Annotated in this window: 50 protein-coding genes and 2 tRNA genes (2 of these 52 cut by a window edge); 29 read left to right on the top strand and 23 right to left on the bottom strand. The window is 35.9% G+C overall.

Going from position 1 to position 57,671, the window contains the following annotated elements; translation table 11 throughout:
* The 4 genes in view from QSV08_RS11475 to nhaD are tightly spaced (at most 9 nt apart) and all read left to right on the top strand, a layout consistent with a single transcriptional unit that may run on beyond the window.
* Positions 1-390 carry the 3' portion of a pyridoxal-phosphate dependent enzyme gene (locus QSV08_RS11475; protein ID WP_324023444.1) on the top strand. The gene continues 672 nt to the left of window position 1, outside the view, so 390 of the gene's 1,062 nt are visible here — the last part of the coding sequence; its start codon lies off the left edge, out of view; it ends in the stop codon at positions 388-390.
* An 8-nt stretch (positions 391-398) separates the two neighbouring features.
* Entirely contained in the window at positions 399-1,472 is a 1,074-nt protein-coding gene (locus QSV08_RS11470; protein ID WP_324023443.1) for a DUF1611 domain-containing protein, read from the top strand.
* Positions 1,469-2,536, top strand: a complete 1,068-nt coding sequence (locus QSV08_RS11465; protein WP_324023441.1) for a mandelate racemase/muconate lactonizing enzyme family protein — start codon at positions 1,469-1,471, stop codon at positions 2,534-2,536. Before QSV08_RS11470 ends, QSV08_RS11465 begins: the two co-directional genes overlap by 4 nt.
* Before the next feature lie 9 nt (positions 2,537-2,545).
* Positions 2,546-3,850, top strand: a complete 1,305-nt coding sequence (nhaD, locus tag QSV08_RS11460; protein WP_324023440.1) for a sodium:proton antiporter NhaD — start codon at positions 2,546-2,548, stop codon at positions 3,848-3,850.
* A gap of 8 nt (positions 3,851-3,858) precedes the next feature.
* Here nhaD and QSV08_RS11455 read toward each other — a convergent pair whose 3' ends face one another.
* Genes QSV08_RS11455 through QSV08_RS11435 form a run of 5 tightly spaced genes read right to left on the bottom strand, consistent with a single transcriptional unit; the run spans position 3,859 to position 8,857 of the window.
* A complete protein-coding gene (locus tag QSV08_RS11455) occupies positions 3,859-6,486 on the bottom strand; it encodes an MGH1-like glycoside hydrolase domain-containing protein (protein ID WP_324023438.1) in 2,628 nt (875 codons plus the stop codon).
* A 21-nt stretch (positions 6,487-6,507) separates the two neighbouring features.
* Positions 6,508-6,810 carry an antibiotic biosynthesis monooxygenase gene (locus tag QSV08_RS11450; RefSeq protein ID WP_324023436.1) on the bottom strand — a complete coding sequence of 101 codons (303 nt, stop codon included), beginning with the start codon at positions 6,808-6,810 and terminating at the stop codon, positions 6,508-6,510.
* A gap of 18 nt (positions 6,811-6,828) precedes the next feature.
* Complete coding sequence (locus QSV08_RS11445) at positions 6,829-7,638, bottom strand: amidohydrolase family protein (RefSeq protein ID WP_324023434.1); 810 nt, start codon at positions 7,636-7,638, stop codon at positions 6,829-6,831.
* A gap of 46 nt (positions 7,639-7,684) precedes the next feature.
* A complete protein-coding gene (locus QSV08_RS11440; protein WP_324023432.1) occupies positions 7,685-8,161 on the bottom strand; it encodes an SRPBCC family protein in 477 nt (158 codons plus the stop codon).
* Between the two features lie 12 nt (positions 8,162-8,173).
* Positions 8,174-8,857: a cell division ATP-binding protein FtsE gene (locus QSV08_RS11435; protein WP_303597894.1), complete on the bottom strand. Its 684-nt coding sequence runs from the start codon at positions 8,855-8,857 to the stop codon at positions 8,174-8,176.
* Positions 8,858-9,012: 155 nt separating this feature from the next.
* Between QSV08_RS11435 and QSV08_RS11430 the strand changes: the two genes are divergently transcribed.
* The 3 genes from QSV08_RS11430 (at position 9,013) to QSV08_RS11420 (ending at position 15,045) form a co-directional block, all read left to right on the top strand.
* Positions 9,013-12,030, top strand: a complete 3,018-nt coding sequence (locus QSV08_RS11430) for a tetratricopeptide repeat protein (RefSeq protein WP_324023429.1) — start codon at positions 9,013-9,015, stop codon at positions 12,028-12,030.
* A gap of 31 nt (positions 12,031-12,061) precedes the next feature.
* Positions 12,062-13,816 carry a TonB-dependent receptor gene (locus QSV08_RS11425; RefSeq protein WP_324023427.1) on the top strand — a complete coding sequence of 585 codons (1,755 nt, stop codon included), beginning with the start codon at positions 12,062-12,064 and terminating at the stop codon, positions 13,814-13,816.
* Positions 13,817-13,938: 122 nt separating this feature from the next.
* The gene (locus QSV08_RS11420; RefSeq protein ID WP_324023425.1) at positions 13,939-15,045 is read left to right on the top strand and encodes an OmpA family protein; all 1,107 of its coding nucleotides are present in this window, start codon (positions 13,939-13,941) and stop codon (positions 15,043-15,045) included.
* Here the strand turns inward: QSV08_RS11420 and QSV08_RS11415 are convergent.
* Positions 15,042-15,824 (bottom strand): NIPSNAP family protein, encoded by a 783-nt coding sequence (locus QSV08_RS11415; protein WP_324023424.1) that lies wholly within the window; start codon positions 15,822-15,824, stop codon positions 15,042-15,044. The genes QSV08_RS11420 and QSV08_RS11415 overlap by 4 nt on opposite strands.
* Positions 15,825-16,137: 313 nt before the next feature.
* Here QSV08_RS11415 and QSV08_RS11410 point away from each other — a divergent pair, with 313 nt between their 5' ends.
* The 4 genes from QSV08_RS11410 to QSV08_RS11395 all read left to right on the top strand — a co-directional run bounded on the left by QSV08_RS11410 (position 16,138) and on the right by QSV08_RS11395 (position 21,031).
* Positions 16,138-16,899, top strand: a complete 762-nt coding sequence (locus tag QSV08_RS11410; protein WP_324023423.1) for an NYN domain-containing protein — start codon at positions 16,138-16,140, stop codon at positions 16,897-16,899.
* A 77-nt stretch (positions 16,900-16,976) separates the two neighbouring features.
* Entirely contained in the window at positions 16,977-18,797 is a 1,821-nt protein-coding gene (locus QSV08_RS11405; protein ID WP_324023421.1) for a DUF885 domain-containing protein, read from the top strand.
* A gap of 131 nt (positions 18,798-18,928) precedes the next feature.
* Positions 18,929-19,306, top strand: coding sequence for a hypothetical protein (locus QSV08_RS11400; RefSeq protein ID WP_324023419.1), 378 nt, complete (start codon positions 18,929-18,931; stop codon positions 19,304-19,306).
* Positions 19,307-19,405: 99 nt separating this feature from the next.
* Positions 19,406-21,031, top strand: coding sequence for an amidohydrolase (locus QSV08_RS11395; protein WP_416381996.1), 1,626 nt, complete (start codon positions 19,406-19,408; stop codon positions 21,029-21,031).
* Between the two features lie 67 nt (positions 21,032-21,098).
* Here QSV08_RS11395 and QSV08_RS11390 read toward each other — a convergent pair whose 3' ends face one another.
* A complete protein-coding gene (locus QSV08_RS11390; RefSeq protein ID WP_324023417.1) occupies positions 21,099-21,638 on the bottom strand; it encodes a DUF2911 domain-containing protein in 540 nt (179 codons plus the stop codon).
* A 246-nt stretch (positions 21,639-21,884) separates the two neighbouring features.
* On the opposite strand from QSV08_RS11390, the gene asnB reads away from it, so the two are divergent.
* Complete coding sequence (asnB, locus tag QSV08_RS11385) at positions 21,885-23,558, top strand: asparagine synthase B (protein WP_324023416.1); 1,674 nt, start codon at positions 21,885-21,887, stop codon at positions 23,556-23,558.
* Positions 23,559-23,641: 83 nt separating this feature from the next.
* Here the strand turns inward: asnB and QSV08_RS11380 are convergent, their stop codons facing one another.
* Positions 23,642-23,827: a CsbD family protein gene (locus QSV08_RS11380; RefSeq protein WP_073242819.1), complete on the bottom strand. Its 186-nt coding sequence runs from the start codon at positions 23,825-23,827 to the stop codon at positions 23,642-23,644.
* A gap of 393 nt (positions 23,828-24,220) precedes the next feature.
* On the opposite strand from QSV08_RS11380, the gene gyrB reads away from it, so the two are divergent.
* Both gyrB and QSV08_RS11370 read left to right on the top strand, forming a co-directional pair.
* The gene (gene gyrB / locus QSV08_RS11375) at positions 24,221-26,161 is read left to right on the top strand and encodes a DNA topoisomerase (ATP-hydrolyzing) subunit B (protein WP_324023414.1); all 1,941 of its coding nucleotides are present in this window, start codon (positions 24,221-24,223) and stop codon (positions 26,159-26,161) included.
* Positions 26,162-26,232: 71 nt separating this feature from the next.
* A complete protein-coding gene (locus QSV08_RS11370; RefSeq protein ID WP_324023412.1) occupies positions 26,233-27,249 on the top strand; it encodes a DUF6588 family protein in 1,017 nt (338 codons plus the stop codon).
* 197 nt (positions 27,250-27,446) lie between these two features.
* On the opposite strand, the gene QSV08_RS11365 is transcribed toward QSV08_RS11370, so the two are convergent.
* Positions 27,447-27,824: a hypothetical protein gene (locus QSV08_RS11365; protein WP_324023410.1), complete on the bottom strand. Its 378-nt coding sequence runs from the start codon at positions 27,822-27,824 to the stop codon at positions 27,447-27,449.
* Between the two features lie 290 nt (positions 27,825-28,114).
* Between QSV08_RS11365 and QSV08_RS11360 the strand changes: the two genes are divergently transcribed.
* From QSV08_RS11360 to secDF, 3 genes are all read left to right on the top strand, one after another.
* The gene (locus tag QSV08_RS11360) at positions 28,115-29,041 is read left to right on the top strand and encodes a malate dehydrogenase (protein ID WP_324023408.1); all 927 of its coding nucleotides are present in this window, start codon (positions 28,115-28,117) and stop codon (positions 29,039-29,041) included.
* A gap of 138 nt (positions 29,042-29,179) precedes the next feature.
* Positions 29,180-29,797, top strand: a complete 618-nt coding sequence (locus QSV08_RS11355) for a hypothetical protein (protein ID WP_324023407.1) — start codon at positions 29,180-29,182, stop codon at positions 29,795-29,797.
* A gap of 109 nt (positions 29,798-29,906) precedes the next feature.
* Positions 29,907-32,891, top strand: a complete 2,985-nt coding sequence (secDF, locus tag QSV08_RS11350; RefSeq protein WP_324023406.1) for a protein translocase subunit SecDF — start codon at positions 29,907-29,909, stop codon at positions 32,889-32,891.
* A 72-nt stretch (positions 32,892-32,963) separates the two neighbouring features.
* Here the strand turns inward: secDF and QSV08_RS11345 are convergent, their stop codons facing one another.
* From QSV08_RS11345 to QSV08_RS11315, 7 genes are all read right to left on the bottom strand, one after another.
* Positions 32,964-34,190, bottom strand: coding sequence for an ATP-binding cassette domain-containing protein (locus QSV08_RS11345; RefSeq protein ID WP_324023404.1), 1,227 nt, complete (start codon positions 34,188-34,190; stop codon positions 32,964-32,966).
* Complete coding sequence (locus QSV08_RS11340; RefSeq protein WP_324023403.1) at positions 34,187-34,711, bottom strand: GNAT family N-acetyltransferase; 525 nt, start codon at positions 34,709-34,711, stop codon at positions 34,187-34,189. Before QSV08_RS11340 ends, QSV08_RS11345 begins: the two co-directional genes overlap by 4 nt.
* 33 nt (positions 34,712-34,744) lie before the next feature.
* Entirely contained in the window at positions 34,745-35,236 is a 492-nt protein-coding gene (locus QSV08_RS11335; protein ID WP_324023402.1) for a DUF192 domain-containing protein, read from the bottom strand.
* Positions 35,237-35,238: 2 nt separating this feature from the next.
* A complete protein-coding gene (lgt, locus tag QSV08_RS11330) occupies positions 35,239-36,201 on the bottom strand; it encodes a prolipoprotein diacylglyceryl transferase (RefSeq protein WP_324023400.1) in 963 nt (320 codons plus the stop codon).
* Positions 36,202-36,475: 274 nt separating this feature from the next.
* Positions 36,476-36,709, bottom strand: a complete 234-nt coding sequence (yidD, locus tag QSV08_RS11325) for a membrane protein insertion efficiency factor YidD (protein ID WP_243834433.1) — start codon at positions 36,707-36,709, stop codon at positions 36,476-36,478.
* A 102-nt stretch (positions 36,710-36,811) separates the two neighbouring features.
* On the bottom strand, positions 36,812-37,186 hold the full coding sequence (locus tag QSV08_RS11320) for a DUF779 domain-containing protein (RefSeq protein WP_324023398.1): 375 nt from the start codon (positions 37,184-37,186) through the stop codon (positions 36,812-36,814).
* Positions 37,187-37,199: 13 nt separating this feature from the next.
* Positions 37,200-38,723 (bottom strand): aldehyde dehydrogenase family protein, encoded by a 1,524-nt coding sequence (locus QSV08_RS11315; protein ID WP_324023396.1) that lies wholly within the window; start codon positions 38,721-38,723, stop codon positions 37,200-37,202.
* Positions 38,724-38,918: 195 nt separating this feature from the next.
* Here QSV08_RS11315 and QSV08_RS11310 point away from each other — a divergent pair, with 195 nt between their 5' ends.
* The gene (locus tag QSV08_RS11310; RefSeq protein ID WP_324023394.1) at positions 38,919-39,842 is read left to right on the top strand and encodes an AraC family transcriptional regulator; all 924 of its coding nucleotides are present in this window, start codon (positions 38,919-38,921) and stop codon (positions 39,840-39,842) included.
* Positions 39,843-39,844: 2 nt separating this feature from the next.
* On the opposite strand, the gene cysS is transcribed toward QSV08_RS11310, so the two are convergent.
* Entirely contained in the window at positions 39,845-41,323 is a 1,479-nt protein-coding gene (gene cysS / locus QSV08_RS11305; protein ID WP_324023392.1) for a cysteine--tRNA ligase, read from the bottom strand.
* Positions 41,324-41,337: 14 nt separating this feature from the next.
* On the bottom strand, positions 41,338-42,018 hold the full coding sequence (folE, locus tag QSV08_RS11300) for a GTP cyclohydrolase I FolE (RefSeq protein WP_324023390.1): 681 nt from the start codon (positions 42,016-42,018) through the stop codon (positions 41,338-41,340).
* A gap of 134 nt (positions 42,019-42,152) precedes the next feature.
* On the opposite strand from folE, the gene QSV08_RS11295 reads away from it, so the two are divergent.
* Positions 42,153-43,955 (top strand): T9SS type B sorting domain-containing protein, encoded by a 1,803-nt coding sequence (locus QSV08_RS11295; RefSeq protein ID WP_324023388.1) that lies wholly within the window; start codon positions 42,153-42,155, stop codon positions 43,953-43,955.
* Positions 43,956-44,079: 124 nt separating this feature from the next.
* Positions 44,080-45,516 carry a T9SS type B sorting domain-containing protein gene (locus QSV08_RS11290; protein WP_324023386.1) on the top strand — a complete coding sequence of 479 codons (1,437 nt, stop codon included), beginning with the start codon at positions 44,080-44,082 and terminating at the stop codon, positions 45,514-45,516.
* Positions 45,517-45,568: 52 nt separating this feature from the next.
* Here the strand turns inward: QSV08_RS11290 and QSV08_RS11285 are convergent, their stop codons facing one another.
* Both QSV08_RS11285 and QSV08_RS11280 read right to left on the bottom strand, forming a co-directional pair.
* Positions 45,569-47,074, bottom strand: a complete 1,506-nt coding sequence (locus tag QSV08_RS11285; RefSeq protein WP_324023384.1) for an OmpP1/FadL family transporter — start codon at positions 47,072-47,074, stop codon at positions 45,569-45,571.
* A 32-nt stretch (positions 47,075-47,106) separates the two neighbouring features.
* The gene (locus tag QSV08_RS11280; RefSeq protein WP_324023382.1) at positions 47,107-48,363 is read right to left on the bottom strand and encodes a hypothetical protein; all 1,257 of its coding nucleotides are present in this window, start codon (positions 48,361-48,363) and stop codon (positions 47,107-47,109) included.
* Positions 48,364-48,501: 138 nt separating this feature from the next.
* On the opposite strand from QSV08_RS11280, the gene proS reads away from it, so the two are divergent.
* From proS to rpsT, 4 genes are all read left to right on the top strand, one after another.
* Positions 48,502-49,977, top strand: a complete 1,476-nt coding sequence (proS, locus tag QSV08_RS11275; RefSeq protein ID WP_324023380.1) for a proline--tRNA ligase — start codon at positions 48,502-48,504, stop codon at positions 49,975-49,977.
* Positions 49,978-50,055: 78 nt separating this feature from the next.
* Positions 50,056-50,127 (top strand) — tRNA-Glu (locus tag QSV08_RS11270).
* Between the two features lie 41 nt (positions 50,128-50,168).
* Positions 50,169-50,240, top strand: a tRNA-Glu gene (locus QSV08_RS11265).
* A 48-nt stretch (positions 50,241-50,288) separates the two neighbouring features.
* Positions 50,289-50,540, top strand: coding sequence for a 30S ribosomal protein S20 (gene rpsT / locus QSV08_RS11260; RefSeq protein WP_324023379.1), 252 nt, complete (start codon positions 50,289-50,291; stop codon positions 50,538-50,540).
* 799 nt (positions 50,541-51,339) lie between these two features.
* On the opposite strand, the gene QSV08_RS11255 is transcribed toward rpsT, so the two are convergent.
* The gene (locus QSV08_RS11255) at positions 51,340-52,041 is read right to left on the bottom strand and encodes a hypothetical protein (RefSeq protein WP_324023378.1); all 702 of its coding nucleotides are present in this window, start codon (positions 52,039-52,041) and stop codon (positions 51,340-51,342) included.
* A gap of 187 nt (positions 52,042-52,228) precedes the next feature.
* Positions 52,229-53,875 (bottom strand): transcription termination factor Rho, encoded by a 1,647-nt coding sequence (gene rho / locus QSV08_RS11250; protein WP_324023377.1) that lies wholly within the window; start codon positions 53,873-53,875, stop codon positions 52,229-52,231.
* Between the two features lie 195 nt (positions 53,876-54,070).
* Here rho and QSV08_RS11245 point away from each other — a divergent pair, with 195 nt between their 5' ends.
* The 3 genes from QSV08_RS11245 to QSV08_RS11235 all read left to right on the top strand — a co-directional run bounded on the left by QSV08_RS11245 (position 54,071) and on the right by QSV08_RS11235 (position 56,204).
* On the top strand, positions 54,071-54,481 hold the full coding sequence (locus QSV08_RS11245; RefSeq protein WP_073242865.1) for a DUF4293 domain-containing protein: 411 nt from the start codon (positions 54,071-54,073) through the stop codon (positions 54,479-54,481).
* 265 nt (positions 54,482-54,746) lie between these two features.
* The gene (locus QSV08_RS11240) at positions 54,747-55,226 is read left to right on the top strand and encodes a hypothetical protein (RefSeq protein WP_324023375.1); all 480 of its coding nucleotides are present in this window, start codon (positions 54,747-54,749) and stop codon (positions 55,224-55,226) included.
* A 117-nt stretch (positions 55,227-55,343) separates the two neighbouring features.
* Entirely contained in the window at positions 55,344-56,204 is an 861-nt protein-coding gene (locus QSV08_RS11235) for a hypothetical protein (RefSeq protein ID WP_324023373.1), read from the top strand.
* 44 nt (positions 56,205-56,248) lie between these two features.
* Here the strand turns inward: QSV08_RS11235 and QSV08_RS11230 are convergent, their stop codons facing one another.
* Complete coding sequence (locus QSV08_RS11230) at positions 56,249-56,743, bottom strand: metallophosphoesterase family protein (protein ID WP_324023371.1); 495 nt, start codon at positions 56,741-56,743, stop codon at positions 56,249-56,251.
* 136 nt (positions 56,744-56,879) lie between these two features.
* Here QSV08_RS11230 and truA point away from each other — a divergent pair, with 136 nt between their 5' ends.
* Both truA and QSV08_RS11220 read left to right on the top strand, forming a co-directional pair.
* Entirely contained in the window at positions 56,880-57,629 is a 750-nt protein-coding gene (truA, locus tag QSV08_RS11225) for a tRNA pseudouridine(38-40) synthase TruA (protein ID WP_324023369.1), read from the top strand.
* Positions 57,622-57,671: the beginning of an ABC transporter ATP-binding protein gene (locus QSV08_RS11220; protein WP_324023367.1), read on the top strand. 1,717 nt of this gene lie beyond the right edge of the window; only the first 50 of its 1,767 coding nucleotides appear in the window; the start codon lies at positions 57,622-57,624; its stop codon lies off the right edge, out of view. The genes truA and QSV08_RS11220 overlap by 8 nt, the downstream gene beginning before the upstream one ends.

Genomic DNA, 57,671 nt, shown 5'->3' with positions numbered 1-57,671 from the left:
TATAAAAGAGGAAAGACTTCTCGTATACCTAAAATGATTGCGGCATCATCATCGCATAAGAACCCGATTGTGGAGTCGTTTTTACAAAATTTAGATCATTGCAAAGATTTGAATCCCGCGGCAATTAAAGAAACAAAATACAACGAACCATTAATTAACTGGCATAGTTTCGATGGGGAAGAGGCATTGTATGCATTGAAAGAATCTGAGGGGGAAGCTTTTAATATCAGCGATAAAAAACTGAAAGAGATGACTTCTCTTTTATATAAGAAAGAAGGATTTCGAATTCTACCTGCATCGACAGCGGGTTTGATCGGACTCTTAGAATTAGACGAAAAAATGAATTTTGAGCCTGACCGTTTTGTGGCAGTGCTCACTGCAAAAAATTAAATAAATAGATGAAAAAAGTTATAGACGGTAAGGCACTAGTATATTGTGAGGGAGCATTTAATACTCCGAATGGTAAAACAGCACATGGTTTGGTTCGCTTTACCGAGCGTTATGAAGTTGTGGGTGTATTAGATGAAAAATATGCAGGCAGAGATGCCGGCGATGTTTTAGATGGTAGACCGAACGGAATACCTGTTTTTAAAGATTTAGAAGCTGCTATTGTTGCACTTACGGCGAGTAATAATTTGCCAAGTTATTTGGTTATCGGTCTTGCACCAGATGGTGGTAGATTGCCAGAAGTTGCCAAAGCGACCATTAAAGCTGCTTTGCAACATGGGTGGAACGTAGATAGTGGTTTACATGATTTCTTAACTAATGACCCTGAGCTTGTGGCATTGGCAAAAGAGAAAAACGTAAAAATTAGAGATATTAGAAAAACGCCCGATCGTAATCAATTACACTTTTTTACGGGTGATATTGAAAAAGTAGACTGCTTAAAATTAGCGGTATTAGGAACGGATTCTGCCTTAGGGAAACGTACTACCGCTTGGATATTGGTTCACGCATTTCGTACTGCGGGTAAAAAGGCAGAAATGATAGGAACCGGACAAACAGGATGGATGCAAGGTGCTAAATATAGTATGGTGATGGATAGCTGTATTAACGATTTCGTTTCAGGTGAAATCGAACATGCGGTAGTCAGTGCCTATAAAAATGAAGACCCAGATGTCATTGTTATTGAAGGGCAGGGGAGTTTAATGAACCCTGCATACCCTGGCGGATTTGAGATTTTGGCTGCCGGTAGACCAGATTATGTAATTCTGCAACACGCGCCAAAAAGATTGGAGTATGACGGATTCCCAGGTTATAAGATGCACTCGTTGGCAGAGCAGATAAATGCCATTCAAGTCATTTCTGGTAAAGAAGTAATCGCCATTACCGTGAACCATGAGGATATGAAAAAAGAGGAAATTCTTGATGTTTGTAAGGCAATCACCTTAGAAACAAAATTACCCGCTTTTGATGTTTTAGAGTATGGTGCAGAAGATTTAATTGCACTTTTAATGACAAAATTAAAATGAAAATAACCCATATTTCTTTTGAGCGTTTAGACCTTAAATTGTCTGATCCTTATACTATTGCTTATGAAACAATCGACCGTACCAGTAATTTTATTTTAAAGGTTGAAACTGATACCAAAATTGTGGGTTATGGTTGCGCAGCACCTGACCCTGTGGTTACAAATGAATCGCCAAGTGATGTTACCGATGCTATTAAAAATATCATTATTCCGTATTTGTTGGGTAGAGATCCTTTTACGTATGCATTGTTATTATTAGAACTGAAAGAGTTATTGGGTAAAAGGTCTTCAGCACTAGCAATGGTAGATTTGGCTTTGTTCGATATCATGTCAAAAAAGGCTGAGGTGCCTTTGTATAAATTTTTAGGTGGCTATCGTACTAGCATTGCTACCAGTATTACTATCGGTATTATGGGTGTAGATGAAACTTTGTTGAAAGCGACCGAATTTGTAAACCAAGGCTTCACTATTTTGAAAATAAAAGGTGGTGCTAATCTTGAAGAGGATATCGCCAAAATGAGAATGATTCATGAAAAGTACCCAAATATCGAATTGCGTTTCGATGGTAACCAAGGGTATTCTGTGAAAGAATCTGTAGATTTTGTTAAGGCTACAGCAGCAATCGGAATCGAGATTTTTGAACAACCTACAAAAGTAGAAGCAGAAGAGCGATTGGGCGAAGTAACCGATCAAGTAAGTATACCTGTAATGGCAGATGAGAGTTTAAAAACATTGACCGATGCATTTCGTTTGGCGCAGAACGAGCGTGTAGATATGGTGAATATTAAGCTGCAGAAAGTAGGTGGTATTTGGGTAGGTATGCATATCAACTCCGTTGCCAAAGCTGCTAAATTAGACGCTATGGTTGGTTGTATAGACGAATGTGGATTGGGTATTGCTGCCGGGTTACATTTTGCCCTGTCTAGACCAAACATTGTGTATGCTGATCTTGATGGACATTTAGATATTATAGATGACCCATATCATTCTATTTTTAAATTAGAAAGGGGAATTTTATATCCGACTGAAGAATACGGTTTAGGTTTTTCTGAAGCTAACTTTTAATTATTTGCCATGTATTTAACACTGCTCGCGATTTTTGTGGTTGGATATTTTTTTATTGCATTAGAACACACGGTTAAAATTGATAAGGCAGCTACGGCTTTATTAACGGGTACTTTGTGTTGGGTTATTTATATTTTGGGACGAGATGTGTTCATCGCCGAAATGCCAGGTGATGAATCTATTCATTTTGTAACTGAAAGTCTACGAGAGAATTTAGGTGAAATATCAGAGATTTTATTTTTCTTGTTAGGTGCAATGACTATTGTTGAAATTATTGATGCCCATGAAGGGTTTTCTGTAATTACCGATAAAATTACCACCACCAATCGCGTAAAGTTATTATGGATTTTATGTCTACTAACCTTCTTTTTATCTGCAGCTTTAGATAACCTAACTACGGCAATTGTAATGTCAGCATTACTTCGTAAGCTGATACATGAGAAAAAGGATTTATGGATGTTTGCCGGTCTCTTAATTATAGCGGCGAACGCAGGTGGGGCGTGGTCACCTATTGGTGATGTTACGACTATTATGCTTTGGATCGGTGGGCAAGTAACTGCTATGCATATTATTAAAGAAATATTCTTGCCGAGTTTGGTATGTTTGTTAGTGCCGTTAACAATTATTTCATTTCGATTTAAAGGTGATATCGCTAAATCTATGGAAATTAATGATGTAGATTCTCATGGATTTGAAGTGAGTAATTTTGATAAAAATCTTGTATTTTCTATAGGTATTGGCGCTTTGTTATTTGTACCTATATTCAAAACTATTACTCACCTTCCACCATTTATGGGAGTATTATTAGGATTGAGTGTAGTATGGATAACTACCGAAATATTACATAGAAACAAGACAATAGAAGAAAAGAAAACTCTAGCAATTTCTAATGTGTTGAGAAGAATTGATACCCCAAGTATTCTATTCTTTTTAGGGATATTAGTAGCTGTTGGGGCGTTACAATCTGCCGGACATTTAGCCGATATGTCTCGTTTATTAGATGATAATTTCGAGAGTATATATGCGGTTAACTCCATCATAGGCGTACTATCTTCTATTGTAGACAACGTGCCGTTGGTTGCGGGCACCATGGGTATGTATAGTTTAGATACCTACCCGCCTGATTCTGATTTCTGGGAATTACTTGCCTTTTGCGCAGGTACAGGCGGTAGTATTCTTATCATTGGATCAGCAGCAGGTGTTGCCATTATGGGTATCCTGAAAATTGATTTTATGTGGTATTTAAAGAATATATCGTTGTTAGCGATTGTTGGTTACATTGCCGGTATCTTAACTTTTATGTTGGTGAATTAATACTAGTTTTAATCTTCTAATTGCTCAATAAGGTTGGCCACTAAAGCTGTCCAACCTGTTTGGTGCGATGCTCCCAAACCACGACCGTTTTCTCCGTGAAAATACTCGTAGAATAAAATCAAATCTTTGAAATTAGGGTCTTGGTAGTATTTCTCGTAGTTCTTATTGATGGCTCGGTTTCCGGCTTCATCTTTCTCGAACATCTTAATAAGTCGTTTGCTCAATTCATCACTAACCTGTTTTAGATTCAGTAGTTTTGAGCTTCCTGTTGGGTATTCAAAAAGAAAATCATTACCATCATACCATTGGTACTCACGCAATGCTTGAATGAATAAATAGTTCATTGGCATCCAAATTGGTCCACGCCAGTTAGAGTTACCACCAAAGAGCGATACTGTAGATTCTGCAGGTTCGTAGTCAATGGAGTAATCTATACCATCGATATGAATTTGATAAGCATCTTCATGTATTTTAGACAACGATCTAATACCATAATCACTCAAGAATTCTTTCTCATCTAAAAGTGCAGTAACCAGTTTTTGCATTCGATCTTTCGGAACCAATGACAATAGTAAATCGCCATCTGCTTCATATTGCTGAATAACCTCGTATTTTAAATTCTCTGCACGGTATTTTTTAAACCAAAGAACACTTGCTTTAAATTTCGGGAATTTGTCTAACACACTTTTCTTAATGGTAAGTACAGCTGCCAATGACAACATACCGGCAATAGATCGTACTTTTATAGTGGTCGATTGTCCGTCCGGTAATGTCAATCGGTCATAGAAGAATCCTTCGGCATCATCCCACGTGTTAGCTTTATCTGTATCCATTTTGTTCAATGCTTCGGCTATGAATACAAAATGACCGAAATACTTGGTTGCCATATCTTCATACGAATCGTCATGTTCTGCGATACGCAAACTAATTTCTAACATATTTAGACTGTACATAGCCATCCAAGCAGTACCATCTACTTGGTCTAAAGAACCACCACCGGGTACACCATGGCTACGATCAAATACTCCGATATTATCCAAACCTAAGAATCCGCCTTGAAAAACATTGTTGTCATTTCTATCTAAACGGTTCACCCACCAGTTGAAGTTCAAGTTGAGTTTATTGAACATTCGTTTTAAGAACTTGATGTCTGGTACGCCGGTTATAGATTTATCGGTACCGTAAATTTGCAAAGTTGCCCATGCCTGAACTGGCGGATTCACATCACTAAAATTCCATTCGTAAGCTGGTATTTGTCCGTTAGGCGACATGTACCATTCTTTCGTGAACAATAGCAACTGGTCTTTCGCAAACTCTGGATCAATAGAGGCGAACGATGCACAATGAAAAGCAGAATCCCACGCAGCATACCACGGGTATTCCCAGGCATCTGGCATAGAAAGTATATCGTGATTACGCAATGTTTTCCAATGGCTGTTACGACCTTCTAATCTTTCTTTTGGTGGCGGAGTAGTTTTGTAATCACCATCTAGCCATTTTTCAACTTCGTAGTTATAGTACTGCTTCGTCCAAAGTAAACCTGCAAATGCTTGTTTTAAAATAGCCTTTCTATCCTCGGTTGCTTTAGGGGCTATTTCATCATAGAATTGAGCACACTCTTTTTGTCTCTTTTTGAATATGGAATCAAAGTCTGAAAAAGGTGCGTCAAGGGTTTCTTCTGTTAAACGAAGTTGGAATGTTTTTGATTCACCACCATCTAAAATGACTTGATATAACGGAGCAAATTTGGTGCCCGAATTATTTTTTGTCGCTAACTCAAAATCATTATTACAGACTGCGGTATTGAACAAGTCTTTCTTAAACGGATGGTCATTTTCTTCTTTGTAAATTGTCTCTTTGTTGGTTTCATTCTCCGTGAAGAATAAATGCGCTGCCTTTTGAAAATAGAGGTTGTACTTACCTACATAAGGGTGGTCTATGTGTACAAATGGGTTAGCTTTTGTTCCTTTTTGCGTAATAATGGGTTTTTTAGAAACCTCTTTAAATGACCAATGATTACGCATCACCATTTGCGGTAATAGCGTAATAGGTGCAGGTTTCGAGTTTCTATTTGTAATGGTAATTTGAATAAGAATATCAGTTTCATCACCTTTTGCATATTCTGTACTAACATCAAAATAGGTATTGTCATCGAAAATACCGGTATCTAATAACTCGAATTCTAGCTCTTTCCGATTCCGTTTTTGATTTTCGTCAATTAATTGATTGTACGGGTATTCTTTCTGAGAATACTTGTACAAATACTTCATGTACGAGTGCGACGGCGTATTCTCTAAATAGTAATACAGCTCTTTTACATCTTCACCGTGATTACCCTGCGGACCTGTTAACCCGAAAAGACGTTCTTTTAAAATAGGATCTTTACCGTTCCATAAACCGATACTAAAACACATATTGCAATAGCGGTCGCTTATACCTGCAATACCATCTTCACCCCAACGAAAAGCACGACTTCTCGCATGATCATGTGGCAGATAGTTCCAAGCATCGCCACCGGCACTATAATCTTCACGAACCGTACCCCATTGGCGTTCACTTAAATAGGGTCCCCATTTTAACCAGTCTTTTTCTTCTGTATGTTGTTGGTCTAAACGTTTTTTTTCAGGGTTTTTCATAAGGCAATGTAATGTGTTTAATTAATCTGCAAAGATTTCAAAGTGATTTACTTTTTCGGGGAAATCGATAAGGTAGTTTTTGTCTTCTGGATAGTATTTTGCTATTTCATAATCTTCTCCAGCAAAATTTTTAATGACTTCTAAATTCTCCCAAATGGTAATGAGTTTAAAATAGGCGAATTGTTGGTCCGTATTTTTTAAGAATAGAAGCTTAACGAAACCAGAGGTATTACTATAGTCTGGTAAGGCACGAACCTTCATAAATTCTTCATACTCTTTAAGGTGTTCTATTTTTGTTTTTCCTTCCCAGATTCGTGCTATCATTCTACTAATATCTTCATTTCAAAGTTTACTCACATCAATTTTAAAAAGTTCTGCTGCATTTTTCCAGAGAATCAATTCTTTCTTTTCATCGGTAAGATCTAATTGCCCCATGAATTTTAAATACGATTTCATGTTGGATATAGGCCAATCAGTTCCATAAAGAAGATACCTTGGGTCGCCGGCATAAGTGATCATCTCTTCAATTTCCTTTTTCATGTAGCGTTCAAATTTATCAGAGAAGTCACCTAAAACCAACCCTGAAATATCTGCGTAAACGTTTTTGTTTTTGTAAACGACCTCCATGCAATCTTTAATCCACGGGTTACCTACATGGCAAATCACAATTTTTAAATCGGGATAATCAACCGCCAAATCATCAATATGAATAGGGTGGGAATATTTAATTTTTCCGGTAGGGGCATACGTGTCACCAGAGTGAAACATGACAGGCACATCATATTCGATTGCCATTTCATACATTAGTTTAAACCGAATATCATTCGGATAAAATGGCTCGTAACCAGGGTAGAATTTTAAGCCTTTAATGAATCCTTTTTCAAGGTAATTGCTAATTTCTATTACATCTCTGTGATTATAATGCAAATAGCTAATACCCGATACTACACCTAAATTGTTGTAACCTTTTACAGCTTCTACCACTTGTTTGGTACTCGGTCGGTGTTCATTGACTTTATAAGAGGTAAGCACCAAAGAATAATCGATATTATTCGCTGCCATATTCTCAGAAAGCTTATCTAAACTTTCGTTTAATGAAACCACTCTATCTTCATGATAGTTGTTGATGTGGGTATGTACGTCTATGATCATGTAATAAGAATTTTTGTTAATTTAAAACTAACGCTATGTATACTATTTACTCTTGAATTATTTGTTTCCACTTATCAGATTCAGCAAACTGTTTTATGGTAATGTTTCGTTTCACTAGCAAGTTTGTCATGTATTTTTTCAAGAATAAACTATCTGCAATTTTCCCTAAAAAGCCTAAGGGTGATTGGTAATCGAAATAGTCAAGCATCAATGTGCCATTTTGATGATTTTCAAAATGATGTTCGTGTTTAAAGCTTTTGAACGCACCTTTTACCATTTCATCAGAAAAGAAATTAGGGTACTCAAATTCTGTTATTTTGGTAGTTAGATTTTGATTAATGCCAAAATGTCTAGCGCGCCAAGTAACCCATTCGTTTAATCCAATTAGTCCGCTTGTAACTCCGGCTATAGCTTCTTCGTCGGTATGTTCTGTAGAAATTTTATGAAGATTGATACTTCGCGATAAGTCAAAGACAATTTCTTTCTTTGCATTTATCTCCGTCTTAAGTACAATCTTTGGCATATATTCAAGTGTCTAAACCGCTCTCTGCACTACTTCAAACACCTTATTGGCATCACATTTAATAGTTTTAGATGGGAATTTTAATATCAACGCATAATCATGGGTAGCCATTAATATGGTTCTACCAGATTTATTGATTTCTTGCAATACCTTCATGACCTCTACACTGGTTTGTGGATCAAGGTTTCCAGTTGGCTCATCTGCAATAATTAGTTCTGGATCATTTAATAATGCACGTGCAATGGCAATACGTTGTTGTTCTCCGCCTGAAAGTTCGTGCGGAAACTTAAATCCCTTAGTTTTCATGCCTACTTTTTCAAGTACGTTTGATACTTGGGTATCCATTTTAACCTTATCTGTCCAGCCTGTTGCCTTCAAAACAAAAGCCATATTTTGGTTGATATTTCGGTCTGGTAGTAGTTTAAAATCTTGAAAAACGATACCCAGTTTTCTACGTAAAAACGGAATATCTTTTTCTTTCAATGTTTTAAGGTCAAAGTCAACCACATGACCTTCACCTTTTTGCAAAGGTAAATCGCCATATAGCGTTTTCATGAAGCTACTTTTACCGCTACCGGTCTTACCAATAAGGTATACAAATTCTCCCTTGGCAATTTTTATAGTTACTTCACTCAACACCAAACTCTCCTTTTGAAAAATAGAGGCATCCTTAAGTTCTAAAACAATCTCTTCCATAACGCAAATGTTGTTATAAAAGTAATAAGTTCCATTTGATATTAGAGAACCCTTTTTTAAAATCTTTTATTTTGAGTGCGTATTACACATACTTAGGTACAATTTTTGCCGTTATCACATGTGATACTGGTAATTCAAAATAGGTACAGAACACTATGCTTAAAAAAATCACCGCTTTTATTCCATTGGTATTCGGATTGGTCGCTTTGACCAGTGCCCAAGAAACTAAGATTTATACCCACGAACAGAAAGCATTCCAAGACGCACTAGCGCTTTACAACAACGAACAATACCAAGCGGCACAGACCATTTTCGAGAAGGTCAAAGTGACTACAAAAGATGAGGAGACCGCTGCCAATAGTGCATACTACGCAGCCAATGCGGCAGTACGCTTAAACCAGATGGGTGCAGACCGATTGATGGAAGATTTCGTGGAGAAATACCCGACTTCTACCAAACGTAATTCTGCCTTTGCCGATGTGGCAGAGTACTACTTTCAAACAGGTAAATATCCGTATGCTTTGAAATGGTATGACAAGGTGGATCAGAACTCACTTTCTCGTGGCGAGATGGATAAGTTCAACTTCAATTACGGCTACTCTTTATTCTCATCTCGTAAAACAAAACAAGCTGAAAAGTATCTTGAAAAAGTTACAACTTCTGAAGTATACGGTTCTCAAGCAAAATATTACTTGGGTTATATTTCTTATCAAGAAGATGATTACGAAACTGCAAACCAGCGTTTTGATCAAATTACCGATCAAGATGTATTGGAGGAGAAGTTGAGCTATTATCAGGCTGACATGAATTTTAAGTTGGGTAAATTCGAAGAAGCGATTGCTTTGGCGAAAAAACAACTGACAAAAGCTGACAGACGAGAAGTATCTGAATTAAATAAGATTATAGGGGAGAGCTACTTTAATTTGAAGCAGTACGAAAATGCTATTCCGTATTTAACAGAGTACAACGGCAAAGGTGGTAAATGGAGCAATACCGATTACTATTACTTAGGTTATGCGTATTATAAAGGCGGAGATTATAGCAATGCCATCGCCCAATTCAATAAAATTATTGGCGGTACTAATAGCGTTGCACAGAATGCATATTACCACTTGGCAGAATGTTATTTGAAGTTGGATAAAAAGCAGGAAGCTTTAAATGCTTTCCGTAATGCATCTCAAATGGATTACAGTGCCGAGATTCAGAAAGATGCATTTTTGAATTATGCGCGCTTGAGTTATGAGGTGGGTAATGCCTATGAGCCGGTTCCGCAGGTAATCACAAATTATTTAAAAACCTACCCTAAAGATGAACACCAAGATGAGATGCAGACCTTGTTGGTAGATTCATATATTACTTCAAAAAACTTCGCAGGCGCAATGACTTTGCTAGAAGAGAATAAGAACTATGCTAGTAAAGCTGTCTATCAAAAAGTTGCTTATTACAGAGGTATCGAACTTTTTATGGAAGGCGATTATAATGCTGCAGCTGAAAACTTCAATAAATCTTTAAGCAATGCAGAAGATATGCTGTTTAAGGCAAGAGCGAATTATTGGAAGGCAGAATCTGATTACTTATCTAATCGTTTTGATGATGCGGTAAAAGGGTATACGTCGTTTAAGAATAATCCGTCCGCAAAGAATACAGAAATGTATGCCGATGTAGATTACAATTTAGCATATGGCTATTTTAAACAAAAAGACTATACCGATGCCATTACCTATTTCAATTCGTTTACATCAAACGGAAATACAGAAGTAGAGAAATTACATGATGGTTATTTGAGATTGGGTGACAGTTACTACGCTACCAGTAAATACTGGCCAGCCATTGAAACCTATAATAAAGCATTGGCTTTAACCGGACCAGAGAAAGATTATGCCTTTTACCAAAAAGCGATGAGCTATGGTTATGTGGATAGAGGTGATAGCAAAATTGAAAACTTAGAAGAATTTGTAAGCCAATACCCAAGGTCAAGTTTTAAGGATGACGCCTTATTTGAATTAGGAAACACGTACGTTTCTCAAGGTCAAGAAAATAAAGGTCTTGCTGCTTACGATCGATTGATCAGTGAATACAAAGGTAGTTCGTTAGTGCCACAGGCGTTAATGAGACAGGGACTTGTAAATTACAATGCGGCAAGAAACGAAGCTGCTTTGGCGAAGTTTAAAACGGTTGTTCGCGATTTTCCAAAAACACAAGAAGCAATACAAGCTGTAGCAACGGCAAAATTGGTCTATGTAGATATGGGTCGTGTAAATGAATATGCAGAGTGGGTTCGCACACTCGATTTTGTACAGGTTACCGATGCAGAATTGGACAATGCTACTTTTGACGCTGCTCAAAAACAGAATTTAGAAGGTAATGTTGATGCCGCTATTAAAGGCTATAAAAATTACATACAACAGTTCCCAACTGGTTTACATGCGGTTGACGCCAACTTTAGCTTAGCACAGTTGTACTTCGGAAAAGGAGAAAAAGAATCGGCTTTACCATATTACAAGTATGTTGCCGATAGAAGCACTAGCGAATATGCAGAACAGGCATTAACTCGTGTTTGTGAAGTCTATATTTCTAAAGATGATTATCAAATTGCATTGCCGTACTTGTTGAAATTAGAGAGTCAGGCGAACATTTCCCAGAACAGAACATTTGCTCGCTCTAACCTAATGAAGGGCTATTACGGACAAAAGAATTATCCGAAGACTATAGAATACGCCGATAAGGTATTAGCGACTTCAAATATTGATAATAGAATTAAGAGTGATGCGCATATTATGATTGCTAGATCTGCCATTGCAACTAATGACGAAGCAAAAGCAGAATCTGCCTATGCAGAGGTATTACAAATTGCATCGGGCGCAACGGCTGCAGAAGCATTGTATTATAACGCCTATTTTGAACACAAAGATGGATCTTACGAGAACTCTAATATTGCAGTTCAAAAATTAGCTAAAGATTATGCAGCGTATAAAGAATGGGGTGGTAAAGGTTTAGTGTTAATGGCTAAAAACTATTATGCGTTAAATGATGCCTACCAAGCAACATACATTCTAGAAAGTGTAATTACCAATTTTAGTCAATACCCAGAAATTGTAGCAGAGGCAAGAGCAGAGCTTGCAATCATTAAATCGAAAGAGGCGAAAAGTAACTCATCGGTTGATCCTAATTAAGAAATTCACGTACACCAGCAAAAGAACACCTATGTACAACAAACATATATTTACGCTTATATTTTTAACACTTGGCTTTCAAGTTGTTTTTGCCCAAGAAGAAGAGGAAAAAGATTTGGGTACAGAAACAGTAACGGTTACTAAAGCATACACACCAACGGTTTCAGATGCTTTTAAAATTAAGTCGGTTCCGAATATGAACGACTCTATCGTACTACAGAAAAAGCCGATTACCTATAGCATATTTTCTGTGCCTGTAGCGTCGACATTTACACCGAACAAAGGCACGGCTTCGAAAGTAGAAAGATTGCCACCACCAGTATTGTATAATTCGTATGCATCATTAGGTGTGGGATTGTATGGTAATGTATTGGGTGAATTTTACACGAGCAGAACCCTCAATAGAGATGAGAATTTTGATATCGGTTTCAATCATTTATCATCTCGTGGCGGTATTGATGGTGTAGAATTGAGCGATACATTCTATGATACCAAATTAGATGCGTCTTACGCAAAACGCGACCGCGATTTAGATTGGGGTGCGGCGATTGGTTTGCAGCATCAATTATACAATTGGTATGGAATAGAACCAGGTGTATTCAGTGAAACGATTCTTAACAGTATTGATGAACGTCAAAATTATTACATGGGTGAGGTAAGTGGTCATATTAATGTGGAAGATGCTTACTTTAAAAATGCAGATTTAAAATACAGAAGATTTTTTGATGCTGTAAGTTCTGGTGAAAACAGGGCTATATTTAATAGCGGATTCGAGTTTCCGGTTAACGAAGAGATTTTGAGTGCAAAAGTAAAGCTCGATTACGTGGGTGGTACTTTTGAAAATGCATCTTTAAATAGTACAACCAATGATAACGGAATATCTTATGGCAATTTGCAAGTAGGTGTTAATCCGTCTTTAAAAATGCTTCGCGATGATCTTTCATTGAATTTAGGCGTGAATTTGGTTTATGGTATGGATCTAGAGAATAGCGAAAGCAATTTCTATATCTATCCGGCAGTTACAGCTTCTTATCGTTTGCTTGATGAAACGGTTATTGCGTATGGCGGCGTAACAGGTGAATTAAAGCAAAACTCTTATTACGATTTTGTAGAGGGTAATTCGTTTGTTTCTCCAACGTTAAACATTGCACCTACAGATAGTCAGTATAATGCCTATCTCGGTTTTAAAGGTCAGTTATTACCTAATTTAAGTTATAATGTAAAAGGGTCATACTCGGCAGAGAACAACAGACCGTTATATACGTTGAACCCTAGAAATGATTTCAGGTCAGACGATAAAGGATACTATTATGGTAATTCATTTGATGTCTTTTATGATGATATTAAAACCTTGGGAATTTTCGGAGAGTTGAATGTTGATGTAAACCGTAATTTTACGGCAGGTGTAAATGCTGAGGTGTATGATTACAGTACAGAAACAGGAAATTCAGCTTGGAACTTGCCAAATTTGAAAGCATCGCTGTTTATGGATTATCAGATAGGAGAGCAGTGGTATGCAGGTGCCAATTTGTTTTATGTAGGCGAGCGTGATGATTTTTCGTCAACTGCATTAGAAAATATTCCATCAGGCGATTTCCCGGCAGCGTTAATAACCCTAGATGGTTATTTCGATGCCAATGCACATATCGGTTACCGTTACACAGATCAATGGTCGTTCTTTATAAAAGGAGCAAACCTTTCTAATAACGCTTACCAGCGTTGGGCTAATTTTCAAGTTCAAGGCATTCAGATTTTAGGAGGAGCTACATATAAGTTCGATTTCTAGAATTTATAATAAAATTTAAAAGTTTAGAAAAGCCCTTCTCATTTTTGAGAAGGGCTTTTGTATTTAGGCTAATTACTACATTTTATAAGATTTCTGTATTTTAGAGATTCTGTACAAAGCACATGTCTACAAGAATATCACATTCCGGAATTATAAGTATGTTGATGCTTTGCATACATTTTTACGGATTCGGGCAAAATTTAGTAGTGAACCCCAGCTTTGAAAAGTTTAGAGATTGTCCGGTTAAATTGGGTAATCTAGAAAATGATGTTTTAGACTGGAATATGCCCACCTTGGGTTCTACAGATTATTTCAATGCTTGTAGCATTGCCATGGGAACACCTGAAAATTTCAATGGGAAACAACCTGCAGATTTCGGAGTGGGTTATGTTGGTTTCTACATGTATGCACCCAATGATTACAGGGAATATATTCAAGCTAGATTAAGTACAACCTTAAAGAAAGGAGAACGGTATACTATTTCATTCTATGTGAGTTTAGCGGAACGGTCAGATTTTGCGGTGAAAGAATTTGGTATTCGGTTTGCTGAGTATCCTGTTGCTGTTGAAACTACTAAGGTGTTATCTGGATTGCATTTCTCTAAGATGAAAGGAGGAGTATCCGAAAAATTGGAAATATCCTATTCCAAATATTATTCCGATGAAGTCAAATGGGTGAAACTGACGACGGAATTTGAAGCCACAGGTACCGAAAACTATATGATTATCGGTAATTTTAAGAATAACAAACGGACACAGAAATATCAAACGAAAAGAAAAATCACCAAAGGCTCTTATTACTATTTAGATATGGTTTCGGTATCGAACGTGAAATCAAAATTTCAAAACTCAGCGGTTACAGTACTTAAGCAATATGAATTGGATAGGGTACATGTATTTAAAGATGTTTATTTCAATTCTAACAAGTCTAAAATTAGAGGAGACTATCAGCAAGAAATGGAATCGCTGCTTTCTTATTTAAAAACCAATACAGTTATTGATATTGAAATTTTAGGGCATACCGATACTGTTGGGTCAAATTCTTTTAATAAACGATTATCAATAAGGAGAGCTAACGAAGTTGTTGCTTATTTGACTGAAAACGGAATTCAAAAAAATAGAATTACCGCTCAAGGCTTTGGTAGTTCAAAACCGATTTCTACGAACGAAACAGAAGCCGGTAGATTTCTCAACCGGCGTGTAGAATTTATTTTAAGTAAAGCCGATTAGTAATCAGAATACTCGGTTGGGTACAATAAATGGCGATCTAATTTATTCATGTTATTTTGGTATTTTTCCATAGAAGATATTTCTTTCCATTTAGGTGATGAACCAAATTGTTCCCATAAAGAATCTCGTGTTTGTAAATTTGAGAATGTGGTCATGTACATTAAATTCGGCATACGGTCTCCAGAAATAACTTCAGCATAAAAAACGGCATTGAATCCTAAATCTTCAAAAAGGTCCACTTCGCCACCTTCATTGAACATGGTTACTTTGTTTTTATAAAGCGCCTCTGTTGGTGATTCGTAACTTCTTAATTCATAAACTCTATCTTTTCTTGCGCCTTCGACAGTAGTTGGTTTCATTTTAGGCATATCGGGAAAGGCACGTAGTAATACTGATTTAATGCGTTCGTAAGGCGGATTTTCAAACTTTGCATTTATATAATCTGCGCCATCGGTTAAATGTAATTTATCAAGTGCTAACATTTTCTCGACACTTTCGAATTGAGTAAGTGATGTATACGGTATAAGTACATAAATTTTATCGCTCATTTTGTACTTATCGCTACGCACTTTAAACACTCCTATATTTTCAATACCCATTCTTTTTAACCCTGGCATGTAGGCGTTTTTTAAATAGTCATCTACCATTTTTTCTTGGGTGTCATTTTTTATGGTGTAAGTTTTTAGTTCGTAGTATTCTTTTTCTTGTGCAATGCTAGAAAAAGAAGTGATTACCGCTAGTAAAAGTAGTAGCAACGGTAAAGGAAATTTATTTTTCATGTGTTCTAAATTTGTTTTTCAAAGAACAAGTTAATGATAAATTGAGTGAACGCTGTACTGTTCATTTCTACGAATAATTTTTCTATGGCAAATACTTTCTATAAAACACCAATTGAGTTTTTCGAGTAGGTTGTTTTATTGAGATGTAATTTTTGTTACGTCACGCGAACCACGTTTATTTAGTCTTTATTTTTTTAATCATCAGTTCTAACAAAGCTGATAATTCGCAGTAAAAAAATCATTTTTAACTTTATTGGGTAACATGTTGCTATTCAATTAGAAATCAAATTATCTTTACAAAAAACATTACAAAATGGATTTAAATTTAGCAGTATTGATAGATGGTGATAATATTCCGTCAGCCTATGTAAAAGAAATGATGGAGGAGATTGCTAAATATGGTAACCCTACCATTAAACGTATTTATGGCGATTGGACCAACCCGCGTTTAGGGAAATGGAAAAATGTACTGCTTGAAAATGCCATTACACCAATTCAGCAATACGGGTATACGCAAGGTAAAAATGCTACCGATTCTGCTATGATTATCGATGCTATGGATGTTTTGTATGCCGGTAAGGTTAACGGATTCTGTATTGTTAGTAGTGATAGCGATTTTACGCGTTTAGCTACACGATTAAGAGAAGCAGGTATGCAGGTATTTGGTATTGGTGAACGTAAAACTCCGAATCCGTTTATAGTAGCTTGTGATAAATTCATTTATATAGAAATTCTTAAAAGTAGAACTGAAGAAGAAACTACAGACGCTACAGATAAAGCTCCTACAGAAAAGAATACGGTCGATAAAATTACACCGAAAGCATTACGCTTTATTTCAACGACTATCGATGATGTTGCCGATGATGACGGTTGGGCATTTTTAGGTGATGTGGGTAGTTTGTTACAAAAGAAACAACCGAATTTTGATTCTCGTAATTACGGGTTTCAAAAATTGACTCCGCTGATTAATTCCATTCCTCATTTCGAGATAGAAAGAAGAGAAGATTCTAAGGGTCGCAAAAAGTTGATTTACGTAAAAATTAAGGAGAAGGCGAATTCTAAACCTAAAAAGTAAACGGTTTCTAAAATTCCGTAAAATAGACTTCATTCCATAGTATTAGTTTTGTATTTTTCAGTGCAAATTCTAATACTATGTTTCGCACACTTTGGCTTTTATTATTCGTTGTTGTTATTACTTCATGTAAAGAATCTCCAAAAGAAGAACAGATCGCCACAACGAAACCTATTGCTGAGGTTTTTACCGAGTTTTATGAGTTCAAGAAAAGCATCAACCCCATTGAGGCTACCAAAGCTGGCTTTTCGGCATATAATGATACCATAGCCAATTACATTTCTGATGATTACATTTTACATCTAAAAGATCGATACTCTTATTTTTTAGATGAACTAAGTAAATACGATTCCACGAACGTTAGTGTAGCAGATTATACGAGCATGCGCGTTATGCAGTGGGATTGTACTGTGAAGTTAGAAGGGGTTATGAACCCCATTGTAACGGTTGCTTCCCCAATCTATGATTTGCCGAATTTTGAGTTAATGCCACTTTTTCAGATACAATCTTTGCATTTGTATGTTGCCCAATTGGCAGGTGGTACCAGTGTACAGCCCTTTAAAAGTATTGAAGATTATAATAATTGGTTAAGTAGGTTAGAAGATTACTTAGTGTTTTTAGATACGTCTATTGAAAAGATGAAAATGGGTATGGACAAAGGCGTCGTACTACCAAAAGTACTGACTTTAAAAATGCTGCCTCAGATACAATCGTTTATTGATGTTCCGCTTGAAGAAAATCTTTTCTACCAACCGATAATGAATTTCCCTGACGGACTGTCTGATGTTGATATGGATATACTGCAAAGTAATTATGAAGATTTCATTCAAGAAAAATTAACTCCTAAATATGTAGAATTAAATCAGTTTTTAACCGAGGTCTATTTACCTGCTTGTAGAGATACAGACGGACTATTAGATTTGCCAAATGGAAAAGAAACTTATCAATATTTAATAAAATTACATACGACCACAAACATGAATGCTGATGAGATTCATGAATTAGGGCTGTCTGAAGTTGCTCGAATTTCTAAAGAAATGGAAGCAGTGAAAAATGAAATTGGGTTTAAAGGAGACTTAAAATCGTTCTTCAATTCGCTACGTAATAAAAAAGAACTGATGCCTTTTTCAAAACCAGAAGAAGTCATTGAAAGTTTCAACGCTATTAACGACCGTATTGCTTTACGTATAGATTCTTTGTTTGCGCTAACGCCAAAAGCGGGTTTCAATGTACGAAGAACAGAAGCATTTAGAGAAGCATCGGCAAGTGCAGAATATGTGCCGGGTTCAAAAGACGGATCTAGAGCGGGAATTTTTTATGTTCCAATACCTGATGTGAAGAGTTATAATATGGTGCATGATGAAGCTTTATTTTTACACGAAGCCATACCTGGGCATCATTTTCAATTAAGTTTACAGCAAGAGAATAAAAATCTTCCAGAGTTTTTGCATCCTGAGAGTATGGGTGTATTTGTGGAAGGATGGGCGTTATATGCAGAATCTTTAGGAAAGGAATTGGGGATTTATACCGATCCATATCAGTATTTCGGTATGTTGAGTATGGAGATGCATAGAGCAATTCGCTTAGTAGTCGACACAGGTATTCATGCAAAAGGATGGAGCAGAGAAAAGGCGATTCAGTACTCTTTAGATAATGAAGCCGAATCTGAAGAAAGTATTATTGCTGAAATAGAGCGTTATATGGCAACCCCAGGTCAAGCGCTATCGTATAAAATTGGTCAGTTGAAAATTCGAGAATTAAGAACGAAGGCAGAAAAAGCCTTAGGCGATAAATTTAATATTAGAGAATTTCATAGTCAAATTTTAGACTCAGGTAGTTTACCTTTGGTACTATTAGAAGAAAAAATAACCAATTGGATTGTAACGAAAAATAAATTGTAGTAGTAAAAAACTTACAATTTTTAAAATATTTATAAAATAGCATCGTTACTAATGCATATAAAACAATACTTTATAGAATGAGCACTAACCATGTTTTAATAAAAATTGTCTTATTTACAAATGTTCTCTTTATGAATTCGTTTATCGAAAATCGTTCGATAAATTCATCATTAGCTATTATAGAACAAGAGCAAATAATAGATAAGAATCCTGTTTTGGGTGTTTGGGAATTTTTAATGCCAGATGCTGATGCACCTTATAAAAAGGGACGTATTTTTATTTCAAAACCAAATGGGGTTTACCAAGTTGTCATTAGCTTAAAAACGGGCTCACTAAATGGTCAAGATATTACGGTTGATGATAATCGCATCAATTTTAATATTAATATAGAAGGTATTGATCGTACCTCTTTTGTTCTTGAAGTAGAAGGTGATAAGATGATTGGCGAATTTTATTCTGAGAGTGGCTCAAGCGAAGTTTTAGCAAAACGACAACTACCTCTAGAATAAAGATTTAAATCTTTCCGAAAAAATACTTAGTTTTCAGTAATTATTTAAAAAGGCACTTATAGCCTTATTTGACGATTTTACTAACTAACTATTTTTGATTTGAAAAAACTACTACCAATACTACTCGTGTTATTATCTGGTTGCGAACTCATGAAAGAGAAGGTCGACCTTGTAATCGTAAATGCCAAAGTCTATACCGTAGATGATTCCTTTTCTGAAGCTCAAGCCTTTGCCGTGCAAGATGGTAAATTTATAGCTGTCGGTACTACCGATGAAATTCGCGATGTATATACTTCTGATCAACTAATCGATGCCGATGGTAGAGCAATTACACCTGGCTTAATCGATGCACATTGCCATTTTTACGGATTAGGACTTACCCAACAATTGGTAGATTTAGTAGGTACTAAAAGTTTTGATGAAGTATTGGAGCGTGTAAGAGCATTTCATACTGCCAACCCAAAGTCTTTTGTTAGAGGTAGAGGTTGGGATCAGAACGACTGGGATATAAAAGAGTTTCCTACAAAAGCACAATTAGATACTATTTTTCCTGATATACCTGTGGCTTTAGAGCGTGTAGATGGTCATGCTTATTTGGTGAATCAAAAAGCTTTAGATATGGCTGGTATCGACTGGAGCACCAAGGTTGAAGGTGGTGAAATTGTAAAAAAATGGGAAAATGGCTATTCTGGTATTACAGGAATTTTGGTCGATAACCCAATGTCGCTTATAGATAGTATTATGCCATCGCCAACGCTAGAAGATAAAATTAAGGCATTGAAAGATGCAGAAAGAATAAGCTTGAACCACGGACTAACCACTGTAAATGATGCAGGATTAGATAGAAGCACTATTGAGCTTATCGATAGCTTGCAACAGGCAGGTGAATTATCGATTAGAATATATGCCATGGTGAGCAACAATAAAGAAGATGTTGATTATTATATAAATAAAGGGCCCATTAAAACAGATCGATTGAATGTGAGATCTATTAAAGTGTATGGAGACGGAGCATTAGGTTCTAGAGGAGCTGCTTTAAGAGAAGAATATAATGATCTACCTGAACACTTTGGGGCTATGATTACTCCCGTTGCAGATATTGAGGCTTTAGCTCAAAAACTGGCAAATTCAGAATATCAGATGAATACCCACGCTATTGGCGACTCTGCAAATATTGCGGTATTAAGAGCTTATAAAAATGTGCTTCAAGGTAAGTCTGATAGGCGATGGAAAATTGAACATGCGCAGGTATTGACACAAAGCGATTTCGATTATTTTGAAGATGGTATTATTCCGTCAGTACAACCTACACATGCAACTAGCGATATGTATTGGGCAGAAGATCGTTTAGGTGAAAGAGTAAAAGGTGCTTATGCTTATAAAACATTATTGAAGAAAGCAGGTACAATTGCATTAGGCACCGATTTTCCTGTAGAAGATGTGAGTCCGTTTTTGACATTCTATGCAGCAGTAGCACGACAAGATACAAGTGGATATCCAAAAGGAGGTTTTCAAATGGAAGAAGCATTGTCTAGAGAAGAAACCTTAAAAGGAATGACCATTTGGGCAGCGTACTCTAATTTTGAAGAAGATGAAAAAGGGAGTATAGAACCAGGTAAAGTTGCAGATTTTGTAATTTATGATAAAGATATGATGACGGTACCTGTATCAGAGATTCCCACTATTCGTGCCGAGCAGACTTTTGTAAACGGTATCGTTCGATAAAAGTAAAAAGGTCAAAAAAAAAGCCTCGGTCATTGACCGAGGCTTTTTAAATATATCGTGTTTCTAATTACATAGTAATTGGAACAGCAACTCTTGTTTTGTCCCAACCCATTACTAATTCAGCACCACCGGTAACATCTTTGAAAGCGATTGAAAATTCTTCAAGCGACGAAGCATCAGAACCATTAGGTACTGTTACGCGAACAACATCAGAAGCTTCTTCGTAAAAATAAGAACCCCATGTGTTTAAGTTTTTGTTCAAGATAACCGTCCACTCATCTGCACCAGGTATCGTGAATAAAGAATACGTTCCAGCTTTAACAGCTTTACCGCCGAATTTTACATCCTTATAAAATGTAATTTCAGGAGCTTCGTTAGCACCTGTTCTCCATACTTTTCCTGTTGGAGCTAATTCTTCCATAGAACGACCTTTCAATTGTGGTCTTCCGTAAATAATACGCACTGCCTTTTCAGATACTTTGTAATCTGTAGGGTAAGCAGCCATATCCATTGGGCTTTTATCTATTCCAGAAAATTCTTGAGCAGATACTGTTGAGGTTAAAACTAAGGCTAACATTAGTGTAGCTAGTGTAAATACTTTTTTCATAATCATTTGTTTTGGTTTTCTAGGTCATAAAACTAAGCAGTTCCTTACAGTAGTGTTAATAAAAAGAAGTTAAATTTTTGATTGTTACATTTCATCACGTTTTAAACTTGATTTTGAGAAGATACATGTCAAATAGAACTTAAAATGAATTTTATAGTTACAATATGTAATCATAATTTGCATATGTGTTTGTTAATTGAAACAATAAATTGATATTTGTATTCGAAATGATATAATTATTAGATTATGTGTGGAATAGTATGTGCATTTGATGTTAAGGAAAGTACTGAAGTACTTAGGCCTCAACTTTTAGAAATGTCGAAGAAAATTAGACATAGAGGTCCAGATTGGAGTGGTATCTATGCAGATGATAAAGCCATCTTAGCGCATGAGCGTTTGGCTATTGTAGATCCAGCTTCTGGAAAACAACCATTATTGAGTCCGAATGGTAAATTGATATTGGCAGCCAATGGTGAAATATATAATCATAGAGTGTTACGTAAGCAATTTGAAGGTAAATACGATTTTCAAACAGAGTCTGACTGTGAAGTAATATTGGCTTTGTATCAAGAAAAAGGAGTTGATTTTTTAGATGAGTTGAACGGTATTTTCGGTTTCACTATTTATGATGCTGAGAAAGATGAATATTTTGTTGCTCGTGACCACATGGGTATTATTCCTTTATACATGGGGTGGGATAAAAACGGAACATTCTACGTAGCATCAGAATTGAAGGCACTAGAAGGTACGTGTACTAAAATAGAATTATTTCCTCCAGGACATTATTTGCATAGTTCTGACGGCCAATTAAAAAAATGGTACTCTAGAGATTGGATGGAGTATGATGCCGTTAAAGACAACGCAACAAGCATACAAGAAGTTAAAGAAGCTTTAGAGGCTGCGGTTCATAGACAGTTAATGTCTGATGTACCTTACGGAGTTTTATTGTCAGGTGGTTTAGACTCTTCAGTAGTATCTGCAATTGCTAAAAAATATGCACAAAAACGTATTGAGAGCGATGACAAGTCAGAAGCTTGGTATCCGCAAACGCACTCTTTTGCAGTGGGATTGGAGGGGTCTCCAGATTTGGCTGCAGCTAAAAAAGTTGCTGATCATATTGGTACCGTACACCACGAAATTAAGTTTACCATACAAGAAGGTTTAGATGCTATAAAAGATGTTATTTATAACATAGAAACGTATGATATTACCACCATTCGTTCTTCTACGCCAATGTACTTAATGGCTCGTGTTATTAAGTCTATGGGTATAAAAATGGTATTGTCGGGTGAAGGTGCAGATGAGTTGTTTGGAGGTTACCTATACTTTCATAAAGCACCAAATGCACAAGAGTTTCATGAAGAGACCGTACGTAAATTAGATAAGTTGCATATGTACGATTGTTTAAGAGCTAATAAGAGTTTAGCTGCTTGGGGAATTGAAGGTCGTGTGCCATTCTTAGATAAAGAGTTTATGGACGTTGCGATGCGCATCAACCCACAAGATAAAATGATTAACGGTGAGCGCATGGAGAAATGGGTGGTTCGTAAGGCGTTTGAAGATATGATTCCTGAAAGTGTAGCTTGGAGACAAAAAGAACAATTTAGTGATGGTGTTGGTTACAGTTGGATTGATACCTTAAAAGAATTGGTCGACAAAGAGGTAACTGATGAGCAAATAGAGAATGCGGCATTCCGTTTTCCTATCAACACACCATTAAACAAAGAAGAGTATTACTATAGAACAATTTTTGAAGGGCATTTTCCTAGTGATGCTGCAGCTTTAAGTGTACCGCAAGAGGCAAGTGTAGCTTGTAGTACAGCGACAGCTTTAGAATGGGATGAAGCATTTAAAAATATGAATGACCCTTCTGGTAGAGCAATAGCTAATGTACATAGTGAAGCATACGTTAAACAATAGGGTTTGAATTAGTCATTATATCTATTGTCAAAACCCCGTCTACTTTGTAGACGGGGTTTGCTTTTTTATAAAAATGAAGTAGACTATAAGTCGTTTATCATTTTCTTCAATTTCTCTTTAGACTCTCCGGTTTTTTCTTGAATTCTTCCTAATAGCTCATCAGATTTTCCTTCCGCGTAGGTAAGGTCATCATCTGTTAAGTCAGCATATTGTTGCTTAAGCTTCCCTTTTGCTATATTCCATTTTCCTTTAAATTGTTCCTCGTTCATGATATATTGTTTTAAGATTTACAGCTAAGTTAAAAGCCATATGTAAACGAAATCTTAATATTTTCTTGATTTGATCGATAGCGCACACATCGGTTTTAATCCCGTTAATTTTGGCTTTAAAATGTTAATGAAAATCTAAGAATTATGCACTTCTAAGAGGATCGTCAATTTTTTTCATTCTTTCGTCAGACGTATTCTAATACGCTATATGTCTCTTTTACCGTAGTTTAGACGTAAAAGGTAACTTTCGCTGCTTTTTGAGTCCTAATGGCTAATTTTCCACAATTATTGTTGATAACTTGCTTTAGTGTAATAGCTAGAAAGGCTATATTTCATGGGGTATTGCGTATATTTGTAAGATTGCAAAATTTGAAGTAAAACAACCATAATTTTATGAGCGAAGAAGCAAATAAGAAAAATTATTCGGCAGATAGTATTCAGGCCTTAGAGGGTATGGAGCACGTACGTATGCGTCCATCCATGTATATTGGTGATGTTGGGGTCCGTGGTTTGCACCATTTGGTATATGAAGTAGTAGATAACTCTATTGATGAGGCTATGGGTGGTCATTGCGACACCATTAGTGTAATCATAAATGAAGATAATTCTGTAACTACCAGAGATAACGGTAGGGGTATACCTGTCGATCTTCACAAAAAAGAAGGTGTATCTGCATTACAGGTTGTAATGACCAAAATTGGTGCAGGTGGTAAGTTCGATAAAGATTCTTACAAAGTTTCTGGTGGTCTTCACGGTGTTGGTGTTTCTTGTGTTAATGCACTTTCAGATCATTTGTCTGCAAAGGTATTTAAAGAGGGTGTTATTTGGCAACAAGAATACTCTAGAGGTAAGGCATTATATCCTGTTAAAAGAATAGGAGAGACTACAGAAAGAGGTACTGAGGTTACTTTTCACCCAGATGATACCATTTTCACTCAAACTATAGAATATAGCTACGAGACTTTAGCGAACAGAATGCGTGAGCTTTCTTTCTTGAACAAAGGTGTTACTATCAGTATTACTGATAAGCGCCAGAAAGATGAAAAAGGTGAATACGTTGGTGAAACCTTCGTTTCTACTGAAGGTCTTAAAGAGTTTGTTAGGTTTTTAGATAGTAACCGCGAGTCTTTGATTAAAGACGTTATTTCTATGGAAGGGGAGAAAAATGACATCCCTGTAGAAGTGGCTATGATTTATAATACGAGTTACACAGAGAATCTTCATTCTTACGTAAACAATATTAATACACACGAAGGTGGTACGCATTTATCTGGATTTAGAAGAGGTTTAACTTCTACTTTAAAGAAATATGCAGATGCTTCTGGAATGTTAGATAAATTGAAGTTTGAAATTCAAGGAGATGATTTCCGTGAAGGTCTAACGGCAATTGTATCTGTAAAAGTTGCTGAACCTCAATTCGAAGGTCAGACGAAAACAAAATTAGGTAACCGCGAGGTTTCTGCAGCAGTAAGTCAGGCAGTGTCTGAAATGCTGACAAATTATTTAGAAGAGCACCCAGACGATGCTAAAACTATTGTTCAAAAAGTAATTCTTGCAGCGCAAGCTAGACATGCAGCTTCTAAAGCTCGTGAAATGGTTCAGCGTAAGAATGTAATGAGTGGTGGTGGTTTACCTGGTAAATTATCAGATTGTTCAGAACAAGATCCTGAAAAATGTGAGATATTCCTTGTCGAGGGTGATTCGGCGGGTGGAACTGCAAAAATGGGTCGTGATCGTAATTTTCAAGCGATTCTGCCTTTAAGAGGTAAGATTTTGAACGTTGAAAAAGCCATGCAACATAAGGTTTTTGAAAACGAAGAAATCAAAAATATGTACACCGCTTTAGGCGTAACTATTGGTACCGAAGAAGATAGTAAAGCATTGAACCTTTCGAAATTAAGATATCATAAGGTAGTCATCATGTGTGATGCCGATGTCGATGGTAGCCATATTGAAACACTTATTTTAACTTTTTTCTTCCGTTACATGAAAGAGTTGGTAGAGCAAGGGCATATTTATATTGCTACTCCGCCTTTATACTTGGTGAAAAAAGGTCAGAAAAAACAATACGCTTGGAGTGATAAAGAGCGTGATGAAATTGCTGATAGCTACAGTGGTGGTGTTAGTATTCAACGATACAAAGGTCTTGGAGAGATGAATGCATCTCAATTGTGGGATACTACAATGAACCCTGATTTTAGAACACTACGTCAAATACAAATTGAAAATCCGACAGAATCGGATCGTGTTTTCTCAATGCTTATGGGTGACGAAGTGCCACCAAGAAGAGAATTTATTGAGAAAAATGCTGTTTATGCAAACATTGACACATAGAAAATACCACTTACACAACAAAAACCTGCGCCTACAGCGCAGGTTTTTTAGTTTTAGGTAAAATTAGAAATATGAAAAATCTACTTACTTCCATTTTTGTTGGTACGTGCTTAACTGCTTCTGCTCAAGCAGATTTCAATAATGTGCTTTCTGCAGGTGTTGAAGATGCAGAAACATTTACAGCAGATTATATGGCTCCGCTTTCTGAAAGTGTTGTTTATAGCATGTCTACAGGTTGGTATAATACCGCTGATGCAAAACCCTTAGGCGGATTTGAAATTTCAATCATTGGTAATATTACCGGATTTAAGAATAAAGAGGATAAGAAGACTTTTATCTTAGATCCTAATGATTATCAAAATTTAGATTTTGTAGAGAACCCTGGTGTGGCAAGACCCGTTTCAACTGCCTTAGGCGATATTTCTGGTACAGAAGTATTTGTTGAAGGAGAGGTGTTGGGTGTTACGGTTCGTGAGACTTTTGAGCTGCCATCTGGTTTATCAGGAGAAGATATCGATTTTGTTCCATCAGGATATGTACAAGCAAGTGTAGGTTTAATTAAAGGGACTGAGATAAAAGCAAGATTTCTACCTAAAATGGAATATGAAGATGCATCTATTGGTTTGTTCGGTTTAGGTATACAACATGATTTCACTAAATTATTACCGGCAGATAAAATTTTACCAGTGGCTATTTCAGCGGTTATAGGGTATACCAATATTAGTGGTGATTATGATTTAGCAAATGCCAATTTAGTTGATGGTGAAAATCAAAGAATAGAAGCAGAAATTAGCAGCTGGGCTTTTGGTGCTGTAGTATCTACAAAACTACCGATTATTAATTTTTATGGTGGAGTCAATTACATTACTGGTAAATCGGTAACTGATGTTTTAGGTACATATAGAGTAACGAGTGGACCTTTTGCTTCTGAAACATATGAGGATCCTTTTTCTATTACGAAGAAGGTTAATGGAGTTACGGGTACTTTAGGTACGAAACTTAAATTAGGTTTCTTTAGACTGAATGCAGAATATAACTTAGGAGAATTCAATACGGCAACTGTTGGTATCAACTTCGGATTTAGATAAAAGTAAGTTTAAAAATAATTAAAAAGGTCTGACGGAATTATCTCTAATTCCGTCAGACCTTTTTTTTGTGCTTTAAATAAGCGTAGGTAACTGTAATAAAAATCTTTTCAATTGCTAACTTGAAACAGCAATGGGTATAAAAAAGACTGCCCAGATCCCTCCGGACAGCCTTTTTCCCATGGCCCTGTTAAAATCGTTTATTCCCTTATTGCCAATGTAGCACCATCTTTCTTCTGAAGGTAAAAACCATCATCAGTAGATTTAATAGTGATTATATTGTTGGGTTTGCCGTCAAGACCTTTATACTCAACTGTATAAATGTCGTCTTGTTTGGACCAATTGAAATCTGTTTTTAGGGTAGTTGTAGAGCCGTCAATTTCATGATATCTTCCTAAGAAAACATCATTAAAAATCCATTCTTTTCGAACAGTTTGTTTTGAAGAATTGTCGGTTACTATTAATTCAGATTGCGACCATATTCCGATAATAGGATCGTTGTTTTGTTCGATCCTAGAACAGTTCGCAAGAAACACTATGGCGCATATCGCCAACAAAGAGAGGAACTTCTTAGTCATAAGTAGGTTAATTTAATTTTGGATTTGGGATCCACAGTATTTAACGTGACTAATATTGGGTTATTACTTTAATTCGATGTATGGTAACTAATTCACGATATCTTCGTTAAAGCGCAATTTTTTTTAACAAAACCTGCATTTTATCGATGTTTTTAAAGGCTTTCAAGGGTAATTAAATCAATAGGTGAATAGCATATTTTGTCAATAAATACCTATTTTTGGAGAGGAAATTCAATAAACATAAGGTGGGTGTTCCATTTTATATATAATAATTCATAAAATAGAAATAAATGAAAGTTACAGTTGTAGGTGCTGGTGCAGTAGGTGCTAGTTGTGCAGAATACATTGCCATTAAAGATTTTGCTTCAGAAGTGGTTATTTTGGATATTAAGGAAGGTTATGCAGAAGGTAAAGCTATGGATTTGATGCAAACGGCATCATTGATGGGGTTTGATACTAAGATTTCAGGTAGTACAAATGACTATGCTAAAACTGCTGATAGCCATATTGCTGTAATTACTTCTGGTATTCCAAGAAAACCAGGAATGACTAGAGAAGAATTAATTGGTATTAATGCTGGTATTGTAAAAACGGTTTCAAGCAACCTTTTAAAGCATTCTCCAAATGTTATCATTATAGTTGTTAGTAACCCTATGGATACGATGACTTATTTGGTACATAAAACTACTGGCATTGCAAAAAATAGAATTATTGGTATGGGTGGTGCTTTAGATAGCGCTCGTTTCAAGTATCGTTTAGCAGAAGCTATGGAAGCTCCTATTTCTGATATCGACGGTATGGTAATCGGTGGTCATAGTGATACTGGTATGGTGCCATTAACATCTCATGCAACTAGAAACAGTATTCGTGTTTCAGAATTTTTATCTGCAGATAGATTACAACAAGTTGCTGATGATACGAAAGTTGGTGGTGCAACATTAACTAAGTTATTAGGTACAAGCGCATGGTATGCACCAGGTGCAGCAGTATCTTCTATGGTACAGGCAATTGCTTGTGATCAGAAGAAAATGTTTCCATGTTCAACGATGTTAGATGGTGAATACGGATTGAATGATATCTGTATCGGTGTACCGGTAATATTAGGAAAAGATGGTATCGAAAAGATTATTGATATTCCTTTAAGTGAAGCTGAAAAAGCAAAAATGAAAGAAAGTGCCGCTGGTGTAACTAAAACTAATGGTCTTTTAGAGTTGTAGTATATAAACTCTTAAACATAAAACAAAGCCTTTATAGTCTAACTATAAAGGCTTTGTTCGTATAATAAGGTATGCTTTAGAAATATATATTGTAGAAAATATACTACCTAGAATAATCTTTCTTTTTATATTTGCGGCATGAATGCAAAATGGTGCGTAAGTACTTTATTTATTATTCTAGCCTTATTCGGGCTAAGTCAAGAGCAAAAGAAAGCTTCTAATCAGCAAATTTCATTACAATTTGCAGATGTAGAATTAGCTTCAGGTACTGCTCATGATGATGTTTTGGCAGTTATCACCAAGAAATTAGAAGTCTTAGGTGTTGATGCTATTGAGATAGTAGAAAATGACGGTACACAATTAAGTATTCGTTATTATAGCGATGTTGATGCCCTTAGTGTTAAGGAGTTTCTTTCTCAAGAAAACCATCAGTCAATATCGAATGAAGAAGAATCTCCTTCCGATTCTCCAAAAAAAGAACTTCCTGAGACCTATAATTTAGTAGTTTCTGATCTTCATCAGCAAGCTGACGATGGCATTACTTTGAACGCAACGCTGGTTGTACCTCATAAGCACGATAATAAAACGTTTTCTTATCCGGTAGTTTTGCCGTTTAGTGAAACCATAGTTTTTGAGCAAGATGCAATTGTAGATACAGCATTTAAAATAAATAGAACTATTGCAATAGCAATAGAAAACTCTTCACGAACAATACCAGAAGTAAGGGCAGGGCCTTATGTTTATGGGAATAGTTAATTCCATTCAAAAATATTTCTAAGCAACGTATTTATTATACGTAAATATTATTTGCCTTAGATTTTTAAAATATTCAAAATAATAATCAACATAAATTAAATTATTACAAATGCAAAACAAGGGACTTATAAAACTTTTTGCTTTATTATTTGGGTTAGTTAGTATTTACCAGCTATCCTATACTTTCGTAACTAGTAAAGTAGAAAAAGAAGCGAATAAATTCGCGGTTAGCCGTATTTCTGAATCAGAAGAAGGTTATGTAGCAAAAAGAGAAGTTGCAGCAGCAAGCTATCTTGATTCTATTGGTAGTGATCCTGTTTTTGGTTATACCAATTACGATGAGGCTAAAAAGAAAGAACTTAATAAAGGTCTTGACCTTAAAGGTGGTATCAACGTTACTTTGCAGATCTCTATTAAGGATATCCTTAAAGGATTAGCGAACAACACAAAAAGCCCAGTTTTCAACAAGGCTTTAGCTGATGCAGATGTAGCTTCTAGAAATAGTGATGATACATATATCGACTTGTTCTTTGAAGCTTTCGATAAGATAAAAGGGGAGACTAAATTGGCTTCACCAGATATCTTTGCAAACAAAGGTCTTAGTGATGAAATCAACTTTCAAATGTCTGATGATGAGGTTAAGCCTATCATCATAAGAAAAATAGATGAATCTATCGTTTCTGCTTTTGAGGTATTAAGAGAACGTATTGATGGTTTTGGTGTTACACAACCAAACATACAAAGAGTAGGTAACTCAGGTCGTATTCTAGTTGAATTACCAGGTGCTAGAGATATTGCTCGTGCACAAGATTTATTATCAAGTACTGCTCAATTAGAATTTTGGGAAACGTACAAGCAAAGTAATACTAGCTTTAGTACATTCCTTATTCAAGCGAATGAGAAATTAAAAACGATTGTTGAGGTTAAGCAACCAGAACAAATCAAAGAAGAGTCTGAATTAGATTCTTTATTATCTGATGTTTCTGCTGATTCTTTAGATTTAGCTTCACAGGTAAATCCTTTATACGAGTTGTTGATTCCTGCTAATCCAGGATCAAATGCAATGTTTCGTGCAGCTATTAAAGATACCGCTACTATTGGTGCTTACTTAAGAATGCCAGAAATTAGAAGGTTATTACCTGCTGATATTCAGTTTACAAAATTTGTATGGGAAAGACCATCAGCTGAAGAAACCGAAGTAATCGATTTATATGCTTTAAAATCTAATCGTGACGGTACGCCTAGAATTAGTGGTGATGTAGTAAGTGATGCAAGAGCAGATTTCGATCAGTTCAGCAAGCCTGCGGTTTCTATGACCATGAACACAAAAGGTGCTAAAGAATGGGAAAAATTAACTGGTGATGCTTACACGAACCAGACTGGTATTGCTATTGTTTTAGATAATAAGGTATATACTGCTCCTGGGGTTTCTTCTGGTCCTATCTCTGGTGGTCGTTCAGAAATTACGGGTGACTTTACGGTAAACGAAACTAAAGATATTTCTAACGTACTTAGAGCTGGTAAACTTCCTGCTTCCGCAGAAATTATTGCATCTGAAATTGTTGGTCCTTCATTGGGTCAAGAAGCTATTGACAGTGGTTTTATGTCATTTTTAATCGCTTTTGTAATTGTTCTTTTATGGATGGTTGGTTATTACGGTAAAGCAGGTGTATTTGCTGATATTGCTTTAATGTTGAACATCTTATTAATATTCGGTGTCTTAACTAGTTTAAATGCGGTGTTAACATTACCTGGTATTGCTGGTATCGTTTTAACGCTGGGTATGTCGGTTGATGCCAACGTACTGATCTTTGAGCGTATTAAAGAAGAATTGGCAAAAGGTAAAGGCAAGAGCCAAGCTGTCGCTGACGGTTTTGGTAATGCGCTATCTTCTATTTTAGATGCGAACATTACTACTGGTTTAACTGCAATTATCTTATTCATATTTGGATCAGGTCCGATTAAAGGTTTCGCAACTACATTAATTATCGGTATTGTAACATCTTTATTTACTGCAATATTCATTTCTCGTTTATTAATCGACTGGTATATTAGTGGAAAAGGTAGAAGCTTAGATTTCTCTACTGGTATCACTAAAAACCTTTTCAAGGGAATCAATGTTGATTTCTTGGCGAAAAGAAAGATTGCTTATGTAATATCTGGAATTTTAATAGCAATTGGTTTATTCTCATTGTTAGCAGGACCAGGATTACAAAAAGGGGTAGATTTCATTGGTGGACGTTCGTACACAGTACGTTTCGAGCATCCTGTAAATCCTTCTGAAATAACATCAGAATTGAATACTGTATTTGGTAGCGGAACAAATGTGAAAACATATGGTGAGTCTAACCAAGTAAAAATTACAACTCCTTATAAAGTAGATGTAGAAGGTATCGAAGTAGATACTGAAATTCAAGATAAACTATATGCTTCGCTTCAAAAATACTTGCCAGATGGTTTTAGTAAAGAAGCTTTTGTATTAGGTGGTGTAGATGAAGAAGCAGTTGGTATTTTAGCCTCTGTAAAGGTTGGACCAACAATTGCAGATGATATTCAGAAAAATGCATTCTTAGCAATTTTAGGTTCATTACTTGTAGTTTTTCTTTATATCTTAATTAGATTTAGAAGATGGCAATTCTCATTGGGGGCTGTAACTGCAGTATTCCATGATGTATTGATAGTACTTGGTGTATTCTCAATATTCGGTAAACTAATGCCTTTTAGTATGGAAATTGATCAAGCATTTATTGCAGCGATCCTGACAGTTATTGGTTACTCGTTGAATGATACCGTGGTAGTATTTGACCGTATTCGTGAGACTTTAGCAGAACGCGGCTGGAAAGGCGGTTCTAACATTAACTACGCTATTAATAGTACGTTAAGTAGAACATTGAATACTTCATTAACTACTTTGGTAGTGTTATTGGCAATCTTCATTTTTGGAGGTGAGTCGTTAAGAGGATTCATGTTTGCTATGATCGTTGGTGTTGTTGTGGGTACATACTCATCTGTATTTATTGCAACTCCTGTAATGTTCGATGCATTGAGCAAGAAAGTTACTTCTGGTGAAGCTGAAGTAAAAATTGAAGAGTAGATAATACAACTAACTCAAATAGAAAAAGCCGTTCAGAAATGAACGGCTTTTTTGCTTAATAAAAGTTTGTAATTATTTAATGATCCCCGATGAACCATTTTTACTGGGTATAAGGTCTAAAGTCCGTTTGGGTTTTAGACCTTTTTCTTTTCTATGTGAAACGAAAATTATTGCGGTATCGGTTTCTTCTGCAAATTTATTCACTAAAGAAACCAATAGGCTAGCAGATTCGTCGTCCATGCCTGCCGTAGGCTCGTCTAAAATTAGAATTGGTGGTCTTTTGACCATGGCACGCGCTGTCATTATTAAACGTTGCTGACCTGTTGAAAGGGAATTGAAATACTTATTTTTTATAGGATAGAGATCTAACAAGAGCAGCCATTGTTTAATGATTCTCTTTTGTAGCTCTGTTGGGATGGTATAAAGCCCTACAGAATCGTTTAAACCTGAGATCAACATGTTTTCAATAGAATGTCTGCCATTGAATTTAAGTGTCATTGCAGGAGCGTAATAGCCTATTTTTTGTTTTATATCCCAAACGCTTTCGCCACTTCCTTTTTTATTTCCGAATAGATAGATTTCTTGGCCGAATGCTTTAGGGTTATCCCCAAATATCATGGAGAGTATAGTTGATTTTCCACTTCCGTTGGTGCCTGATAATTGCCAAAAATCTCCCTTCTTTACGGTCCAGTTAATAGCATTTAATATTTTTTTACTTCCGTAGGATATGCTGACATCTTTGAAATCTATTAATGGAGATTCAATATTTGGGTATGTCGTGTTAGAATGCGGAATACGAACGGCATTGAAAGCACTATCGATTTCGTTATCGCTTGAGCTTATATTCTCTGTGATAAAGAACATATTCTTATTCAACCTGCTATAACAATTTACGAACGATAATGTGTCTGACTTGCGACTTGCTAACTGAATAAATGAAATGTGTTTAGAGTGATCTTTAAGTATCGTTTTTAGTTCTTCTTGAAAGGCAATATCTAAATTATCAAAAGGATTATCTAGAATAATATAATCTGGATTTTCGTTCAGCAAGTAATGTAGTAAAGCTCTTTTTTGCTCACCACTAGACATAGTTTCTAGTGCTTGATGCTCAGCACTGATAATTTTTTTATCGTGCTTATCTTCTTTATCAATTAATTTTTCTAAGGTGAAAGGAGAAAATAAGCTGCCGATTTTATTTTCAAACTCCTGTAGTTCTTCTGGTATGCTTCCTTTTTGAAAATCATTTAAAAACCCTTTTTTATCAGAATTGTTATCTAAGTAAATTACCCAATGATTCATGATGCATTTATTCTAAAAATATGAACTGTATTGTTGTGGTAGGTAGTCGTAAAATCTAAAAACATACCGTTTTTCAATGCTGTTTTCTGAGAAGGAATATTGTCTACTTGAATGATAGATATTAAACTGGTTGCCCATTCTTTTGCAAAAGCTATTTGCTTACATTTTTGGGCTGCTTCAAATGCAAAACCTTGCCGCCAGTACCTTGGTAGTATAGAATAACCTATTTCCAATTCTTTTTTACCATCTACTTCTTGTATCAATAAACCACAAAGACCTACTAAAGTAGTGGTGTCTTTTAGGTATAATGCATTCATGCCGCCCAAGTTGTCATTGTAGCGCTCGAAAATTCTGTCGAATTGTTGTTGGCAGGCTTCTTTTGGGTCAGATGGTAACCCTGACCAGAATTGGCTGCTTAAAGGTTCTTCATGAAAAGGTAGCCAGCTCTCAAAATCTGAAGGTTGTACTTCTTTGAAAAGTAACCGTTCAGATTCTTCGTTAAATAGTACGTGTACTGGCATTGTATTACTATAAAATATAAAAAGGCAGGTGCTCTATTTTCTGCTAAAGCTAATGCTGTCGCCTATAGATAACCCCAATTCTTGTGCTAAACCTCCGTTAATTTCAAGAACATATTTGATAGGAACTTGAGATGTTAAGCCAGACTCATTAAGTGGCTGTGCATTTTCTTGAAAACTAGCAATTCTTAAATCTTCTTTTATGTAAATAATATCTAGGGGAAACTCTGTATTCTTCATGTAAAAAGAATGTACTCTTTCATCAGGGAAAATAAATAACATCCCTTGATTACTATCCATTCCTTTTCGGTACATGAGTCCGGTTTGGGTTTCGTAATCGGTTTCTGCAAACTCAATATTTAACTTAGTTTTTACCGTGTCACTTGAGTTTAAAAAGACAGATAAGTCTCCTTCATGAGTGAAATCTATACTTTGCGTAGCTATAGTTTTTTTTGACTCTTCTTTACAAGAAAAAAGTAGCAGTGCTACAACTATTAAAATAACCGAACTTTTATGTATCGTCTTCAATATTATGCAGTTTTAGTTTTTTTGAACATAAAGTATAATCCAACTAGGATAAAAGGAATACTCAACCATTGGCCCGTTGAAAGTAGCCCTAATGACTCTTCGAATCCGCCTTGGCTTTTCTTTACGAATTCAACTAAGAAACGAACGGACCATAATAACACAAAAAACAATCCAAATAAGTAACCTGGTTTATTTTTTTTATCAGTTTTCCAGTACAGAAAATATAGTAGAACAAATATTAAAAGGTAGCCTATACCTTCGTATAATTGTGCCGGATGACGATATGGTATTTCAGCTAAATATTGCGAAAACTGCGGATTGTTCTCAATCGCTGCATATGCGGCATTTAAAGTTTTTTCTTGTGTAATGCCCAATGCTTTTGATGGATGCAAGTCGTCTGAATCGCGAATAAATTTAGTAGCGAATATGAAATTCTCATCAACAATTTTACCATTGATTTCAGAATTGAAAAAGTTTCCTAAACGTACGCAAAAACAACCAATAGCAACAGGTATGACCATTCTGTCAAATATCCAGAGCATTTTAAATTCAGGAAATTTTCTCGTGTATAAATAGGTGCCTATAATAATACCTATTGTAGCTCCGTGACTAGCTAAACCTGCAAATCCTGTAAACTCATAACCGTCTATTAAACCAAATAATAGACTACCAGATGCACTTTCGCGAACAGGAATCAATATTTCTACAAGGTGATTAGAATAGTATGCCCAATCGTAAAAGAAAACATGGCCTAATCTTGCGCCTAACATGGTGCTTAAAACCGTGTATATGAAAAGGGAGTCTAGTTGTTCAACAGATTTTTTTTCATTGAGGAATATCTTTTTCATGATAAACCAACCTAAAGCAAAGGCGGTAATCCAAAGAAGATTGTAATACTTTATTTGTATGAATCCGATGTTGAAAAGAGTCTCGTTCGGATTCCAAGTAATTCCTAAGAAATGCATGTGTTGAATTTTGAAAGGCTAAGATAATAAAATAGAAATCTCCCTAGGCTTTAGAAATGGAAAATCGGTTTTGCTTTTAGTTAAAAGAGAGCGTTGAGAGAATAGAAATTAGAATAGAGAAGATAGATATGAGAGAATAGAAAAATTGAATGGGAGTAAAAATGTGAAGTTTAAAATAAATAAAGGTCTTGAGTTGTTATATCATAAATTTTTAGTCAAGAAATCTTCGTATTTGTGTTTTGACTTGGACTTGAACTTGCGTCTTGAACTTTATTTAGGGAACGGGATCATACCCTTTTCCGCCCCAAGGGTTGCAGCTGAAAATACGTTTAGTCGCCATCCATCCTCCTTTAAATAAACCATGTTTTTTTAATGCTTCTAAGGTGTATTGAGAACAAGTAGGGGAGTATCTACAAGTGGCAGGTGTGTATGGAGATATCGCTAGTTGGTAAAAACGAACTAGAAATACAAAAGGGGCAATTAGAATTTTTTTTAATGAAATTTTCACGGTGACAAATTGATGATGCAAATTTACTACAAAACTAGTAACCTTTGTAAATAACAAGTCCTGATGAAAAACATCAGGACTTGTATCTATTGCTCATTACTTTTAGGCTCCAATTCTAATCGGTTCTAAATGTTCAGCTTCTTCTTCAGAATACAACCTAGATTTGATTAAGAATCGAATACCCATGGGTATTTCTAATGAAAAACTTGAACCGATGCCTGGCGTAACATCAAGCGTAAGTTGAGTGTGTTTCCAATATTCAAATTGGTCTCGCGACATATGAAAGTCACAACCCTCGATACTGCCTAGGCAAACATCATTGTCATCGAGCATTAATTCACCTTTTTCAAAGCACATTGGTGCAGAGCCATCGCAACAACCACCACTTTGGTGAAACATGAGTTCGCCATGTTTTTCTTTAAGTTCTGCGATTACTGCAGCTGCTTTTTCGGTTACTATTACTCGCTTAGTTTTCATACAATCTATGTTATTAAAAGAATCCCATTTTTTTCTTATCGTAAGAGATAAGCATGTTTTTTGTTTGACGATAGTGTGCCAACATCATTTTGTGGTTTTCTCTACCAATACCCGATTTTTTGTATCCACCGAAAGGTGCATGTGCAGGGTATAAGTGATAGCAGTTTACCCAAACTCTACCTGCTTTAATAGCTCTAGAAATTTGATATGCTTGGTGTGTATCTCTTGTCCATACTCCGGCACCTAAGCCATACAATGTATCGTTGGCAATTTCAATAGCTTCTGCTTCATCTTTGAAAGTAGTTACACAGAGCACAGGTCCAAATATTTCTTCTTGAAAAACGCGCATTTTATTATTTCCTTTTAGAATCGTCGGCTGAACATAGTAGCCACCTTCTAAACCTTCGTTGTATGCTTGCTCACCACCAGTAAGAACTTCACAACCTTCTTCTTTACCTATTTGTATGTAGTTAAGAATTTTTTCAAATTGATCGTTAGAAGCCTGTGCACCCATCATAGTGTTAGGGTCTAATGGGTGTCCCATTTTAATTGCCTTGGTACGTTCGATTACACGTTCTATAAACTTGTCATAAATACTTTCTTGAACTAGCATACGTGACGGACAGGTACAAACTTCGCCTTGGTTTAATGCAAACATATTTGCGCCTTCCAAACACTTGTCGAAGAAATCATCATCGGCGTCCATAATGCTTTCAAAGAATACATTCGGAGATTTACCACCAAGTTCTAATGTAACGGGAGTAATATTTTTAGATGCATATTGCATTATTAATTGTCCGGTTGTAGTTTCTCCGGTAAAGGCAATTTTGTCAATTCTAGGGCTAGATGCCAATGGCTTGCCAGCTTCGGCACCAAAACCGTTTACCACGTTAAGAACACCATCAGGTAAAATACCCTCAATGATTTCCATTAATATTAAAATTGCAACAGGGGTTTGTTCTGCTGGTTTTAGAACAACACAGTTACCTGCTGCCAATGCTGGGGCTAATTTCCAAGTAGCCATTAATAAAGGAAAGTTCCATGGTATAATTTGACCCACGACGCCTAATGGTTCGGTGACGTTCAATGCAACTGTATTAGAATCTAACTCACTTACCGATCCTTCTTCTGCTCTAATGACACCTGCAAAATATCTAAAGTGATCGACTGCCAAAGGTAAATCTGCAGCTCTTGTTTCGCGTATGGCTTTACCATTATCCCAAGTTTCAGCTCGTGCCAGTACTTCTAAATTTTGCTCTATTTTATCGGCAATTTTTAAAAGCATATTACTTCTTTCTGTTGCTGTAGATGAGTTCCATGACTTTGCTGCTACCCAAGCGGCATCAATTGCCAACTCTATATCTTCTGCTGTGGATCTAGGTATTTTGGTAAATGATTTGCCATCTACTGGTGAGATGTTGTCAAAATATTCTCCTTTACTTGGTGCAACCCATTTTCCACCAATGAAGTTTTCATATTGGTTTTTGAATTTGGGTTTTTGAAGTACGTCTTTTTCTACAGTTGCTGTTGTGCTCATAGTATATGATTTAAGTTAATAATAGAAGTAAGTTCATATAGGTACTACCAATACGATATTCTAAATGTACTTCTCCGTTTTTGATATTATCTGACGCATTCTACGAATAGTGTGAACTATTCTATCATTTAATGATATTATGATTTTTTTAAGTATATTTTTTTGTAAATTCCTTAAAATAAAATCGATATAAGTGTGATTCGTTTAGCTGAAAATTTTTTAAAAGGAAGGCGTTTAGAGACCATGGTTGAAAACCAAACCTCTTATACGATGAATAATGCGGCTATGCATGTTTTTGAAACGCATGAGCAAGCGGCTAGTGTTCTTTTGAAATTTGAACAGCCTGTTTTGGCGAGTATGATTCAAGGAAAGAAGATTATGCACTTGCGCGATTATGAATCTTTTGATTTTTTACCGGGTGAGTCTTTAGTCTTACCTGCAAATGAGGGTATGTGTATTGATTTTCCTGAAGCAATGGCGAAGAACCCAACTAGATGTTTGGCAATGGCTATTTCTGAGGATAAAATAAATAAGGTATTGCAATTCATGAATGAGAACATGCCTAAAAGTAATAAGGATGCATGGGGATTAATGGATTACAATTTTCATTTCGTAAATGACAGAGGTATATTTCAAATTATACAGCGGCTTTTATTTCTATTTTCTGAAGAGCACCCATCTAAGGATCTATTTGTAGATAATATGTTGCGTGAATTGATCATTAGAATTCTACAGACTAATGAGCGAAAAATTTATAGTAATGCTACTTTATCGGTTAAAAAAGAAAGTAGGCTGACAGAGGTTATACGCTACATTAGAAATAATGTGCATAAGTCATTAACTGTAGATGCGCTTAGTAAGATAGCTTGTATGAGTCCGTCACATTTTTATAGAACCTTTAAACTAGAGCTTGGTATTTCTCCTGTTGAGTTTATAAATAACGAGCGCATAAAATTAGCTGTTGGTTTATTGCAAGACCCCAAGCGTAGCATTAAAGATGTATATCTTGATTGCGGATTTGAAAGTAGATCTTACTTTAATAGAGTTTTTAAAACAAGGCAACAAATAGCTCCTGGTGAATACCAGTCTAAAATTCAAAAATCTAGGTTTTTAGATTAAACTTAAAGACTATACGTAGTACCTTCTTTACCGTCTTTTAATTGAATACCTAGTGCTGCTAATTGATCACGTATTTGATCAGATGTGGCAAAATCTTTATTTTCCCTTGCTGATTTACGTAATTCGATCAATAACTCAACTACACCACCTAATTTTTCGGTATCGGCATCAGAACTACTTTTGTTCTCCAAACCTAAAACATCAAAAACGAAACCGTGTATGGTGTTTTCCAATTCAAGTTTGTCTTCTTCGGTAATAGATTCAGTGCCTTCTTTAATAAGGTTAATGTGCTTAACGGCATCAAATAGTTTCGCAATTAAGATGGGTGAATTGAAATCATCGTTCATGGCTGCGTAGCAAGATGCTTTCCAAGCTGCAACATCAAAATCGGTAGTCTTGCCGGTGTTCAAAGATTTTAATGAATTGATAGCTTCCATCAATTTATTGAAACCTTTTTCAGATGCCAATAATGCATCATTACTTATATCTAAAATACTGGTATAATGTGCCTGCATCATAAAGAAACGCACCATAGAAGGGGAGAAGGGCTTGCTAAGAATCTCGTTTTCACCAGAAAATATCTCGCCAGGTAAAATACTGTTACCCGTAGATTTAGCCATTTTTCTTCCGTTCAAGGTTAACATATTGGCATGTAGCCAATAGTTTACAGGACTTTGACCATTGCAAGCTTCAGCTTGAGCTATTTCACATTCGTGATGCGGAAATTTTAAATCCATTCCGCCACCGTGAATATCAAATGTTTCGCCTAAGTATTTTGTACTCATGGCGGTACATTCTAAATGCCACCCCGGGAATCCATCGCCCCACGGCGAAGGCCATCGCATAATATGTTGTGGCTCTGCTTTTTTCCAAAGAGCAAAATCTTGCGGATTGTGCTTGTCGTCTTGAGCGGCAAGATCACGAGTGTTAGCAATCATGTCTTCAAGCTTACGGCCACTTAATTTGCCGTACTCATGCTCTTCGTTGAACTTAGCAACGTCAAAATATACAGAACCATTGGTTTCATAGGCAAATCCTTTTTCAAGAATATCCTTAATAATTTCAATCTGTTCTATAATATGTCCCGTAGCTGTGGGTTCAATGCTAGGAGGTAGAAAATTAAATTTCTCTAAAATATTATGAAAGTCAACAGTGTATCGCTGTACGACTTCCATCGGTTCTAGCTTTTCTAATCGTGCTTTTTTTGCAATTTTATCTTCGCCATCTTCCGCATCATCAACTAAATGACCTGCATCAGTAATATTACGAACATAACGCACTTTGTAGCCTAGGTGTCTAAAGTATCTGAAAATCATATCAAAAGACATGAAAGTTCTACAGTTTCCTAAGTGTACATTACTATACACTGTTGGTCCACAAACATACATACCGATATGGCCTTCATTTATGGGTTTGAAAACTTCTTTTTTTCCTGATAAGGAATTGTATACTTTAATTTCCTGATTTTCGTACAATTGCATGAAGCTATATGCTATTAAAAATGAGTGTCTAGGTTAAGGTAATTTAAGAACTCGCGGCGTACCAATTCTTCTTTGAATTTACCGCCATATTCAGCGGTTACGGTGCTACTATCAATATCGCGAATTCCTCTAGAATTTACACAAAGATGTTTTGCATCAATAACACAAGCAACATCTTCAGTACCTAAAGCTTTTTGTAATTCTCTTACGATTTGAATATTTAAACGCTCTTGAACTTGCGGACGTTTAGCATAATAATCAACAATACGGTTCATCTTAGAAAGACCAACAACGGTACCATTAGAAATGTAAGCAACGTGGGCACGACCAACTATTGGTAGAAAGTGGTGTTCGCAGGTGGAGTAAAGAGTAATGTTTTTTTCAACTAACATTTCGCCATACTTGTACTTATTATCAAAAGTAGAAGCCTTAGGTTTTTTGGTAGGGTTTAAGCCGCCGAATATTTCATTAACGTACATTTTAGCAACTCTATTCGGAGTTCCTTTTAGGCTATCGTCGGTTAAATCTAAACCTAAGGTTAGCATAATTTCACGTACATTTTCGCGAATGCGTTCAATCTTTTCGGCATCATCCAAATCAAAGGCATCTGAACGTAAAGGAGTGTCTTCTGATGTAGAAATGTGATCGTTTCCTAATTCATCAAATTGATCTTCCAGTGTATCCTCAATTTTCATTTTATCTATCTTTTAGAAGCTGCAAAGATATACAATATGTGCCACTTTATAACCATTTACAGGCATTACACAACATTAATTAGCCATAACGTTAAGGTCTAGTTAATTTTAGTTTTAGAAATGAGAAGGCCTCTATGACCAAGTATGGTATATCTGTTTTATTAGTATGCTTTTTTAGCATCTTCAGCTGTTTTGCGCAGGTGTCGGCTGATTGCGCCAATGCGGTTCCTATTTGCTATAATACTCCTGTAAATGGTGGTACTAATGGTTATGGTATTGACGATTTTAACGGAGCAACTATTTCTGGTTGTATTACGCAGGGTAGTGGTACTATTGAAACCAATTCTGCTTGGTATACCTTTAAAATTGGTGAAATAGGTCAATTAGGTTTTAATATCGGATTTGATACTACAGAAGATTGGGATTTTGCTTTGTATAAAACAAACGATTGTAGTGCATTGGGTGATCCTGTTCGATGTAATTATTTCGATAATTCTGATGATAGTAGTTTTATAGGGATGGGAGAAGACCCTACAGGTATAGATAATATACAGTATGATGATTGGTTAGCTGTTGAACCGGGAGAAGAATACCTCTTGATGATCAATAATTTCAGTAACAATAATTCAGGATTCTCTATTCAGTTTTCAGGTAGCATATTTGTTGAGTTTCCGTATAGTGCTTTAGATTGTAATATTATAGATAATTTATTAGGTCCTCCGGTTATTGCATGTGATGACCAAACCGTGGTTTTGGATGCAACTACTGCAGATGCTAAAACTTATCAATGGGAATTAGATGCTGGAGCGGGTTACCAACAGATACCTGGTGAAAGTGACCCGGAACTCTCTATTGCCGTTTCTGGTATGTATCGTGTTATTATAGTACGTAACTCAGGTAATCCTGTAACAAGCGAAACCCAAGTAGCTTATGCACCTTCGCCAGAAACCTTTTCTTTAGAAGATGAAACTGCTTGTTTAGACGGCACAGCTATTGATTTTAATACCAAAGATGCTGAGGCTTTAGGTGCACAGAGCCCGTTGGATTTTAGGGTGTCATATCATGAAAGTTTTGAAGATGCTTTTGATGGTGCCAACGCACTTTTAAAAGAATTTATACCTACACAGGTTTTGCAAACGATATACGTAAGAACAACATCAATAGAAAACTCTATGTGCTTTGATGTTTCTGAAACTTTTGATATTAACGGAATTGAATTACCTGTTTTAGATTTTGAGACAGAAGTTTTTATATGTGGCGATGAACCTATTGTAACTATAGGGCAGCGTATACCAGATAGCGATTTTACGTATGAATGGAGCTCAGGGCAAACCTCTTCTTTAATTACAGTTGCAGAACCTGGTGTGTACACCTTGTCTGTGACTAATATTCAAGGATTAATACAATGTATAACTGTTAGGTCGGTTACTGTGGTTTTTTCTAGTCCGCCAATAATATCAGATATTACTATCGAATATGAAGATGATGCTTCTAATGTGGTCAATGTTTTCTTGGAAGAGAATGGAGATTTTGAGTATCAAGTAGATAATGAAACGCCACAAAATAGCGGGCTGTTCAACAATCTATTCCCTGGTGAGCATACGATTACCGTTCGTGATGTAAATGGTTGTGGTTCTGATACTAGAGATATCGTAGTGGTGGGGTTTCCAAAGTTCTTTACTCCCAATGGAGATAACGTAAATGATACTTGGAAAGTTGACGGATTGTCAGCTTTAGATAATCCTGTGATCACTATTTATGATAGATATGGAAAATTACTGTATCAGATATTTGAAAATTCTACTGGGTGGACCGGTTCTTTTAATGGAGCCCTTTTGCCAGAATCTGACTACTGGTTCAAACTTACTTATACCAATTCTTTAGGGGAAAGTACAAACGCATCTTACATTAATAATCATTTCACTTTAAAGCGTTAACTCTGTTGTTTAGGCTTAATTAGTGCATTTTATCGATTAAACGCAAGAATCTTCGATGTAAGATACTAAAGCATGTCATGTGTAGTTATAATATACATCACGTATACTAATAAGCTACACTTTTATGAGAACACTTCTTTGTTCTATATGTTGTTTGTTTCTTTTTTATTGGAACATAACTGCACAGAATTCAGCCGATTGTAGAACGGCTATACCAGTTTGTGCCGACCAGCCTATTATGGGTCTTGCCGGCGGAACAGGTGATGTTGATGATTTTGACCCAGAAGTAATACTTCAAACTGGGTGTTTAGAAAAAGGTAGTCTTTCTAACGCAAATATTGAGTTTAATACTTCTTGGTTCGTTTTTAGAGCAGGTACAGGTGGTCAGGTAGGTTTTGATATTGAGGCATTAGCAACTTCGGGCTCTACGCCAACTGCCGAATGGGATTTTGCTGTTTATGGTCCAGATGTTGATTGTGGCGATATAAGTAATGGTACTGCGCAGCCAATTCGTTGTAACTATGAAGTTAACGATACTAATTTTACGGGACTAGGGGTTAACCCTGATAGCGGTGAAGAAGGTCGTGCATCTTTAACGGGTAGTCAGAATACATATGATGAGTATTTAGATGTTATTCCCGGAGAGATTTATTACATATTGATAAATAATTTTGCCGATAATTTTACTGGAGATCCCGAGCCTTTTATGTTGACTTTTACGGGTAGTTCTGTAAGTGATAGTCAAGATACTGCATTAGATTGTACATTAAGAGATGAGTTTTTAGGATTGGATATCATTGCTTGTGAGGGTGATGACCCAATAACTATTAGTGCATTGAATTCACCTGCAGGTGCAGATATTGCCAATGTAGAGTGGACGGTAGATTATGAAGATGATGGTATAGTAGACGATACGCTTACCGGTTCTGGTGATTTTGGTGCTGAATTAATAGTAGCTAGCCCGAATACCGGACGCTATTTTGCTACAATTACTACCGTAACGGGTACACCGCCAACAGTGGCTGATGAGAGCGGAGTATTAATAACCTTTTTTGGAACACCTATATTAGACCGTGTTGAAACATTGGATACTAATCTTTCAATTGATCCTGATCAAAATAATATTGAATTTTTTGTTGAAGGTGATGGGGATTATGAATATGCGATTAACGACGGAGTGTTTCAAGACAATCCTGTTTTTATGAATGTACCTCCGGGATTGAATACGGTTATTATAAATGATAAGAACGGATGCGGAATTACAGACCCTATAGAGTTTTTAGTTGTTGGTTATCCAAAGTTCTTTACGCCAAATGGTGATGGCATTAATGATGATTGGAATGTGGAGGGAATTGAAACTTTAAACAACCCTGTTGTATTTATTTTTGATAGATACGGTAAGTTGTTGAAGCAGCTAGGTGCAACCGATAGCTGGGACGGAAATTACAACGGACAGCAAATGACTTCTACAGATTACTGGTTCAGGTTTGAATATGGAGAAATGGAAGATGGGCTACTTGTAGCGAAAACCCGAAAGACACATTTTTCATTAAAGAGATAAAAAAAAAGGGGAGCAATTTGCTCCCCTTTTTTATGATTAAATTTTATATCCTTTAGAAATTGATCGTATAACTCAATGTCGCATTCATAATACCTCTATCAATCATAGCAGGTGTTGTAATACCGGCATTGAAAAGTCTTTCGCTAACATCTTGTTGTGAACGGCTAAGCGCAAAATCTAATTTACTACCACCGAAGTTATAACCAATACCACCAGAAACTGCATTTAGATCTCCGATCGTATTTCCGTTTGCATACGGACTCTGTTCAAAGCGATATCCTGCTCTAAGGCTAACTTGTTGAATTCTATACTCACCACCAAGTCTAAATGTAGAAACAGCACCTAAATCACTCGTAATTTGAGAATTTACTGTTTGAAAACTTGGGTCATTGGTAGGACGTAATTCCGATTGAGAGAAATCTTGATATCCGTAATCAAAACTTAATAATCCGTCTTTTGCAAAAATTACAGCTAAACTACCGGTTAGTTTTCCAGGGGTCTTCACTGTATAGCTTTCGAATAAATTCACCACATTAAAATTGATGAAATTAATATCTTCATCTGCTAAATCTGAATTTACACGTTGAGAGGTGTTATCCTCTAAACGATACCAAGTAGGGGATTGGTAGCTACCACCCAAACGTACAGTTTCATTTAGTTTAGCAATAGCGCCTAAGGTAAAAGAGAAGCCGTTACCTTCTGTTTCTAAGTAATTATCAAATGTTGTTCTTCGTATTTCTGAATTAGGTTCATACCCATCTTCAGTGAATTGATCAAGCTGAGTGTATAATACGCTATGAAAGTTCAATGATGCACCCACGTAAAGATTCTCTTTATATTGAGAAGCAACATTAACAGTAAACTTACTATTGTAACCGGTGGTTCTTCTTAAAAAATCTTGATCAACAAAATCATAAAGGGAATTACTGATGTAATTGGTGTTACCGTCATTTTCGGTTTCTGGATCAAGAATTCCGCCATAATAACCTAAAAAGGTTTGTTGGTCTCTAAAACCTTGTGCTGAGCCAATATCTAGATAAGCTTCTTCTAAAAACTCTCCATCTTGTCGAAGAATAGATCCGAAAGGTGTACCGCCTGCATATTCTAGAAAATAGGTGTCGATACCTTCTGTGGCGCTTCCTGAAACATAATATTCATTATCGAAATTATTCACCAAATCATAATTGAAAGCTAAAGTGAATTTCTTCCAGTCAGAATTAGAATCTGTATTATTAAAAACAAATGCACCACCAATTTGATTTAATTGAATGTTATTGTTTTTGGTAATCAATGCATCACCAAAGTAACGGGCATCATTGTTCGTGTGGTAGTTCGATCCACTAATGGTAAAAAGGCTGTTATTAAAAACAGCGGATCCTGCAGGGTTAATATTTAGCGATGATAAATCTCCGCCTAAAGCACCAAATGCTCCGCCCATAGCTTGAAATCTGGCTGTACCTTGTAGGTTTTCAGTACCGTAACGTAAAGCTTCATTTATATTTTGTGCACTACCTACGGCACATGCCATTAGTACTACGAAAGTTAAATATCTTTTCATATCAATAATTCAAAGGTGATAAATGTTTGATTTTAGTTTCTTCTACTGCTACTGCTACTACTTCTACTCGAAGAACCAGAAGATCTAGATGAAGATCCGCTGCTTGAACTTCTAGAGCTGCTACCAGAGCTTCTGTAAGAACTACCACTAGAACTGCTTTTGCCAGAGCTGTAATTACTACTTCTAGAGCTACTACCAGAACTTCTGCCTGAAGAATAACTTCTAGAGCTATTACCAGAATTTCTATATGTTGAAGTTCTAGGTACGGCAACCCTGCTGCTTGATCTTGCGGTGCTAGAACTCGATGTTCTCGGGCTAGTGCTATATCTGCTGCTAGAGTTTCTAGAAGAACTACTGTTATATCTAGGTGTTGCTCTAGTGCTTCTGCTTGTTCTGTAGGCTCTATTTTGGTCAACACCTACCGTTCTTCTTGCGGTAGTGTTACCTGAATAGGTTCTTGAACTACGGGTGTTTGCAGAACTTCTAGCTGTTGTTGCTCTACCGGTAGTAGTTCTATATCTAGAAGAATTACCTCTAGTGTTCACATTTGAACGACCTCTTGCTGCCGTTGAAGAAAGCCCACTATTATTAGACGTTTGTCTTGTATAATTTCCTCTTCTTGAATTGTTGACTGCATAACTTCTGTTAGAGAAACGGTTGTTTCTGTTGTAATTTCTGTTTCCGTAACCGTAACCATATGCGTATCCAAAATTGTTACCATAGTAAGGTCTGTTCCATCCAAATCCGAATCCCGAATATCCGAATCCTGAATATCCAAATCCAAAACCGCCATAGCCCCAATTGTTCCATCTATTCCATCCCCATGGTCGACCCCAGCCATTACCATAATATCCGCCGTATCCAACATTGTTCCAGCCCCATCCGTAAAGACCACCATTGTTCCAGTTGTTCCATCCATTATTATGAATGTAAATGCTTACGTCAGCATTATTACTTCCCCAACTGCCATAACCTTCATAGTCATTTGCAGTGGCGTAATAATCTGTTAATTGTTCTTCTGGAACCTCTTGATTTAAATCATTACTAGAATAAGAATCTACATCTGTAAAAATTTCTTCATCTAGTATTTCACCATATTGGTCAGCTTTTTCACCAAAATAGTTGGTATACGTATCCGTTTCAGGATTACTCTGTGTGTAATTTCTTTGTTCAGGTCTTCTTTCTACCGTTGTTGGGGCATCATCAGAATAAATGCCATCATTATCGTAGTAAGATGATTGTTGATATGAACCGCAAGAAGCTGTAATAACAGCTAAGGTTACCAACATTGTTATGTTTCGAAGTTTGTTGTGGGGTATAGAATATATCATCGGATCAAAATTATATTGTTGAACATATTAAAAATAACTAGTTTTACTCAATTATTATATACTAATATTCACAAAATTTGTGCCAAAGTCCAGATAATGAGTAAAAATTTGACGAAGAGAAGCGAGGATTATTCCAAATGGTATAACGAATTAGTGGTTAAGGCAGACTTAGCCGAAAACTCTGGTGTAAGAGGTTGTATGGTTATAAAACCATATGGTTACGGTATCTGGGAGAAAATGCAAGCCGCTTTAGATAAGATGTTTAAGGAAACTGGTCATGAGAATGCCTATTTTCCATTACTTATACCGAAATCTTATTTAAGTAAAGAGGCTAGTCATGTTGAAGGTTTTGCTAAAGAATGTGCTGTAGTAACACATTATAGGTTGAAAAATGCAGAAGATGGAAGCGGCATAATCGTTGATCCAGATGCTAAACTAGAGGAGGAGCTTATTGTTAGACCTACTTCTGAAACCATAATTTGGGACACGTATAAAAGATGGATACAATCTTATAGAGATTTGCCATTGCTTATTAATCAATGGGCAAATGTTGTTCGTTGGGAAATGCGTACAAGATTGTTTTTAAGAACGGCAGAGTTTTTATGGCAAGAAGGCCATACAGCTCATGCTACCGAAAAAGAAGCAATTGAAGAGGCAGAACAGATGATGAATGTTTATGCCGATTTTGCAGAAAATTATATGGCGATGCCAGTCATAAAAGGTACTAAAACAGAAAGCGAACGTTTTGCAGGTGCTATTGAAACGTATTGTATTGAAGCTTTAATGCAAGATGGTAAGGCATTACAAGCTGGTACTTCTCACTTTTTAGGACAGAATTTCGCAAAAGCCTTTGATGTTAAATTTGCAACCAAAGAAGGTAATAAAGAATATGTTTGGGCTACCTCTTGGGGAGTTTCAACAAGATTAATGGGAGCGTTGATTATGACGCATAGTGATGATAACGGATTAGTTATTCCTCCGAAATTAGCGCCTATACAAGTTGTTATTGTACCAATTTATAAAGGATTGGATCAGTTAGATCAAATTTCTGAGACCGTTAACCCTTTAGTGAAAGAATTAAGAGCAAAAGGTATTTCTGTAAAATTCGATAATAGAGATACGCACAAGCCTGGTTTTAAATTTAATGAGTATGAGTTGCGTGGAGTGCCGGTAAGGTTGGCAATTGGACCAAGAGACCTTGAAAATGGTACATATGAATTGGCTAGAAGAGATACGTTGCAAAAAGAAACTGTTTTGGCGACAGATGTAGTAGCTAAAATTGAGTTTTTGATGGTAGATATTCAGAGGAATATGTATCAAAAAGCACTTGATTATAGAACTAATCATATTACTGAAGTAAATTCTTACGATGAATTTAAAAAAGTTTTAAAAGAAAAAGGTGGATTTATTTCGGCTCATTGGGACGGAAGTAAAGAGACTGAAGAACGTGTTAAAAACGAGACGAAGGCAACTATACGTTGCATTCCCATCGATGCAAAAGAAGAAGAAGGTACTTGTATGGTAACGGGTAAACCGTCGAATAAAAGAGTGTTATTTGCGAAAGCTTATTAATTTTTTTAAAAAATAATAAGCAGGTGTTGTGTTAGTAAAAAATATTTGTATTTTTGCATCCGCAATTGCGCAAAGTATGGTCCGTTCGTCTAGGGGTTAGGACGCCAGGTTTTCATCCTGGTAACAGGGGTTCGATTCCCCTACGGACTACTAATTAAACCGTTGGATGTATTTCCAAGTATTGACATAATGGTCCGTTCGTCTAGGGGTTAGGACGCCAGGTTTTCATCCTGGTAACAGGGGTTCGATTCCCCTACGGACTACAAAAATTGAATGGATGAGAATCCGAAGAAATTATAATAAATTATAAAATGGCAAATCACAAGTCGGCATTAAAGAGAATCAGAAGAAACGAAGCAGTTCGTTTACGAAACAGATATCAGCATAAAACTACACGTAATGCTATAAAAAGATTACGTTCAGAAGAATCTAAGAAAGATGCAGAGGCTCTTTTTCCAAGTGTTGTTAGTATGATCGATCGTTTAGCAAAACGTAATATCATACATGATAATAAAGCTGCCAACATAAAAAGTAAGTTAGCTAAGCACGTAGCTGCACTATAATTTAGCTTTAAAGTAAAAATTTAGAGCCTTCCTTTAATTAGGAAGGCTTTTTTTGTTCTGTCTTTTTTATGAATAGCCTATTCTATTTAATTACCTCGTTTGCTATTCTAAGCCTTTTCATTATTGTAAGACCTATGATAATGCAAGCGTAAAATACGCCGATAGAAATGTAGTGGTGTTTTGATAAATTGTGGATAGTGAAAAAGTCGTAATTAAAAGATAAAATATACATGGTTATTGGATAGCATATGTAGAAAAATATAATGCCGACACTTAGCCAAAATAAAAGATTTCTGTATAATGGTAATCTATGTTTAGTAATTATCAGTTTGTATAAATATATTGACGCTGAGTATACTAAAATTATCGACCCAATAATGATGGCAAAATTTTGAGGTTCTGTGAAAAAATCTTGAAGAAATAGATTAACTATACACGTTAGTAAAAAAGTTGCTCCGCCATATTTTATTAAATTTTTAGTGAGCCTATTATCGCTTAACTGATAATAGATATAAAAAAAATATAGAAAGAAAATTATATCATATATATTGAAAATTATGGTGTTGTAATTGTAATATTCTTGTCTGTATACTAATTGAATGTCATCTACGTCTCTTACTATTAGCCCTAATACTTCTGACATGAAGGTGTAGGCTAGTAATATTGGAAAATACCTTAATACCGTATCATAGTATAATTTATATTTTATTATACATAGCACCAGTGCTATAAAATAGAGTGGCATGTAGTAATTGTCCAGAAGGTACGCTAGCATGATTTTAGCCTTGTTATTTTAAAATTATTGGTTCTTTGGTGGTGGTACACCAGACCCTCTATTTAAGGTTAAGCTTTGTGATCCTTGTACGTTAATTGGGGTTGTAACTGTTGAATTTGAACCAGGTGCAATAGATGCATACACTTTATTTCTTTCTTGCATACGAGTGCTATATCCCTTTATATCTTCAAAGTCATTTGTTAATGGTACTGCTTGCTTGCCTTTTGCACCTTGTGCTACGTAGAAAAGGTAATCTCGTTTTCCATCATTATACGTTGGGGAAAGCATTATAGAATTCTGTCTAGGGTGTTTGATAGAATCTTTTGTATTCTTAAAAATAACTTCATCTGGATAATTAGAGAAATAGAACCTCAAAGTCGAAATTTCAACATCGGCATCTGCAGCCTCTTGTTCTATAAAAGCTAAATATTGCTTAATTGTTTTATAGTCATAGTATACAAATCTACCAACATCAAATTCTTTATCATCTTTATGTATTCGATTTATAGAGTCTTCGTAGTGTTGAATTAGAGGTACTCTTCTTTTACTATAAGATTCATACATACTCTGAGCTTCAGGTATGGCGATGAGTTGTGCAGGTGCTTCAACGACTATGGGGTCTTCATTTTTGGGGTTATTTGCTTTTTGTGGTTGATTGCAACTAATGATTGTTGTTAGTGCACAGAATAAAGCGATTTTGATACTTTGGGTGGTCGGTCTTTTCATTTTCTAAGAATTAAAATTATTAATACGAAAATTGGTAAAAGACTGGGGGAGAGTTCTTTTGTAATATGCTAAAGATATTAAAAAGAATAATAGTGGTCTAGTTTTATGTAATGCCAGAGTTTATGGAATAAAAAAAATCCCGATTTCGTATTGAAATCGGGATTTTAAAATATATGTTAGAATTGTTCTACTTATTCATGGTCATTAAGAACTCTTCGTTGTTTTTAGTTTGTTTAAAGCGTTGTTCAATAAATTCCATCGCTTCTACTGGGTTCATGTCTGCAAGGTACTTACGCATGATCCACATACGTTGTAGTGTCGCTTCATCCAATAGCATGTCGTCTCTACGTGTACTAGAAGATGTAAGGTCAATAGCAGGAAAAATTCTTCTGTTTGCAATCTTACGATCCAATTGAAGTTCCATGTTACCGGTACCTTTAAATTCTTCAAAGATAACTTCGTCCATTTTAGAGCCAGTTTCTGTTAACGCAGTAGCAATAATGGTAAGAGAGCCGCCATTTTCAATATTTCGGGCAGCACCAAAGAATCTTTTAGGCTTGTGTAATGCGTTGGCATCAACACCACCACTTAATACTTTACCAGATGCTGGTTGTACTGTGTTGTATGCTCTTGCCAAACGTGTAATTGAATCTAAAAGAATTACAACATCATGACCACATTCTACCAAACGCTTAGCTTTTTCTAAAACGATATTAGCTACGCGTACGTGCTCTGTTGGTTCTTTATCAAAAGTTGAAGCTACAACCTCGCCGCGTACATTACGTTGCATGTCGGTAACCTCTTCTGGTCGTTCATCAATTAATAATATAATTTGATAAACTTCTGGGTGGTTTGCAGCAATACCGTTGGCGATATCTTTTAAAAGCATGGTTTTACCAGACTTTGGTTGAGATACGATCATACCTCTCTGTCCTTTTCCTATCGGAGAGAACAAATCAATAATACGTGTTGATATCGTACTTTGGCGTTCTGCCAAATTAAATTTTTCTTGTGGGAATAACGGAGTCAAATGCTCAAATGACACACGGTCACGAACTATTTGTGGGTCTATACCGTTAATTTTGCTCACCTTAATAAGTGGAAAATACTTTTCTCCTTCTTTAGGTGGTCTTACATTACCTAATACTGTATCTCCGGTTTTTAATCCGAAAAGACGTATTTGCGATTGAGAAACATAAATATCATCAGGTGATGATAAGTAGTTGTAATCAGAAGAACGTAAGAATCCGTATCCATCTTGCATGATATCTAAAACACCTTCACTGGCAATAATAGAGTCAAACTCATACTCAGGTTCTTTATACCTATTCTTTAAATCTTTGTCAAAATTACTTTTGTCGTGAGTCGGTCTCGGATTAGGCTTATTTTTATGATTGTTATTCTGAGGCGAATTCTTTTTGTTAGGCTGGTTGGCAGCTTTTGGTCTTGGTCTTGGTCTTTTTTGCTCAACAGGTTCCTTAGAATCACTTTCTTGTGTGTTTTCTGTTTTAGCTACATTAACCTTAGCTGGTGCCGCCTTTTCTGCTGCTACTTTTTCAGGAGCAGTAGTTTCTTTGTTCGTATTTTTTTCAACACGAGGTCTAGGTCTTGGTTTTGGCTTCGGTTTTGGTTTTACTTCTGCAGGCTTGCTAACTTCTTCAGTCGCAGCAGGAACGATTGCTGCAGCAACTTTCGGATTGGCGGCTTGTAAGTCCAAAATCTGATAAACTAAATCTAGTTTTTTTAAGGTTTTGAATTTAGGAACCTTAAGTCCTTTCGCAATTTCCTGTAATTCAGGTAGCTTTTTTGATTTTAAATCTGAAATCTCAAACATTAAGTAGTAGAATAAATTATAAGAGTTTGTATTGTAAGAAGTAAATATTTTATTTGGATAATTTAAAGGAGATAATTTCCTTACTGGTAGGTGTTATGACATGATAACGTAGCAATATTACAAATTATTTTGAATAAAAGGGTTATATTTTTTGAAAAGACATGTATTTTTGCAGTGTAAAGTGGTAATTAATTTATGATTCAAAGAATACAAAGCCTTTATTTGATAGTCGTAGCAATACTAACAGGTATTCTACCGTTCTTCTTTAACCTATGGATACATATCGATGGTACTGAAGTATTTGCAAATAATGAAATGCTTATTTCTATTGCCTTTTATGCTAGTACCGTTCTGGCAATATGGGCTATGGTACAATTTAAAAATAGAAAATCTCAGTTTGTAATAAACAGGCTGAACATGATATTGAATGTTTTTTTATTAGGATTTTTCGTTTACCGATCACTAAACTTATCCGGAGAGACTTTGGTTTCTGAGAAGGGTATTGGGATGTTGATTCCAGTATTTTCTATCATTTTTTTGGTTCTTGCTAACAAGGCTATAAAAAAGGATGAAGATCTTGTAAAATCTGTTGATCGCTTGCGTTAGACCTATAATCTTAGTAGTATTAGTGCGTTAAAACCCGGGGTAGTTTCCGGGTTTTTTTATGCCCTTACTTTTCTAAAGTCAAAATACCCCATTATTTTAAACATCACAGAAACATCCCAGTTTTTCTATTTGCTGTGATAAACTGTTTACTTTTTCTTGAATTCTTCGTGATATCACATTTCTATGTTTGTCCCAAGAAACAGCAAGGCTAACGATAGTCGTTAGTTACTCTGTTTTTAAACTAAACATATTAAAAATTACGATTATGAAAAACAGAAAATTTGCTCTTGTAGTATTAGCTAGTGCCATGACAACTTTCTTTATTAGCTGCTCAGATGATGATGCAGATGTTGTAACAGTGACAGAGACCGTTGAGGTTGATTCTTCATTGCCGGTTGGCGATTTATTGGTGAACTTAAGTGGTAATCTAGTTGCAGAGAGTGGTACTCCAACACAAGGCTTGGTAGAAGTAGGTGTTGATACTGATGATACAAATTTTGTTCGCTTTGCAGATGACTTTACAACTGAATTAGGTACAGGTACAGTAGGTATCTTTCTGTCAACTTCTGAAGTTTTTACGCCAGACCCTGCAAATGGTAATCCAGATTTAATGCTTATTGGTAATGTAGCTGGTAATGGTGAGATGTTCATTAAATTAGGCGACACACCCGATGCTAAATATACGCACATTGTTCTTTGGTGTGCTACGGCCAATATACCATTTGGTAATGTTGCTTTAAACTAATATAATTTTTTACCGCCTTTGGGAATAGAGACACATGATTCTGTTTTTCTATGTCTCCCAAAGGCTTTTTTTATTATTTGGTTTAAAACAATCCTGTCACTTTAATATAACAGAATTATGAAAAAAATAAAAAATATCATATTTATATGCTGTTGCTTCTTTACTTTTTATGCCCAAGCGCAAAGTGGATGGACGAGAGAGGCGAAAGGATTTTATCTTCAGGCATCAGCGGCACATTTCTCTTCGAATACCTATTATACTACAGAAGGTAGATTGGCTGATCAAGGAAGTACTTTTAATACCAGTGCACTATTAATTTATGGTGAATACGGAATTTCAGATAGGTTTACAGCGATTGTTGATTTGCCATTGGTTCGCTTAAACAGTTTTAGTACTACAGAAACTGTTGGTGGTGTAGGTAATATTCAATTAGGGGTGAAGTATAAATTATTAAAAAGCTTTCCCTTGTCATTACAAGTAGCATTTGATATACCGACTAATGATGGTAGTAATTTTGCGCAATCTAAGAATGCGAATGCATTTGGTGAGTTTGATGAAATTAACTTACCGATTTCTGATGGGGAGTTTAATGTGTGGACCACGCTTGCGGCTTCGCACGGCTTTAAAAATGGCAAAACTTACGCTTCTGCTTTCTCAAGTGTTAATTTTAGAACAGAAGATTTTAGTAATCAATTTCAGGCTGGGGTAGAGCTGGGTCATTTGTTTTTTGACAAACTGTATTTAATCGGTAAGCTTAAAATTCAAGAGCGGTTATCTTCAGAAAACAATGTACAAAGCGGATCGTTCTTGTTTGGCGAGGGTACTACTTTTACCAATTATGGTGTCACTTCAATGTACAAGGTAACCGATCATTTTAATGTAGTTGCCCAATATTCTGATTATGCTGGTTTTTTGGTTGAGCGTAAGAATATTTATGATGGCGGAACATTTTCTTTAGGGGTTTCGTTCGAATACTAATTAGTTAAAATACAGGGTGTAGATTAGTAAAAATGCCCTGTGTTTTATCTTTTGCCTAACTCGATTACAACAAGGTCTTTGATATTATCACCTTCTATCACAAAACGTAACATGGTACGTACTTGATGAAAGCCATGCTTGCCACAAGCACCAGGGTTCATATGTAATACTCCCAATTTCTTATCCATCATTACTTTAAGAATATGTGAATGTCCGCAAATGAATAATTTTGGCGGATTTTCTTTGATCATATCTCGGGTTCTCATATTATACTTAGGTGGGTATCCTCCTATATGCGTTATAAAAACATCAACACCTTCACATAAAAATCGGTTGTTTTCTGGAAATTCTTTTTGAATAATATGGTCGTCAATATTACCATGCACTCCTTTTAAAGGTTTTAATTTTGCAATGGCATCGGTAACTTCTAAAGATCCAATGTCACCTGCATGCCATACTTCATCTGCCCATTTTACATGCGTTAAAATGGCATCGTCAATATGCGAATGAGTATCAGAAAGTAAGAGGATTTTGGTCATTTTTAGATGTCAATTTGATTGCGAAAAATAGATTCGTTTTATCGAGTAACTAATATTCTTATTTGACTTTGCTAGATCGAATGTTAAAACGTATCCTTTTTAATACCTTTGTGAAGTACAAAACTAGCACATACTTTTGAGATTCTTCATTCAATTTTCATACTTCGGTAAAGCTTATCATGGCTGGCAATATCAGCCCAATGCCATAACTGTTCAAGAAGTGCTTGAGAACGGCATGTCTAAACTCTTAAATTTGCCTGTTTCACTTATGGGTGCAGGTCGTACAGATACTGGTGTTCATGCAAAAGAAATGTACGCCCATTTCGATATTGATACCTTAGAGAATATACCTGAATATATTTTTAAATTAAATTCTTTCTTACCAAATGATATTGCGGTTGATCGAATTTTTGAGGTAGAAGATGATGCACATGCACGTTTTCATGCCACCGCAAGAACTTATGAATATCATATCGATAAAAAGAAAGACCCTTTTTCAACAGATTTAGCACATTTTGTAAAGAAGGAGCTAGACGTTGAACAAATGAATAATGCTGCGGCATTGCTGTTAGGTAAAAAAGATTTTGAATGTTTTTCAAAGTCAAATACAGATGTGTATACTAATATTTGCGACCTAAGAGAGGCAAAATGGGAGCTAAAAAATGATAAACTTGTTTTTACGATTACAGCAGACCGATTTCTGCGTAATATGGTAAGAGCCATTGTCGGAACATTAATTAATGTAGGATTGGGTAAATACCCTGCAGACTATGTTAATACCATATTAAAAAGCAAGGATAGAACAAAAGCAGGCGTTTCTGTTCCTGCAAAAGGACTATATTTGACCTCTATTGTTTACCCCAATACTATTTTAAAGAATGGATAAGGATTCTGGCAAAGCATTTGACACTCGTCTTTTTAAACGCTT

Origin of the sequence: Maribacter sp. BPC-D8 (genome assembly GCF_035207705.1) — a bacterium.
Classification (GTDB): Bacteria; Bacteroidota; Bacteroidia; order Flavobacteriales; family Flavobacteriaceae; genus Maribacter.
This window is presented reverse-complemented; position numbering and strand designations above follow the sequence as displayed.

What these genes read in the sequence shown, in the direction of transcription:
- QSV08_RS11470 (WP_324023443.1), top strand. Translation starts at nt 399, where the DNA reads ATGAAAAAAGTTATAGACGGTAAGGCACTAGTATATTGTGAGGGAGCA.
- QSV08_RS11465 (WP_324023441.1), top strand. Translation starts at nt 1,469, where the DNA reads ATGAAAATAACCCATATTTCTTTTGAGCGTTTAGACCTTAAATTGTCT.
- nhaD (WP_324023440.1), top strand. Translation starts at nt 2,546, where the DNA reads ATGTATTTAACACTGCTCGCGATTTTTGTGGTTGGATATTTTTTTATT.
- QSV08_RS11455 (WP_324023438.1), bottom strand. Translation starts at nt 6,486, where the DNA reads ATGAAAAACCCTGAAAAAAAACGTTTAGACCAACAACATACAGAAGAA.
- QSV08_RS11450 (WP_324023436.1), bottom strand. Translation starts at nt 6,810, where the DNA reads ATGATAGCACGAATCTGGGAAGGAAAAACAAAAATAGAACACCTTAAA.
- QSV08_RS11445 (WP_324023434.1), bottom strand. Translation starts at nt 7,638, where the DNA reads ATGATCATAGACGTACATACCCACATCAACAACTATCATGAAGATAGA.
- QSV08_RS11440 (WP_324023432.1), bottom strand. Translation starts at nt 8,161, where the DNA reads ATGCCAAAGATTGTACTTAAGACGGAGATAAATGCAAAGAAAGAAATT.
- QSV08_RS11435 (WP_303597894.1), bottom strand. Translation starts at nt 8,857, where the DNA reads ATGGAAGAGATTGTTTTAGAACTTAAGGATGCCTCTATTTTTCAAAAG.
- QSV08_RS11430 (WP_324023429.1), top strand. Translation starts at nt 9,013, where the DNA reads ATGCTTAAAAAAATCACCGCTTTTATTCCATTGGTATTCGGATTGGTC.
- QSV08_RS11425 (WP_324023427.1), top strand. Translation starts at nt 12,062, where the DNA reads ATGTACAACAAACATATATTTACGCTTATATTTTTAACACTTGGCTTT.
- QSV08_RS11420 (WP_324023425.1), top strand. Translation starts at nt 13,939, where the DNA reads ATGTCTACAAGAATATCACATTCCGGAATTATAAGTATGTTGATGCTT.
- QSV08_RS11415 (WP_324023424.1), bottom strand. Translation starts at nt 15,824, where the DNA reads ATGAAAAATAAATTTCCTTTACCGTTGCTACTACTTTTACTAGCGGTA.
- QSV08_RS11410 (WP_324023423.1), top strand. Translation starts at nt 16,138, where the DNA reads ATGGATTTAAATTTAGCAGTATTGATAGATGGTGATAATATTCCGTCA.
- QSV08_RS11405 (WP_324023421.1), top strand. Translation starts at nt 16,977, where the DNA reads ATGTTTCGCACACTTTGGCTTTTATTATTCGTTGTTGTTATTACTTCA.
- QSV08_RS11400 (WP_324023419.1), top strand. Translation starts at nt 18,929, where the DNA reads ATGAATTCGTTTATCGAAAATCGTTCGATAAATTCATCATTAGCTATT.
- QSV08_RS11390 (WP_324023417.1), bottom strand. Translation starts at nt 21,638, where the DNA reads ATGAAAAAAGTATTTACACTAGCTACACTAATGTTAGCCTTAGTTTTA.
- asnB (WP_324023416.1), top strand. Translation starts at nt 21,885, where the DNA reads ATGTGTGGAATAGTATGTGCATTTGATGTTAAGGAAAGTACTGAAGTA.
- QSV08_RS11380 (WP_073242819.1), bottom strand. Translation starts at nt 23,827, where the DNA reads ATGAACGAGGAACAATTTAAAGGAAAATGGAATATAGCAAAAGGGAAG.
- gyrB (WP_324023414.1), top strand. Translation starts at nt 24,221, where the DNA reads ATGAGCGAAGAAGCAAATAAGAAAAATTATTCGGCAGATAGTATTCAG.
- QSV08_RS11370 (WP_324023412.1), top strand. Translation starts at nt 26,233, where the DNA reads ATGAAAAATCTACTTACTTCCATTTTTGTTGGTACGTGCTTAACTGCT.
- QSV08_RS11365 (WP_324023410.1), bottom strand. Translation starts at nt 27,824, where the DNA reads ATGACTAAGAAGTTCCTCTCTTTGTTGGCGATATGCGCCATAGTGTTT.
- QSV08_RS11360 (WP_324023408.1), top strand. Translation starts at nt 28,115, where the DNA reads ATGAAAGTTACAGTTGTAGGTGCTGGTGCAGTAGGTGCTAGTTGTGCA.
- QSV08_RS11355 (WP_324023407.1), top strand. Translation starts at nt 29,180, where the DNA reads ATGAATGCAAAATGGTGCGTAAGTACTTTATTTATTATTCTAGCCTTA.
- secDF (WP_324023406.1), top strand. Translation starts at nt 29,907, where the DNA reads ATGCAAAACAAGGGACTTATAAAACTTTTTGCTTTATTATTTGGGTTA.
- QSV08_RS11345 (WP_324023404.1), bottom strand. Translation starts at nt 34,190, where the DNA reads ATGAATCATTGGGTAATTTACTTAGATAACAATTCTGATAAAAAAGGG.
- QSV08_RS11340 (WP_324023403.1), bottom strand. Translation starts at nt 34,711, where the DNA reads ATGCCAGTACACGTACTATTTAACGAAGAATCTGAACGGTTACTTTTC.
- lgt (WP_324023400.1), bottom strand. Translation starts at nt 36,201, where the DNA reads ATGCATTTCTTAGGAATTACTTGGAATCCGAACGAGACTCTTTTCAAC.
- QSV08_RS11320 (WP_324023398.1), bottom strand. Translation starts at nt 37,186, where the DNA reads ATGAAAACTAAGCGAGTAATAGTAACCGAAAAAGCAGCTGCAGTAATC.
- QSV08_RS11315 (WP_324023396.1), bottom strand. Translation starts at nt 38,723, where the DNA reads ATGAGCACAACAGCAACTGTAGAAAAAGACGTACTTCAAAAACCCAAA.
- cysS (WP_324023392.1), bottom strand. Translation starts at nt 41,323, where the DNA reads ATGCAATTGTACGAAAATCAGGAAATTAAAGTATACAATTCCTTATCA.
- folE (WP_324023390.1), bottom strand. Translation starts at nt 42,018, where the DNA reads ATGAAAATTGAGGATACACTGGAAGATCAATTTGATGAATTAGGAAAC.
- QSV08_RS11295 (WP_324023388.1), top strand. Translation starts at nt 42,153, where the DNA reads ATGACCAAGTATGGTATATCTGTTTTATTAGTATGCTTTTTTAGCATC.
- QSV08_RS11290 (WP_324023386.1), top strand. Translation starts at nt 44,080, where the DNA reads ATGAGAACACTTCTTTGTTCTATATGTTGTTTGTTTCTTTTTTATTGG.
- QSV08_RS11285 (WP_324023384.1), bottom strand. Translation starts at nt 47,074, where the DNA reads ATGAAAAGATATTTAACTTTCGTAGTACTAATGGCATGTGCCGTAGGT.
- QSV08_RS11280 (WP_324023382.1), bottom strand. Translation starts at nt 48,363, where the DNA reads ATGTTGGTAACCTTAGCTGTTATTACAGCTTCTTGCGGTTCATATCAA.
- proS (WP_324023380.1), top strand. Translation starts at nt 48,502, where the DNA reads ATGAGTAAAAATTTGACGAAGAGAAGCGAGGATTATTCCAAATGGTAT.
- rpsT (WP_324023379.1), top strand. Translation starts at nt 50,289, where the DNA reads ATGGCAAATCACAAGTCGGCATTAAAGAGAATCAGAAGAAACGAAGCA.
- QSV08_RS11255 (WP_324023378.1), bottom strand. Translation starts at nt 52,041, where the DNA reads ATGAAAAGACCGACCACCCAAAGTATCAAAATCGCTTTATTCTGTGCA.
- rho (WP_324023377.1), bottom strand. Translation starts at nt 53,875, where the DNA reads ATGTTTGAGATTTCAGATTTAAAATCAAAAAAGCTACCTGAATTACAG.
- QSV08_RS11245 (WP_073242865.1), top strand. Translation starts at nt 54,071, where the DNA reads ATGATTCAAAGAATACAAAGCCTTTATTTGATAGTCGTAGCAATACTA.
- QSV08_RS11240 (WP_324023375.1), top strand. Translation starts at nt 54,747, where the DNA reads ATGAAAAACAGAAAATTTGCTCTTGTAGTATTAGCTAGTGCCATGACA.
- QSV08_RS11235 (WP_324023373.1), top strand. Translation starts at nt 55,344, where the DNA reads ATGAAAAAAATAAAAAATATCATATTTATATGCTGTTGCTTCTTTACT.
- QSV08_RS11230 (WP_324023371.1), bottom strand. Translation starts at nt 56,743, where the DNA reads ATGACCAAAATCCTCTTACTTTCTGATACTCATTCGCATATTGACGAT.